The following is a 57,671-nucleotide window of genomic DNA, read 5'->3' as shown; positions in this document are numbered from 1 at the left end:
GCATAGTTGTATCTTTTTTAGGCATCGCAAAAGTGACATCTTCTGTTGAAAGAACATTTACCGTCGCAATTGTTTGATTATTTTTCGTAATATCAACTGCACCAACTACCTCACCACGATGTATTCCTTTATGATATAAAGATTCTTTATCTAATGAAGCCGCCCGGAAAATAGTTTTCACATTTTTTCCTTCATCTTTCTTAAGCATAAGCTCCGCACTTTGTTCCAACTCAGAATTAACATCTTTATTTAAATATGTTGTTTTTTGATGCCAATTATGTTTATCCAGCACCATTTGCTTCGTAAATTGACCGAAAGAATATTCCGCCATCTGCTTCAAATCTTCATAAATTTCAGGTCTTTGAGAAGCCATTACTACGCTTATAATACGGTTTCCATCTTTCTCATTTAATAAAACAAGTGTATTACGCGCTTCATTCGTAAACCCTGTCTTACCGCCAATGCTATATGGATTTTCAAAAAAATTAGATTTATTAAAAATAGACACCGTCTGCCTAGACGTCGTAACTGTCGTTCTTTTCGTATTCATTGCTTGTAAAATTTCAGGATACTTTTGCACACCCTTCGTAATCATAGCCATATCATACGGCGTCGTATAATGGTTCGGATCATGCAGTCCATTCGGTGTTACAAAGTGGCTATCTTTCGCCCCTAATTGCTTCGCTTTCTCATTCATCATATTAGCGAAATTCTCAACACTCCCGCCAATCCGCTCCGCAATCGCATACGACACATCATTCGCACTCAGCACCATTAAAATCATAAGCGCAGTATTTCTATTAATTGTCTCTCCAGGTTGAAACTCAATTTGATAATTACTCTTCTCTTGATCTAATGCTAGTTGTGAAAATGTAAATTGATCCTCTGGCTTTGTATGCTCCATGAGTAAAATCGCTGTTAACACCTTCGTCGTACTAGCAGGATATGCTCGGTGATATGCGTTTTTGTCATACATAACATCTCCTGTTTTCGCATCAATTGTCGTTGCAAACTGACTAAAAACATTCGGTCCTTCTGCAGGTGGTGGTGCAACTTGTTCTGGATTTACTCCAATATTCGTCTCAGCACGCAATGTCATAGGTGTCAACAAAAACAAACAAATAACTGTAATAAAAACCAAAATTTTCTTGAAATTTACCATATGACTCTCCCTTTTCCATTTACTCCTCTAACAAAATAAGAAATCTACCAATCATATGTAATTTGTATTAAACTGGAAGAATTTTCACTATTTTTTACTATATCATATTTTTACGATAAAGAACATAAATATACAATAAAAATAAGAAGGAATTACTCTTTCTTATCCTTCTCATCTATCAACGAATCTATTAACTTTTGACTAGCTTCCTCGGGCGTAATCTCATCGGTTATCCCCATAAACGACCAACCTTTAGAATCGACCCACTCAACAAACTCTTGTAAAAATTCATCATGTGTAACATCCACATCAAGAATCGAGCCATTAATCGAAATCGTTCTATTTTTAGACACGCGCATCTTGAACGTTTTTCTTACCATTACAACTTTTCTCCCTCTACTTCTGAATATTTATAAAGTGAAACTTTCATCAACCCTCACCAATCGGGATTTTACGGCCATCCCGACCCAAACCTAACTTCTTTACTTTTGCTAAATTTCGAGGTAAGGGATCTTACTGCCCGCAAATAGCGAGATAAAATAATCATGTATCTCTGTTATACATGATTTTCAGTAAATTGTAAAAAGGATATATTGGCCAATTTAAATAGCAAAAATGAAAATCTCTTACCTACGTAAACGTAATACGACATACAATCGCTCATAAATTATTAAATAAATCCATAAAAATATACACTTTAAAACATAATTGAGTAAGCCATTCTAGTCTTTTGGAAGATATTATCTAAAATAGTATACTAAACGGATAAAGGATATTTGAATAAAGAAACTGAGGCTTTCTATTTAGCTGGACTCTTAAGTTGTAGACTTAGAGACTGATGCCGGAATTCATATTTAATTTCTATTTCTGTACATAATATCGTAAGAAAGAAGGTAGTACTGTGAAAACAACAGAAAATTTTACTGACAGGGCCGATATATATGCAAAATATCGCCCTAGTTATCCTAATGAATATATTGATTACTTGCTTTCAGCTAACCAACTGAAAGGGAATCGGATTGTGGCTGATATTGGTTCAGGTACGGGGATATTTAGCCACCAGCTGCTTGAAAGTGGTTTACATGTTATTGGAGTTGAACCAAATGATGATATGAGGAAGATCGCTGAGCAATCGTTAAAACTATATTCTCGTTTTCAATCCATAAAAGCAACTGCTGAACATACCACTTTAAAAGAAAATAGTGTAGATTTAGTAACTGTTGCCCAAGCATTTCATTGGTTTAATAAAGAGGCTTTCAAAATCGAATGCCAACGAATTTTAAAACAAAAAGCAAATGTTGCACTTGTTTGGAATAGTAGAGATTTAACTAGTCCACTTATTAAAGAGAACGCAGAAATTTGCCAGAAAACCTGCCCAAACTTTGAAGGATTTAGCGGTGGAATAGATGAAACTCCAGAAGTATTTAACAGCTTTTTTAAAGATGGAAAGTATGATTTTAAAGAATATCAAAATGATTTACTTTTTGATTATGAAGGGTTTTTGGGAAGGAATTTATCAGCATCTTATGCTCCGAAAGAAAATGACGAACAGTATAAAAATTTTATTTTTCTCCTATCAGAGCTATTCGAAAAATACAGTAAAAATGGAAAAATTATTCTCCCGAATTTAACGCGAAGCTATCTAGGCAATGTATAAACAGCCTGATACAAAGAGACTTTGATCGAAATTAAAACAAGCCTAGCCCCTTCCTGAATGTAGAACGGGGTTAGGCTTGTTTTGCATTTTACCACATCAAATTCAAATGACTTTCGTACAATAAAGTAGAATATATTAGAAAACACCTTAAACTGAGGAGGAACTCAATGGCGCGTTGTACGTATTGTAAAACGAAATGGAAAGTAAAAGACGTATGGTCGATACTCTTGGCATTTGAAAAAGATTGTCCGTATTGTTTTGGGAGGCAATATCTATCAAAGAAAACAGTGAACGCTATGCCAGAACTTATAAGCTTACCTTTACACTTCTTGTTCCCTTTTCTTGTTGATTTGAGTGATGAAGGTCCTTTGGATTGGTATCGGAAATAATATAACCTCTACATCCAAAGACTACTTTCTACTAAATTCGCTTCTCATCATTATCCCTTTATACATTACTCTCATAATCGCTTATACTTTCCCTTTTGAAGATCCCGTAGCTCAGCAGAAAGGGCGTCCCCTGGACAAGGTTTATCAATTATGAATTTAATAAACGATGATATATGTATACTATTAAACATAAAAAATAAGCATTAGGTTCCAATCAAATATTAATTGAAACTCAACACTGCTTGTATTCTGTAATTCAGAATACAAGCAGTGTTTTTTATTATGCATTTTTGCATACAGTATTATTTTCTCTTGTAAATAGATAATAATGGTATATAATAAAATCAATTTTTCGCCAATAAATGGAATCAAAACTGTGAAATTATATGTAGAGGTTAGATTACTACAAGATGAAAGATTCATAGCGAATACACTCGAGGAAAAAAGCGTTCGATTAGATTAATGTTATAAAACTACTTAATGTGATATCTATGGAACGAATTGAGAATATACTTAGGGGGAATTTCAAGTGAAAACATTTAGTAAAGTATTATTAACAGGAGCTTTAGCTTTAGGCGGTTTAACAGCTATGAACATTGATACACCAAAGGCACATGCTGACGGAGCAAGCGAGTTCTGTCGTTATATTTGTGGTCCTAGCGAAACGTTGAATGGTGTTACAGTTCAAGTACACGCTACAGAATATAGCTTTGGTCAAAACGTAATTGCAAGAATTACAAATGAACGAGCTGAAGATATTCATTACAATGTCAGCATCGAGAAAAAATATGGCGATAACTGGGGAGAATATGATACTTTCTTCCATTGGCAAAATCAATGGATTCCAGCTGGAAGTAATGATGAAATTTCTACTTTCACAGGATATGGCGAAAACATTTCAGACAATGGAACATATCGCTATAAAGTTGAAGTTGTAAGTGCTGACGGTTCTGTAGATACAATTTACACAGCAGGAATGACAGTTACAGGACGATAGCTCATGAACGAGCCCCATTATTTATGATTGTATTTTTGAAAATATCATTGATAATCGCGGTGATATTATTATTAAAATAAGCTCTTCGGGGCTTATTTTTTATATAAAAATTGGAATGATAATATCCAGAAAATTAAATCTTTACACCATTAAAGTTTGTTGTTATTATAGGAATGCATTAAATGTTAAAATATTCAATAAATTATACAAATCCTTCGATTACACGAATGAAATGAAAACACATTGCTGATCGTAATATTTATAGTTGGGATCCCGTAGCTCAGCAGGGAGAGCGCCACCTTGACAGGGTGGAGGTCGTGAGTTCGAGCCTCTCCGGGATCATATGAAAACCCCCTTGATAGTCAAGGGGTTTTCTTTATGTAGCAAATAAATGATTATTATTAAAACTAAATTTTTTCCCTACTTCTTTTCTCCATTTTGGAGAAAGACATAAATTATATTAATCATCGCTCTGCGTTGTTCGCTAGAACTCGATTCTTTACTCTCTTTTGAGAGCTTTTTAAAATTCTCTTTGAAAAATAGCCTAATACGGCAATTTTTATATTTATTTATATAAATTTCTCAACAAAAAAGATCTACACAGTTTAACTATGCAGATCTTTGTAAATTTAAGTTTAAAAATGAATAGACGAATCCTATTTTTGCCCTAACTTGATTGCCTTTTTGATATTACTAAATGCACCTTTACCATATATTAATACGCCACCGCGGTAAACACGACTCGTTAAACCAATCATTATACATATTGTTGCGATTAGAATCCCTAATGCTAGCGCAATCTCCCATACTGGGATATTAAGGAATCCAATTCGTACAAGCATAACTATAGGAGTAAAGAAAGGTACATAACTAGTAATGGTAACAACCATGCTGCTTGGATTTGACATTCCATAAATTGCGATATACAAAGCAGCAAGTAACATAAACATCAGCGGCATAACAGCTTGAGAAGATTCCTCTATACGCGTAATGATAGAGCCAAATAGACAAGATAATGAGCCATATAACAAGAATCCTAATGTGAAGAATAGAATCCCATAAAACACTAGAGTTGGAGCAACAGAATTTAAATCAATACTATTTAAAATATCATTTTTCGAATCATTAATTGCTGTTTTATATCCAACAGTTGCGACCAAGCCCCAAATTATGATTTGCGTAATACCAGCCAATAATGTCGAGAATAGCTTCGCATATAAATGTTTGGTAGGCGAAATACTTGAAACAACTAACTCCATAACACGAGAAGATTTCTCTGTTGCAACATCTGTTGCTAATTGTGCAGCATACATTAATATCATTAGATAATTTAGCATGATAAAGACATTAATTAAAATTCCTACACCCTCAGTATGTTCTCCATCTTTAACCTTATCTGAAACCGTTTTGGTATGAATTTCTACTGGCGTTGTTAACACCTTTAATTCATCTTGCGATAGATTCAAATGCTGGGCGAAGTTAGAAGATTGTATTTGAGATAAAATCGTTTGAACCTTGCTAACATCTTGCTGATTTACATCCGTCTCAGTTATATACGTAGCCTTTAATTGTTTATTATTCAATTCCTCTACAACGATTGCATATGTATAATCACCATTTTTAACACCTGATTCTGCTTTTTGTTTATCCGTGCTACGTTTAACTTGTATCTTACTATCGACATTTTTAAACACTTGATGAATGGTTGAATATAATTCTTCTTTTTCTGTAACAACAACAACAACTTGATCGTCCTCGTTACCTGCAAACAAGTTATAAATCTTGTCAAAATTCATCAATCCTATAATTAACATAGAAACTATTATTGTAATAGCAAAATATGATTTTGATTTCACTTTAGATTTATAGTTTTGTAAAAAAATTGTCCAGAAACTACTCATTTTGTGCACCTACTTTCGCAATAAAGATATCATTTAATGTAGGCTCTTCTACTGCAAACTTTTTAACATACCCTAATTTTGTTATCTCTTTAAATAAAACATGTGACACTTCTTCATATGAAATTTTAAGAGTAACTGCATTTTTACGTTTCTTCATACTTTCTACACCTTTTATTTCTTTCAAATGGTCAAAGTCATGATCGCCAACGATTACAACGTTCTTTTTACCAAAATCACTTTTAATTTTGGCAATGTCACCCTGAACAACAGGTACACCTTTGTGCATAATACAAATGTGTTGGCATAATTCTTCCACATGTTCCATACGATGTGAACTAAAAAGAATTGACGACCCTTGTTTTTGCATATCAAGAACAGCGTCTTTTAACATTTCAACATTTACTGGGTCTAAACCACTAAATGGTTCATCTAAAATTAAGAGTTCAGGCTTATGTATAATCGCTGTTATCAGCTGGATTTTTTGCTGATTCCCTTTAGAAAGTTCTCCTACCTTTTTGTTCAGATGCTCAGTAATATTAAAACGCTCCAGCCAATAGTGAAGTTCTTTTTCTGCATCTTTACTTTTCATGTTCTTTAGTTTTGCAAAAAAGTTAACTTGTTCTTTGACAGTCATTTTCGCATAAAGACCACGTTCTTCTGGTAAATACCCAATTTTATCTGTAACACCATAATTTATAGGTTTACCATTCCATGAAATGGTCCCACTTGATTTCGATAAAAGTCCAAGTATCATTCGAAATGTAGTCGTTTTACCTGCTCCATTCCCGCCCAAGAATCCAAATATTTCACCTTTTGGTATCTCGATATTCAAATTATTCACTGCAACATGCTCGTCAAATTTCTTTGTTAAATCTTTAATTAGTAAACTCATTATCCACACCCTTAATTCCCAAGATGATTTATTTATACAATTGTATATCCATAGTCAACCACAATATTTTGCCCTCTAATGGCATCGCTTTTATCAGACATTAAAAATAAAATGACATTTGTTACATCTGAAATTTCAACAAATTCCCTATATAGAATTTTTTCCAATAACTTATTTCCTTCAAAGGACTTCAAATAGCTTTCGTTATTATTGTTTATGCTATAGGACAGTGAATTGTATACCACTGTAATGATTAATTTTTTATCTTTCAAAAATTAATTATTACCAACAAATGTTATATTTCGCATTATAAGGTTAGCATAAGATTTAAAATATTTAATATGCAATTTTGCATATTTTAACACTCTCAATTATTTACATAGCGTTGACCATCTTTATTTAAAGCGGCCTCCCACATTCACAAAATTCACTTAAAACAAGAATTTGTTTATCCATACTTTTTCTTTAATTTTTCATGGAAGAACTGAAATTAATTAGTACCCCTGTTAAACACCTAAATCTGATATTTAAACTAACTAATCTTCCTCTAATAAATTGTTGTCTTATTTAACTTCACAATTAATAGTATTCAGCAGACATAGTCACAACATCTTCGTACACCTCCTCATTAAAACTGAAGGAAAACTAATTAAAATCTGGTCCAGAAATTTTACCTTTCTACGCTATAGGATCCGCATAAGAAAACATAGAATACAGTACCTCCTCTGCTACAACTAGCTTTATGTCTTAAATTAAAAAATCATAATATCGAATTTATATAATTATTTTCGTGAGTTCAAATCTCTTCAGGTTCATAAAAAAAAGAGACACCATATCAACCTTCTACGTGATATGGTGTCTCTTTTTTATCTAATTCAATTACTTCCCACCAAACATCTTCTCCAAAGACTTTGCATTGGCAAACAATACTTCTTTCAAGTTATCGTCAGCAACGATTTTATAGTCGCCATCTTTGTCTTTCTTTAAGTTCAATGTAACTTCGCGAGTTGCCATTGCTGCATCTTTATCCGTTAAGTTTTTGATGATGGTTGAGGTCATTGTTTTTTCGATTGCTTTTTCAGATTGTTCTTTGTCTTCACTAAATGCGCTAGCGAAGGCCATTGGCATAACTTCTCCCACTGCTTTTGTTACAGCAACGGATAGATCAGCAGATGTAATTTTTACTTTCACTTCTGCTTTGTCATCCTTTTTCGATACTTCTTCTAGCTTTTCAAATTTAAAGTTCTTTGTAATTGCACTTAGCATTGCTTTTGCCTCAGCATCATCTGTTTTTTCATTTAGTTTATTAAATTCTTTGTCACTCTCAACAAATGTACGAGCCTTTTCTACATCACCTTTTTGTATCGCTGTTAAAAATTCTTCTGTAGTATCTTTCGGATTTGCACACCCTGCTAAAACACCTGCTGTTAATCCTACTACCATCATTAATAGCAATAATCTCTTTATCTTTTGCACGTTCATTCTCCTCTTATCTTTTCTAGTAAGTCAGCATCATACAATATTATGAAACTGACATTACAAACATTTTTTAGTATAGCATTTATATGATTCGTTTTCTATTAATTCCCAAAAGATAAAGGACCTTGCAGCATTCCTACAAGGTCCCTCTTCTATCAATCTGTATCCGTAGCACAAATGAACCACATTTTCTGTTCCCTACTATCTAACACCATCCAAGTAACATCCCACGCAACATCGTAAAACCAATCTGTCCAAGGGCGATAGCTTTCGAACACTTTAATATCTTCGTATCGATCTTGGAACATATATTGACATACATTGACTGCTAATTGTTTTGCGATAACTGGTCGTTCCTTAAACCCTTCATATGCTCCGCCCCACAAAATTTGCGCAGCAATGCTACCATCAAGCATAACTGCCAGCTGCTCTTTAAAACGAAACTTATATTTGTCTGATGTATGTATTTTTAACTCTTCTAAGTTATTGATTATGTCTAAAGAGTTGAAGATTCTTCTAAAGAAGTGCTCATGTCCATCTTTCGAATGTGGTATTTCTTTAAAAAAATTTTCGTTATGCACTTTAAAACAGCTTATTATTGCTCCACCAATTAAGTTTTGTTCCTTAAACGTGTTTATAAGTTGCTCAACAGATGAGTCATTCGTGTCTATTTTTTCAAACGTTCCCTCTTTCCATCTCATAATGCCCACTACTCTCTATTAAAAATTTGTTTCTTCATTATAAATAGCAAAATAAAAACCAGCAACTTTAAGGTTGCTGGCTTATCTCTTATTCATATTCGAAAAAACAATAACAACTGCTCCAATTATATAATGCCCTGCTACCATCCACATAGTCCGATCAAAGATCATAAGCGATAACCAAAGCGATATATTAATAGCAGCAAATAATACATATAAAATGAGGTCTCTCTTTTGTAGCACCTCTCGATTCATCAAAATATAAATTGCACCGATTGGCGGAAGGATGAAGCAAAGGAAAAAGACAAACGTTTTTCTTAACGACCATGGATATGAAGTTACTGTCTGCATATGAGTCTCCTTTTCACTTTATAGTACATGTAACATCGGTCTCACTATTCTATATTCGTCACTATAAGGCTCCTTTATGATTAAAGGTGAGTGCGGATTTTTTTCTGCCTCTATCATTGTGAATACTTCTGTTTTTTCTTGTACTATGTTGGATTCACTGTTTTTAGCAGGTTTTTTACTTGTTTCGATTTTCTTTGTTACTTCTCCGAGCCTTTTTCCAACTTTTTCAGCTTCGGCAGGTTCATTCGTAACGTAGTATTCTTGATTCTCCCATACTAACATAGGTGGCACTTGTTCTTGTTTGTTACATATTATATAAGTAGTACTAGCTATAAGTAGTAGACATGTTAATAAAAAGAAGATAGTTTTTTTATTCATATACTATTCTCCCTATCTATCATTTTATTAAATTATATAATATCAATTATATGTGGTAAATGGATTTAGTGGGATTTTTAGGGTTTTATACAAAAAGAAAAAACCTTACTAAAGTAAGGTTCCATTTTTTAATTTTATAGTGACCGACTTATTAAAACAATCATTACAATAATCGCAATAAACATAACAACTAAACAGCCAATCATTTTATAAAATCCTCGTTTCGTTAACGTCCCGCCTTGAACGTCTTTACGAATAAATAAGAATACAGCTAAAAATAATACAAGCCCAATGCCAAAAGCATACATCATTTGCATATATTAATCTTCCTTTCTCTCTTCCATCTTAATATCTTTTTGCCAAAACAACAAATGAGATAAAGACGGTACTCATTGTAAGTGCCATAAGTATATTCAATAATTCAGTAGCAGATAGTGTAAGTATTTTTAAGTTTAAGCCGATAGAGAAAAGAAGATAATATGCTGTTAATGCAAAAAAGGTTACAAACATTCCTTTATAACGAATAAGTTTCATTCGCTCGTCTTTTTCTTTAAATTGCGGATGCAAGTAGCTTAGGCAGAAACTCATAATCATCATCCCAAGCAATGGATACGTTATAGCTGGTGGTGCAGAATGCGTCATTATACCTGTTAATATCATAAATCCACTCATAAATAGAAAAATAACACCCATAATTACAAAGTACTTTTGTGAATAATTCATCCCTATTCCCCCTCTTCTTTTCCTTCATAAATAAATACATGTTCTATCGTTGTTTGAAATGTTTTTGCTATTTCAAATGCTAACGGAAGTGACGGATCGTATTTTCCTTTTTCAATTGAGATAATGGTTTGTCTTGAAACGCCAAGTTTCTCAGCTAATTTTTCTTGAGATAGTCCAAATTTTTTTCGGTATTCGACCATTTTATTTTCCAAGGAAATTTCTCCCTCCTCCCATATATCGAGTATATATGTAAAGTAAACTTTACGTCAAGGTTCCTTTACATTCCTTTTAATCATTTTTCACTCTATTTATATAGAAGAAACTTGTTCGATTTCAACACGTCTATTTTGTAATAAAACCTGGAACACTGTATGTAATCGTTACTATATTTCCTCCTCACCTTTTTTAAAATTTAATATCTTCATATTTGTTTTATCCTTTTAAAATATTTCATTCTCTTCTTTATTAGATGAAATGCGTTATTGGTTTTACGGTGTTTTTTGGCATATTTATAGAAACTAACGGGTTATGAAGCAATTTTTATGTTTAGCCACTTTTTTTGTGGAAATCCTTCATTTTCCTTTCGATAGTTAACACTATCGAAATAAAGTTTACGCTAAATTCATAATTTTTTATTTTTTATACTATATTCCGTTATATTGTTGTATAATATCTATGAAAGCGCTTGTTATTTCAATATACATAATTCTAATCAACTTTTATCAAAACATTCCAACGATTATACTTATATTTACATGTAACAATTCTAGTTTTTAATGTAGGTATACCAAATATATCCACCCCATTTTTCTGTAAAATTACTTTATAAAGTGAAAGATTAACTTGGGTGATAAGTTATTGTGAATGTTTTTTTACAAAACAGATAAGTAATAGTGTTTGGTATTATGTAAATTATTGTAATAACATAAGAGTAAAGAAAACATTTACATTGATTATTGATTCATTACTTATTGAAAAAGAGCAAAATGCACCTTTGTATGGAAAAAGGATTATATGCATTGGGAGGTTTAAACAAATGACGAGGAAGAATACAACGACAAACCCTTGGACCAAGTTCCACGGTCCGAACCTTGGTTATGTTATTGAACAGTATGATCTTTACGTAACTGGAGCAGGTTCTGTTGATCCGGAATTACAAGAGCTTTTTGAAATTTTTGGAGCTCCTTCGTTTCAAGATGATGTCGTAACAGGGGACAACACAGCAACACATTTTTCTCCTCAAAACACAGGTAACATTGAAAAAATTCTTAAGGTCGTTCAACTTGTTGAACAGATTCGTTCTTTCGGGCATACGTTGGCTCACATCAACCCGATGGAAGATGCTGCAAACGGACAATCTCTTCTTGAGAAAGCAATGAACGAACTGAGCGATGCAGACTTGAAAGCGATTCCAGCGAAAACAGTATGGCAAGATGCACCAGAAGGTATTCACACTGCACTTGATGTAATTCATAGATTAAAAGACGTTTATACAAAATCTTTAGCTTATGAATTTTCTCATATACAAGATAGTGAAGAACGCGCGTGGTTGCATCAAATGGTGGAATCAAATTCATTGCGTCAACCACTATCAAATAAAAAACGAACTGCTCTTTTAAAACGTTTAACAGCTGTTGAAGGTTTCGAGCAATTCTTGCATAAAACATTCGTTGGGCAAAAACGTTTCTCTATCGAGGGCGTTGATATGCTTGTACCTGTTTTAGATGAAATTGTTCTAGAAGGTGCTAAGAACGGCGTAGAGGATGTCATGATTGGTATGGCTCACCGCGGTCGCCTAAGCGTACTTGCTCACGTATTAGAAAAACCATATACTCACATGTTTGCTGAATTCAAACATGCAAAAATAGAAGGCGCAGTAGCCAATGCTGGCTGGACTGGCGACGTGAAATACCACTTAGGTAGAGAACAAGTCGTTAGTAATGAAGAAGTTAGCACTCGCGTTACTTTAGCAAATAACCCGAGTCATCTTGAGTTCGTGAATCCTGTAGTAGAAGGTTTCGCACGTGCAGCTCAAGAGAATCGTAAAAAATCTGGTCTTCCAGAACAAGATACTTCAAAATCATTCGTAATTTTAGTTCATGGTGATGCTGCATTCCCTGGTCAAGGTATTGTATCTGAAACGTTGAACTTAAGCAGATTGAATGCGTACCAAACAGGCGGAACGATTCATGTTATCGCAAACAATGCAGTTGGTTTTACAACTGACAGCTATGATTCTCGTTCTACAAAATATTCAAGTGACCTTGCAAAAGGTTTCGATATTCCGATTGTTCACGTGAACGCTGATGATCCAGAAGCTTGTCTTGCTGCTGCAAACCTTGCGATTCAATATCGCATGTTGTTCAAAAAAGATTTCTTAATCGATTTAATTGGTTACCGTCGCTATGGTCATAACGAAATGGATGACCCAGCAGTTACACAACCACAAGTGTACAAAAAGATTAAAAATCACCCAACTGTAAGAGCAATTTATGCAGATCAATTACAAGCTGCTGGTGTTCTAAATGCAGATGAAATTGAAACAATTACACAGTTTACACAAGAGCAATTAAAATCTGACTATGCACAAGTACCACCAGCTGATACGAGCGATGCAACAATTCACGTTAAAGTGCCAGATGTTGTTGCAAAAGGTATTCAGCCAATTGATACTGGTGTTGAGCTTGACTCACTTCGTGCAATTAATGAAGGTCTATTATCTTGGCCAGAAGGCTTTAACGTATATCCGAAAGTGAAGAAAATTCTTGAGCGCCGTAAAGATGCTCTTGAAGAGAACGGTAAAATTGAATGGGCACTTGCTGAGTCATTAGCATTCGCTTCTATTTTACAAGAAGGTACGCCAATTCGCTTAACTGGTCAAGATTCACAGCGTGGTACATTCGCGCACCGTCATATCGTATTACACGATACTGATACAAATGAAACATATTCACCATTACACCGCTTACCAAACATTAATGCATCCTTCTCTGTTCATAACAGTCCGTTATCAGAAGCTGCTGTTGTTGGTTACGAGTATGGTTATAACGTATTCGCTCCAGAAACTCTTGTTATGTGGGAAGCGCAATATGGTGACTTCTCAAATACTGCGCAAGCATTATTTGATCAATATGTTTCAGCTGGAAGAGCAAAATGGGGTCAAAAATCTGGTTTAGTTCTTCTATTACCACACGGTTATGAAGGTCAAGGACCAGAGCACTCTAGTGCACGTCCTGAACGTTTCTTACAGTTAGCTGCTGAGAACAACTGGACAGTTGCAAACTTAACGAGCGCGGCACAATACTTCCATATTTTACGTCGTCAAGCATCTATCTTAGGAACCGAAGCTGTTCGACCATTAGTACTGATGACGCCAAAGAGTTTATTACGTCACCCACTTACGCTTTCAACTGCTAGTCAGTTAAGCGAAGGACGTTTCCAACCTGCTTTAGAACAAGAAAACCTTGGCACAAAACCAAACAAAGTAAAACGTCTTGTTTTAAGTACAGGTAAAATGGCGATTGACTTAGCAGCAGAAATTGAGTCTAGTAAACATGAGTACAACTTAGATGAGGTTCATGTCGTTCGCATTGAGCAGTTGTACCCATTCCCTGCTGAGAAAGTTCAATCTATTATTAAACGCTTTAAAAACTTAGAAGAAATTATTTGGGTTCAAGAAGAACCTCGTAATATGGGCGCATGGCATTACATGGCTCCAATTCTGTTCGAACTAGCTGGAGATAAAGTGAAAACGGGTTACATTGGACGCCCAGATCGCTCTAGCCCATCTGGCGGCGATCCATTCGCTCACAAAGCTGAGCAAGAACTAATTGTTGCACACGCTTTAGATGTGAAGTATAACTTCCGTCAAGATAAACTAGAAATTGAAGTTTTCAGCAATTAAAAAGTAACAATGACGGTTTCTAGCTTGATCCCGGGCAGATATTCTGCCCAGGGTCAGGCTAACAAATGGAGATTACCGAAGACAAAAGAAGAAAAAACACACCGTTAGGCAAATAAGGGGAGGACATTTAAAATGATCGAAATTAAAGTACCTGAGCTTGCAGAATCTATTACCGAAGGAACTATTTCACAATGGCTTATCAACGTAGGCGACAAAGTTGAGAAAGGTGGCAGCGTTGTTGAGCTTGAAACTGATAAAGTCAATGTAGAAATCATTGCAGAAGATTCAGGTATTGTATCGAAGTTACTAGGCGAACCTGGGGATACAGTTGAAGTTGGCGCAACTATCGCAATTTTAGATGCTAATGGAGCACCAGTTGCAGTAAGTACACCTGCTCCAGCTGCTGAGCAACCAAAACAAGAAACAGCTGAAGCACCGAAAGCTGCAGCTCCAAATGCTGAACAAACTACGGGTCTACAAGGCTTACCAAATACGAACCGTCCTATTGCATCACCAGCTGCTAGAAAAATGGCTCGTGAATTAGGAATCGACTTAAACGACGTACGTAGCACAGATCCACTTGGACGCGTGAGACCACATGATGTACAAGCTCATGCTGCAGCACCAAAAGAAGCACCAGCTGCTCCAAAGAGTCCAGCTCCTGCTCCAGTTGCAAAAACTGAATTCGAAAAACCAGTTGAGCGTGTGAAAATGTCCCGCCGCCGTCAAACAATTGCAAAACGTCTTGTAGAAGTTCAACAAACATCTGCAATGTTAACAACATTTAACGAAGTTGATATGAGTGCGATCATGGAATTACGTAAAGAACGCAAAGATGCTTTCGAGAAAAAACATGATGTACGTCTTGGCTTCATGTCATTCTTCACAAAAGCAGTTGTTGCAGCATTAAAACAATTCCCATTATTAAATGCTGAAATTCAAGGTGACGAGCTTATCATCAAAAAATTCTATGATATCGGTATTGCAGTAGCAGCTCCAGATGGATTAGTTGTTCCAGTTGTACGCGATGCTAACCAATTAAACTTCGCTGAAATCGAAAGTGAAATTCGTAATTTAGGTATGAAAGCACGCGATAACAAACTTTCATTAAAAGAACTACAAGGTGGTACATTTACAATTACAAACGGTGGTGTATTCGGTTCTCTAATGTCAACACCAATCCTAAATAGCCCACAAGTAGGTATTTTAGGAATGCATAAAATTCAAGTACGCCCAGTTGCAATTGATGCAGAACGTATGGAAAACCGTCCGATGATGTACCTTGCACTATCTTACGATCACCGTATTGTTGATGGTAAAGAAGCAGTTAGCTTCCTTGTTGCTGTTAAAGATATGCTTGAAGATCCAAAATCATTATTATTAGAAGGTTGATAGATTTTTAACCTATTAAAGGCTGTAGAATGAATCATTCTACAGCCTTTTTTTATTTTGTTCATACGGGACAAATTTCATGACATAAAGTAATAATGTATGCCTAAACGTAAGGAGGATTAAAATGAATAACCTTCCAATTCATGCAAAACTTAAAGTAAATAAGGATACTTTCTTCCTCCCCGACTCAAACGGGGGTGTCTATTTTCGAAATAACGCCAGTTCATTTCGCATGGACGGTGCTGGAATTTATGACTGGATTGAAAAACTAATGCCAATGTTTAACGGGAATTATTCTTTAGCAGAAATAACCGATGGTCTCCCTCTCCCCTATCAAAATCGCGTATTTGAAATTGGAGAGATTTTATATGAAAATGGTTTCGTTCGCGATACAAATCAAGATGAACCTCATGAATTAAACAGTACATTACTCGACAGATATGCTTCACAAATTGAATTTTTAGAAGCTGATTCTCATTCGGGTGCTTTAAAATTCGAAACGTACCGTGGGGCAAATGTCCTTGTACTTGGTTCTGGGGATATGCTTACTTCCTTAGTTTCTTCTTTATTAGAATCTGGTTTACCTACATTTCATTACCTCGTTACAGATCGGGATGAAACAAACTATGACAGAATACATGAGCTAATAGAACGTGCATATGAAGTTGATAACACTGTACTCCTTCAAGAAATCGATACTACAATTGACCGTCCTTTGCATGAAGTATTCGAACCTTTTGATTGGATTTTATATGTTTCTCAAAATGGAGACATTGACGGTTTAAAGACAGTTCACACTATTTGTAGAGAAGCGAAAAAGAATTTCATACCAGCTATTTGTTTATCAATACTCGGTATAGCTGGACCTGTCGTAACGGAAAATCGTGATGAATGCTGGGAATCTGCATGGCATCGTCTACATGAAACGACTTTGCAAAATGAAAATTCATCTGATTCCTTCTCACCCATTACATCTGCAATGTTAGCAAATGTAATCGTTTTTGAATTATTTAAGCATGTCGCGGATGATTCACATCGGGAAAAAGGATCACAATTCTTTTTATTAAACTATGAAACACTCGAAGGAACGTGGCATCCTTTTATAAAACACCCTCTTGCAACTGATGAAAGTTTTACAATTGATACGATAGAGAATCTTTCTGAAAAACTTGAGCATCGGTCTAACCAACATACTTCAACTGATGTATTCCAATTTTTCGATTCATTAACTTCTAAAGAAGCCGGTATATTCCATGTATGGGATGAACAAGATTCATATCAATTACCGTTATCACAATGCTATATTCAAGTAGCCAATCCACTATCAGATGGCCCAGCTCCCCTCCTGCCTCTTATGACTTGCAGTGGATTGACCCATAATGAGGCACGCCGAGAAGCTGGTTTAACAGGAATTGAAACATATGTAGCAGAAATCATTCACCGCCTTATTCCTGAACATAACGATATCGGTATCGGTGCTGGAGAAACGATGACAGAAGGTTTTTACCGCGCACTACAACAACATTTAAACAATAAACTGTATGAACGGCAGTCACATACGCTAGAAGAACTTACAACAATTGATTTAACTGACATTCACGATAAGCATTGTAGATTTTATTACGATGCTCTCTCTACAATCCATGAAACACCTACAATAGCAATGAGTGAAGAGATTCTTAGTTTTCCTGTCGTTTGGATTGGTATAAATGATAGATGGTACGGTGCATCTAATATAAATATGACGTTAGCGTTACGAAACGCACTACAACTGGCACTCTTTCACATTCAAAATGAAGAGATTCCTTACAGAGCTAATATTTTGTATGACTCATCTATTATTTTATATGACACTGATTCTTTTAGAGTGGAAATACAACCAGAAGAAGAAATTCCAAATGTGCAATCTTTACAGCTTGCCTTACAGCATTTAGAAGAACATAATTTTTATCCTTTCGTGTTTGATTTAGCAATCGAACCATTTTTGAAAGAAAACTTAGACGGTGTGTATGGGGTATTAATTGCAAAGGAGGATGGTCTATGACTCGAAATATATTGCTTATAGGAGATGGCCTACTTGCAGACTATGTACATGATCAATTATGCGAACAATATTCCATCATTCGCCAACATACCATTACAGAAGAACTCCCTGAAAATATTCACCTCGCTCTCGTATTACATGACGGATCTCCTTCTACTATTCATCATGATGCTGAACTTATTTTTCGCTCAAATCATATTCCGTGGCTTCGCGGTTTCACTTCATTTGGCGAAGGTATTATCGGCCCTTACATTCATCCTCTTTCATCTGGCTGTTCTCATTGTTCTGATGGACGCCGATTTATCGCTGGCTTCGATCAACAAGAAATGTGGGAACTACAGCGGAAATACGCCTTTAAAGCCGACAATGTAACGAGGCGTGATGTACGCGCTACCCAAAATGGAATGTTACAAATGTGCCATCTTATTCGCGTAGAAACAGAGAAAATATTAACTCATAACCATTCTTCTTTAGAAAATGAACTTATTTTACTCAACTTACAAACATTACAATGTACGCGGCATTCTTTTCTTCCAGATCCTCTCTGTCCTATATGTAGTAATTTACCTGATGATACTGCGGATGCGGCGGAACTTTCTTTACAACCGAGTTTAAAAGTAAGCACCGAAACGTATCGCTGCCGTTCCATTCATGAATTAAACACATTTTTAACGCGAGACTATTTAGATTATCGGGTCGGTATGTTGAACGGCAAAATGCAGCATTCTTTATTGCCATTCGCTGACGTCATTATAAACATGCCATTAATGTTTGGAAATGAAGGTGTTGCAGGCCGAACTCATTCATTTGCAGTGAGTGAAGCAACTGCTATTTTAGAAGGTTTAGAACGATATTGCGGTATGTCGCCTCGCGGGAAAAAGACAAATGTGCATGGTAGTTTTCATGATTTAGAGGAACATGCACTAAATCCCCTCACACTCGGTGTACATACAAATGAACATTACAATCGTGATAATTTTCCATTTAAGCCGTTTGATCCTGATTATGAGCAAAACTGGGTATGGGGATATTCTTTATCACAAAACAGACCGCTTTTAGTTCCTGAATCAATTGCTTATTATAGCCTCGGTCATCGAGATGCTTTCGTGTATGAAACATCAAATGGATGTGCAATTGGCGGTAGTTTAGAAGAAGCGATTTTTCACGGCATTTTAGAAATTGTAGAGCGTGATGCCTTCTTACTCACTTGGTATGCCGAATTACCTCTTCCCCGCCTTGATCTGAGTTCAGCAAATGATACAGAATTACAATTAATGATTCAGCGGTTACGTACGATTACCGGATATGAATTACACGCTTTTAACGCGACGATGGAACACGGCATCCCGAGCTTATGGGTAATTGCAAAAAATACGCGTGAAAATGGAATGAACGTTGTTTGTGCTGGAGGCGCTCATTTAGATCCTATTCGAGCTTTAAAAAGTGCCATTCAAGAAATAGCAGGCATGTTACTTATAACAGACGATGAGCTCGAGCACAAAAGAGAGTACTACGAAAAATGCTTACAAGATCCTTATTTCGTTAATAAAATGGAAGACCATAGTATGCTGTACGGATTGAAAGAAACGGAAGAACGTCTTCACTTCCTTTTACGAGAAAATGCACCGGTACAAACGTTCCAAGAAATGAATGTATCACAATCATTTGATATGGATTTAACATCCGATCTTCACCAACTTTTAAATCGTTTGCATCAATCAGAACTTGAAGTAATCGTTGTAGATCAAACCGTCCCCCTTATAGAAAAGAACGGACTACACTGTGTAAAAGTCATTATTCCAGGCATGCTACCGATGACGTTCGGTCACCATCTTACTCGGGTTACAGGACTGGACCGGGTATATACTGTACCAATGACACTTGGATATACAGACGAATCTTTAACGAATGAAAGGTTAAATCCACATCCACATCCGTTTCCATAGTAAAGGAGGGATTTCATGCAGCTAGATACTTTTTTACATCATCTCCATTTCTCTATTGATGAAATTATGCCGAATCATGAGGTGGACTGGAAAGACGCACCGCTTCCTTATAAATTATATCGAAATGTACCTACCATCCCGCTCTCCTTAGAAATCCCGTTATCTTTGCCGAACTCTTCTACTACACCTACTTTAGATGAGATTGGTCACTACCTTTGGTATTCATTTGGTGTAACACAATTATGTCAGCTAAATAGCGAGAGAAATGTATTACGCAGATCCATTCCTTCAGGCGGCGCTTTATATCCGAATGAATTGTATATCTATTTAAAAATTGACGATTATCCAGACGGCATTTACCATTATGACGTCGCACATCACCGACTTATTTTACTTCGCGAAGGAAATTTCGATTCTTATTTAGCAGACGCACTCGGTAATCGCTGTAATATACATGATTGTTTCGGTGCTGCATTCGTATCCACTATGTTTTGGAAAAATTTCTTTAAATACAATAATTTTTCATATCGCCTTCAAGGATTAGATAGCGGAGTTCTCATTGGACAATTACTAGAATGTGCAAAACAGTTCGGTTATACGAACGGCGTATACTTTCAATTTCTAGACCATGCACTGAACCATTTACTCGGATTGTCAGAAGGTGAAGAAAGTGTGTATGCCGTTATTCCTTTAAGTACAGAGCCAGAAACTAATTGGTTTCACAATGATTACTGTGAAAATAAAACAGTTACTTCTCATGAGTTGTTGCAACAAATTCCGCCGTTAGCACATGAACATTTCGTTCGCTCAAAACATGTAAATGAACATCCGATGATAACAAAAATAAATGAAGCTTCTATGATTGAATCGACAGAACACTTCCAAACACTACATCATGAAGAGCACTATCAACATAATACGTACGCTGTACAGCTACCGAAAGTAGAACGGTTATCGTATGATTTCCTACAACTTTGTAAAAAACGATATTCTCCTGATGCGGACTTTATTTTAACGAAATGGGATGCAGCCGAGCTCGCTACTTTACTACAAGAAGCGAGCCTCTCCTTCCTCTATTACAACGACCTTGATGGCAAGTATATAAATGAAAATGCACGCGTCTCCTTATATGGATGTTTTTATAACGTGAAAAATATTAAAAACGGGGCTTACGCTTATAACAGTAAAACACATTCCATACAACCCATTCGTTATGGAGACCTTCGTTATCCCCTTCAGTCTAGTATGACGATGGATAACGTAAACCTTTTTCAAGTACCGCTTTGCTTACATGTAGTCGGAAAGAAAGGTTACTATACACATGCATTAGGCTATAGAGGATACCGTATTCACCAAATGGAAGCTGGTATCCTCGTTCATAAACTCGTTTTTGCTGCAACTGCTATGGGGATGGGCGGGCATCCTTTACTAAGTTTTGATACAAATTCATGTGATCAATTGTACGGAATTGATGCTGGGAATGAAACATCTCTTATTCAAGTTCCAGTTGGGGCATATCGGGCGCGGAATTGGTTAAAAGGGGCTTTGCATAATTAGAAGCACGCCGGTAGACGGCGTGCTTTTTTTAAAGGACTTAATTTATAAAAAGCGAAATGAGTATATATTCTTACATAAAAGGAGAATGTAACTTGAACATTTTACAACGATTAATTCAGCAAGCAAAAAACCCTCGCGGGACAATTGGTTCTTCCATGCTTTGTATTATGAACGCTGCACATACGAGATTAATAAATTGGGCATTACAGAAAGTACATATAAAGACAGATGCAGTCGTATTAGACATCGGCTGTGGTGGAGGCAAAACCATACACACTCTTTCAAAACGAACTCCACTTGGGGGAATATATGGGATTGATTACTCCGATCAAGCTGTGAAAAATTCTATACAGACAAATGCAAAAGATGTTCAAAAACAAAAAGTAATTGTTCAACAAGCAAGCGTTTCTTCTATTCCACATCATACGAACTTCTTCGATCTCATTACCGCCTTTCAAACTCATTATTTTTGGCCTGATATTGAACAAGATATAAAAGAAGTATTTCGCGTCTTAAAACCAGACGGCTCCTTTTTATTAGTGGCTGAAACTTTCAAAATTCAATACCATATGGAGAAATTTAAAACAAATGAAGAATTAATAAACCTATTTTATAAGACAGGATTTACAAAAGTGCAATGTTATGAAGAAAAAGGGTGCCTTTGTGTAATAGGAAATAAGTAAAAAAGCAGACCTTTATGGGCCTGCTTTTTACTAAATTAACTTAAAAATACTCTTAATTTGTCTAGCAAATAACCAATTTTTCGTACCGTAGTTATCATTTAAACTATCTAAATTAATAGATTGTCCGTTAGCAAACTTTAATTCTAACGTTGTATTTTTGTCATTTGTTTTTAAATTATTATTTGTAATGTCATCATACTTTAATTTTTCAATCTCAATATATTCGTCTTTTTCTTGTCCAATCACGACATGGTCTTGGAAGAAGAAAAATACTTCTACTTTTTTACCGAAACAAAATACATTTTTCGTATAAATTAATGTCGCGTTATCAAGTCCGACACATACTTCTTTCATTTCTTCCACAACGTGTCCAAAGTCTTCTTCATGTCTTGCATTTGATTCAACAATCCATTCTTCGATTGTTTTCATATTAATTGCCATACTGCGCCCCCTGGTTCGTTCATTGCTTCGTTTAAAAAATAAATACTATATGAAAATATAAGCGATTAGTAATATGTTTTCAAGGGGGAACGGTATATTCAAAATAAAGCGAAACTTTAATCAATAGGGGTCTTGATCCCCACTGATTATTAGTTGAACCAATCGGGCTTTTACGGGCAGTTGATCCCCCACCTAACTTCTTTGCTTTCGCTGAATTTTTAGGTGGGGGTCTTACTGTCCGCAAATAGCGGGATAAAGTTAAATTTCAAAGTAATATAAAAGGAACACCAATTTCATTAAATTTTAAACGTTTGAACGAGACATTCTTCATCATCAATTAACTGCTCTTTCTCATCAAATTCAATGTTCAGTTTTTTATATACGGTCTTCCAAAACGACACTGCTGGTACATTTTTTAGAAGTTCGATAACGAAATATTGTCCTCTTTTCTCTTCTAGTAAATTCTCAACAGCTTGTTTACCGATTCCTTTTCCTTTATATTGATTCAATATGAAAATATCATTAATACCAAAATCATTTTCCTTCTTCAAAAACGGACGTTCCAGTAGTAATAAGAATCCTACAATACTATGATCAACTTTTATAAAATACGGCGTGATTCCGTCATTTTTCCAAAACATATGCAAACCTTCGTATTCAAAAAATCCGTTCGCTCCGATAGTTATATTCATAGTGAACTTAGAAAGGTCATGAAGATATAAAGCGTACAAATTACGTAATATTTCTTTTTCTGATTCTTGAACTTTTTGAAGTGCTACAATCATAAAAAAACTCCCCTTCCACATATGTAACTATTTCCCGATCCTCTTCATTCGACAAAAATGATAATTCCCCTTTAACAAAAAAATAGCACTTTAAAAAGTGCTATTCTGCTCTCCTTGCCGCTTGCTGAATTGGATCCCAAACGCTGTTATATGGTGGTGCATAACTTAAATCGACATCTTCTAAATCATGAATGCTCATTTTATTGAAAAGCGCCATCGCGATCACATCAATACGTTTATCTACGCCTTCTTCTCCAATTACTTGCCCGCCCAATAATTGTTTCGTATCGGAGCGATATAGTAATTTCAAGTAAAGTGGTTTTGCATTTGGATAATAGCCCGCCATATTTGTAGAATCTACTTTGACCGTTTTATACGGAATGTGTAGCCCTTTTGCTTCTTTTTCATTTAACCCTGTTCTTGCGAGTGTCAAATCCATAAATTTAATAATGCCTGTGCCTAACGTACCTTTAAAAGCTCTTCGTTTATCAAGCATATTCAGTCCAGCAAGTCGCCCTTGCTTATTGGCAGTCGTTCCGAGCGGGATATGATCATGAATTTCCTTTATAACGTGGTAATGTGTTGCGCAATCACCGGCTGCATATACGTCTTGCACATTTGTTTGCATATATGCATTTACTTCGATTGCTCCTTTATGATTCTTACGTATATTTGTCCCTTCAAGAAAATCAGTATTTGGCTTCACTCCCACCGACACTAAAACAAGATCTGCTTTATACGTACCTTTATCCGTTTCGATTGCTTCTACTCGTTCATTTCCTTTAAATGCTTTTACATTTTCATTCGTTAAAATTTCAATATGATGCTTATCTGCTTCTTTATGTATGTACTCTGCCATATCTGCATCATAAATCGTACCGATATGATCATTTCGCTCAATCATTCTTACTTTCTTACCAAGTTCGACGAATGTTTCTGCCATCTCAAGTCCAATGGCACCACCGCCAATAATCGTTACATCTTCAACTTTATTCGTTTCTAGCGTTTTTAATATGCGCTCAGCATCAGGAATTGTTTTTAAAAGATGAACGCCTTGTAATTCCCGTCCTTCCCATTCTGGCATAACAGGACGCACTCCAGTCGCAATTAATAATCGATCATATGGAAATTCAAAGACATCCTTCGTCTTCGTATGCTCTGCGTACACCATTTTCTTTTCCGTATCTACTTTCGTTACTTCATGACGCACTTTCGCATCAATTCCATATTTCTCACGAAACGTCTTTACGTTGCGCGCGATTAACTTTTCAGTTGAAGCGATAGCACCACTAATGACATACGGTAATCCACACTGAGCGTATGAATAAATTTCACCTTTTTCTAAAGTTACAACATTTGCATTTTCATCGTTTCTAACAATTTGCATAGCTGCACTCATACCAGCTGCATCTCCGCCAATAATGACATAGTTCACTTTACCACTCCTTCTTTTTTACATACTCTTTACGTTTTCCATATTTTATAGAAATAACACCTACTTCCATTGTAAAGAAAGAGAATTTCATCTTCAAATTTGGTGCACAAACTTATGTATGAATAGGTAACTGTCGTGTCTTATAAACAAAATGTTTAATATGCTATAACAGTAACCAATTGAAAGTAGGTGAAATATACATGTGCGCTGGTCTTCTCGCTCAGTTTCCAGAGGAACCGAAAGAACCAAAACCCGCCTTGTCGCTTGATCAAGAATTTTCTATTAACGCAACCATTTATAGTGCTCGTGCTTGGTTATCTAATGATGAAACTTTTCCACAAACGATTTGGAAAGGCTCTCGCTTTGCTTCAGCATCACACGCTGGCAAGTCCATCTTACCAATCGGTACTGTAAAAATTTTGAACTTATCTGATGATACAATAACAGTTACTGCATCATCAGAATCAGATGATACTCTCAAAATAGTCGTACCCCCTCATTCTGAAGGTGTTTTAACATCTAACGCATTATCTGATGTGCAAGCAAGTACATCAGGAGGAGCAAGTAAAGTCACATTTCTCTTTCATATCTTTTTCTCAAGGGATCCTGGTTCAGATAAAAAACCATAAAAAAGGTACAGTTATGCACCGTACCTTTTTTGATGTGTTCTATTCTCTTGATTTAATCAGTTCAATATTATAAGTTTCGATATCTGTTAACGTTCCTGTAAAATAAGGGTTTTCTCTATACCAAGACTGTTTTGCAAAATACGCTTGCATATCTTTCGTTTGAAAAATATGTCCATGCCTTGCATATATTTCATTTCTAGCAATTTTCAACTGTTCTTTCGATAAATAGGTTAAATCTGTGCTCGTTAATTTTCGAATATCACTATCAGGAAAGATGAAACCATTATATACATACCCAGTCGTAGGTGGCGGGGTAACATTATAAACAACTGTTTTTTCTGCACTTTTCGTTTGGAATGGAAGATTATAAGACGAAAGTGCCGTTACCGTCTCTACTTTTGTCGTTTCCCGTCCATTTTCTCCATTTCGTTCTAAATAAATTTTCGCGCTTCCATCAGTCGCTACAGGCCCCCATGTAATTTCTTCTCCTGCGAGCGCTGTAACTGGTTTTTGATTTACGTACAATGTTGCACCAGACGCGTTCGTTTGAACTGTAATATATTGACCTTGCAACGTTAAATCTATCGTTACGTTATTTTGGCTTTGTTTCATAAGTACAACCTTTTCCTCACGAGATAGTTTTACATAGTCATTTTTATATTCTGATTGAAACACTTGATTTCCCGGAAGAAATGGCCCATATTGCTTCTCAAACTTTTTGTCATCTGTCTTATCAATTTCTTTTCCGTTCATTTTTAACGATACGCCTTTTTCATTTGTAAGCAAAGTTGTATAGTACGTCTTCGCTTTCAATTTATACCGATCAAATATAAAGAAATACTTTCCGTCTTTCGTTAATGAAAAATCAGCTCTTTCTATTCCGTCCCGTTGTTTTTCACCTTGTCTCAAATATCCTTTTAATTCATTTACGTAAGATGGATTTTCTTTTATATATGAAAATAGAGGCGTTAAACTCTCTCTCGTTATCATAACCGATGGATCATCTGCCGTAACGATCTCAGCTAATTTCTCTCCGTCCCGCTCTTGTAAAATCGTAATCATCCGGTCTACTTGTGCCACCTGCGTATAATACGATGATCCGTACAAATACAATCCAATAATCGCTATAACAAATAGTGCTAACAGTGTAATGCCAACTTTTGTACCACTGCTCATGTTCTTCTTTACTACAGGACTTCCCCTCTTCATCCCGCAGTTTTGACAAAATTGTACACCATCTTCAAACTGAACTCCGCACTTTGTACATACATTCATTCAGTCAACCACCTTTTCATTAGAAGCCAGTTATTCCCTGTGTTAAGGCTTGAATTATCGTGCTAATGTAAGACCAAAGTACAATGAACGTTGCAATTCCAATTAAAACATTTGCAATAATAAGTGTGTAAACGAGATCTAATCCGCCATTGTCTAGTTTTAATACGGCTACAGCTATACTAATCCCTATATAAGTTGCAACTACCGATAATAATATCGGTAAGAAAAAGATTAATAAAAAACTAAAAAGAAAAGAAAGAACTAATATGACAATAGCCGGCGTCGCTATCGTTCCCCATATACCAAATACTTCAAGAAACGAAAAAGATGATTTCATCATCTTACCACTTACAAAAATAATAAATCCGACAAATAAAGTTAAAATTAATAAAAAGAAAAAGACCGTTATAGATTCTCCAAAAAACGTGGGAGTAGATATATCTGGTGCAAATGTTCTCGTAACTGCTGATGCTGCACTCATCATTCTATAAAAAATACATGCTCCTAAAAAACAAATAAGAACAAGACTTACAATTCCATTTCGCACTTCAATAGCGCCGCTTTTCATAATCGCTGTCGGTGCTTGTAATGCATGTTTAAAAAATTGAAAATAGCCGCTCGCAAACCGCTTCGCTTGTTCTACCGTTTCATTTGGACGCGTTTCCTTTTCTTGTGCCGCGCGCGCTTGTTCCTGCCCTTCTTCTTTGCCACTACTTGCCACTACTTCTTCCGTTAACGAATGTCCACAATTCCCGCAAAACTTTGCCTCTACTGCATGTTCTGTATGACATGACGGACATTTCATTCTCTTATCCCTCCTTAAGCATATACCTTATAGGGTGTTACAAGTTCAATATATGAATTTGTACATAAAACATGACTACAAGAAAAAGATTCTGAAATCCTTCTTCCGAAAGAAAATATATGTGCTAGCAATCTTGAAAAAAAATGCTATTATGAAACAGAATAAATAATATTTTTAACAGATTGGATGAAAGAAAATGGAATTGGTAAACTCAATTTTTCAAATACTCCTTACAAGCGTAATACAATTATTATCTTTAATTGGCGTTATCATTGTAATTGGATTTCTATTAGGCTATTTAGAATCTCTCACACGCATGTATTGGTCGAGAGCTTTTGGAAGAAAAGGATTCCTATTAACGGCTTGGATCGGTGTTCCGATTCACGAACTTGGACATGCCATTATGTGCGTACTGTTCCGTCATAAAATTGTGGCGACTCAGTTCTTCCCAACAGATACAAGTCAAGGGGCTTTAGGTTATATACAACATCAATACAATCAAAAAAGTGTGTATCAACGAATTGGGAATTTCTTTATCGGTATTGGGCCTATTATTTCTGGTATTACTGCATTAATCCTTTTAATGCGCTATTTCGTACCAGAATCATATTTTTTATTTAATACAACTCTCGAAAAAACGATTGCTTCTACTTCTATTAATGTAGAAATGATTCAAAACATGCTCTTGTCGACGTTTGTATTATTGAAAAGCTTATTTACAATCGGCAATTTATTGAATCCTTCCTTTTGGTTATTTTTATTTATCGCCATTTGCATTTCCGCACATATCGCTTTAAGTAAACCAGACATTAAAGGATCAATAGACGGTGTTGTCGTCATGTTTATCGTGTTATTTTTATTCAACATAATAGCAGGACTGTTTCAATACGACAGTAATCAGCTAATTGGACAGGTTATGAAATATAATATGTATCTCATTGCGTTTTCTAGTGTGGCACTGCTGTTCTCTTGTCTTTCTACACTCGTTAGTTTTTCGTTTTATAAAATAAGAAGAGGGCGTTCCTTTTGAACGCCCTCTTCTTATTAATTATTCCCCTTATAATCACAATGCTCAACCGGAACACGAGCATGCCCCTCTTCATCGGTACACCATGACTGTGATTGGAAGGCAAGAAAGATACCAATCCATTCTTCTTCCTTTTCAAAGTGAATAAGTATTCCTCCATCTTGCCAGATGCCATCATCACCTTGCCATTTTTCTACATTCCCTTGATTCATGTGAATATCATGTATACCGTTTCCTGGTTTGAAATGAAAATAGGAATCTGGTGTGTTTTCTTCTGGTCCCCATCTTTCGCCAAACGCGTAAATAATTGCTTTTTCTTCCATCGCTCGCTTTATATAACGTTCTATTTTTTCGTTTAAATCATTATCTGCTCCTGCTTTTTCGGGAGGCAAAGGAATCATTTGTTTTGAGTCAAATAGATTTCCTCTTACATAATCTAAAGCTACTTTCGGTTCATTATTTTTTACTTCCGTAAAACCAAATGGTAATGTCGGTAAAATATGAATCGCCTCTGACCTAATATTGTTACTCGCAAAATATAAAACTTCTGACGGATAACTTTGCGACTTTACGTTAATAGCAATACGATAATCTACTCCAGTCTCGCCCTGTAAATGAACTTGATAATGAGGTGTTTTCCCTTTTCCAATCTTTGATTGTATAACTGTACCTTTTAACACACCGTAGTTTTTTAGGGGCATACATTTCATCTCCTATTCATTTAGTAGAAGCTATTCATATTTAAATCATTATCCACTCATAAAAAAAATCCTCCTATGTTAGGAGGATTTTTAATTTCTCAACATATACCAAACAATAACCTCTACCACTACAAGTAACACCGCACCAAAAATCATTAATGTCGTCTTTTTTAATAGTTCATTTTCACGATACGGAATGTTACATAAATACGCACCTAGTGTAATCCGTGACGGGCAAGCGATCGTCGCTACTGATGATGCGGTGTTTTGCAATGTTGTGACATATTGCCACGGGAGTGCTACATTTTGCGCCGTTTGCATTTGTAGTTTTATGAACATCGCATTTGATCCTGCGTTACTACCTGTTAAAAATCCACCAATAGCGCCAATAAACGGAGCAACGAAAACGAAAAAGGTTCCAAATGTTTCACCAGCTGTCTTTGCGAGTAATAAATGCATGCCTGATGCACCCATTAATTCTGAAATGGCGATAAACATTGTCGTCGTAATCGCAAAAGGAATCCATTGTTTAATCGTTTGCGAGAATGATTGTTTAATAATATTAGACGGGATGCGGAAGAAAATAATAGTAAATAAGCAAGTCATACCGAGCCAAAATCCTGGTGAATATAGTAACTCTAGTTTGTAAGAGTATGATTTCAAATCAAGAACCGCATATGATCTGAACAAATCATGTAATGCTGGAACGAGGCGAGAAAGTAAAATACAAACTGTTAGAAATATATAAGGGCTAATAATTTTTATAATGGATACTTCTCTCTCCGTTGCAGCCGCATGTTCTGTTATAAGATTTTGCCCACTTTTTCCTTTTAATTTAATGATAAGAAAGCCAAATGTAATCGTAACGATAGAACTTAATATCCCGGCTAGTTCAACACTTACGTACGCATTAGAAAGATAGATTCCGAGAGAAAATAATAGAAAGAATCCTACTCCTTCTTTCCACTTTTCTATAACCGCTTGCCAGCCGCCAACAACGTATAAAGAAAGAATAACAAAGTAAGCAAACATCGGAATACTTAATAGCGCTGTATTTGTACCAAGTGTTGTAAGAGGCATATTTATTAGCTGCGAACCGATAATCGTACCAGTTGCCATTGCGCCCCATGAACTAGCTAGTAAGCCGATGAATGAGAGCAGTACAGCTTGAAATGGTTTATATCCTAGTGAAAGAAAAATAGGTGCTGCAACCATGAAGCCGATACCGAATCCACTTACTGATTCAATAAGCGGGCAAATGCCAAAACACATAAGCAGCATTTGTAATAAGCGATCCTGAGTAACTTCTTCTAGAAAACGTGCTACTTGATCGATGTACCCCATTTTGTTCATGAGGTGAAATAAAAAAATACCGAAAAATAAAACGTACCCGACAATAAAACAAATTAACCACCCTTTAATCGTTGCGTGCACAGTTTCACTTATCCCTAATTGAAACGTTGGCGAGAGTAAAACGATTCCAACACATACAGCATAAGAAATTAACGAAGACCTTAATGACGTTTGTTTAAATAAAAATAAACAAATGAAAATCATCATAATTGGGATAAGTGCCAACAATATGGCCATATTATCATCTCATTTCATTTAAAATACAATTTTTAACTATTATATAACAGATGTTGTAATTTTCAATTGTTTTTAAAACAGATTTAAAAAAGGAGCCAAACGGCCCCTTTTCATTCACTCCCATTTTCTATTATCCTGAAAAACTGTCTGCTGTCCGATTATTTTTTTCAACACAACAAACACAATGTAAGTACATATTGCTTGCAATGCAATATTCCAAAATTTCATTAATGTAAATGAATGAATCCGTAGAAATAATTCGTTTAATAATACAATCGAAACGATACTAAATAATTCTATACTAATCGAAAATAGACATATTTCTAAAATAGACTGTTCTTGAATGCGATTTAAGTTGGAAAAGATAAATACATATCCTAAAAATAGAGCCATCAACTCTATTTTCGTCATGCTAATGAGCCAAGCGTATAGCGGTACAGTTAAAAGAAGATATAGTAGTTTACGTCTTAGCATGCCTTCTCACCCTCTAAATTATATGTATTTTCTGTATATTTTAACATTTATTACGCAAAACAAAAAGAAGAGACTACGCCTCTTCTTTTTGTTTTGTTGCATATATTAATTCACATATTTCTTCTCGTTTTTCATTTTCTAAAAGCTCAATGATCTTACTTCCAACGACAACTCCGTCGCATATTGTAACCATTTCTTCTACATGTTCTTTTGTTGAAATGCCGAATCCAGCGACTACTGGTAAATTGACGTGTGATTTTACTTTTTCTAAGTAACTATGAATCTCCTCTTTAAAGTTTTGACGTACTCCCGTTACGCCCGCTACTGTAACAGCATAAACGAACCCTTCTGATTCACTCGTAATTTTTTCAATTCTTTCAATAGGACTCGTTACGGTAACGAGTGGAATGAGCGCAATGTTTGCCTCTCGAAGTAACGGCGCAATAATATTTTGTTCTTCATACGGTAAGTCCGGAACGATGATGCCGTCTACACCTGCTTCTATACAGTTCTCGATGAATCTCTCTTTTCCGAATGCAAGTACCGGATTTAAATATGTCATAAGAACAAAGGGCATTTGTACTTCTTTCCTTACCTCTGCTAACGCTTGAAAAATGCCTTTTAATGTTACGCCGCTCTCTAGCGCTCGCTTTCCTGCTCTTTGAATCGTTGGGCCATCTGCGACTGGATCTGAAAACGGAATACCAATTTCAACGATGCTTGCTCCAGCCTCATCTAGAAAACGAATTCTTTCTTTTAATTTTTCAAGGCCACCATCTCCGCCCATTACGTACGGAATAAATGCTTTCTTGCCATTTTCAAACGCTGCTTTAATTTTTTCTACTCCCATTTTTTACACCTCTTCCATATAACGTTTTATACTCTCTACATCTTTATCACCACGGCCAGATAAACAAATAACAAGTCCTTCATCTTCCTTCATTTTCGGAGCTAATTTTAATGCGTATGCGACAGCATGCGAGCTTTCTAACGCCGGGATAATGCCTTCTTTTTTCGTTAATAATTGAAATGCTTCTAATGCTTCTTCGTCTGTTATCGAATGATAAGAAACGCGGCCAATATCTTTTAGCAAGCTATGTTCTGGACCAACACCTGGATAATCAAGTCCTGCTGAAATAGAGTGTGCTTCTTGAATTTGTCCTTCTTCGTTTTGCAGAAGATACATCATTGATCCGTGGAGAACGCCAACGCTTCCTTTCGTTAAAGTTGCTGCATGCTTTTCTGTATGAACGCCTTTTCCAGCTGCTTCTACGCCGTAAAGAGCAACTTCTTCATCGTGTACGAACGGATAAAACATCCCCATCGCATTACTACCACCGCCAATACAAGCAACGACTGCTTCTGGTAACTTTCCTTCTAACGCCTCATATTGTTTTTTCGTTTCATTTCCAATTACACTTTGGAAATCACGGACAATTTGCGGGAATGGATGTGGTCCGAGAACAGATCCCATAATGTAGTGCGTATCATGCACATGTGAAACCCAGTAACGAAGCGCCTCGTTTACCGCATCTTTTAATGTACCGCTACCTGCCGCTACACTTTCTACTTTCGCTCCGAGTAATTCCATTCGGAACACATTTAATTTTTGACGTCTTACATCTTCTTCTCCCATAAAAATGACGCATTCTAATCCGAGAAGAGCACATACAGTAGCTGTTGCAACTCCGTGTTGTCCAGCTCCTGTTTCAGCGACAACTTTTTTCTTGCCCATTCGCACTGCAAGTAGTGCCTGACCGATTGTATTGTTAATTTTATGAGCTCCTGTATGATTCAAATCTTCACGTTTTAAATAAATCTTTGCACCACCGCAATACTTCGTCATATTTTCAGCATAATATAGCGGTGTTTCTCTTCCGACGTACGTTTTTAAATAATGATTTAATTCCTTTTGAAATGCTTCATCTTGCATCGCCTCTTTATATGCTTCTTCTAGTTCTAGTACAGATTGCATTAACGTTTCTGGAACGTATCGTCCTCCGTATATACCGTAATGTCCTTTTTCATCTGGATATGCGTAGTTCATTTGGAACACTCCTTCGCTTTTATAATAAATTGTTTTATTTTCTCTACATCTTTCTTTCCTTCTGTCTCTACTCCGCTGCTCACATCAACCATATATGGCCGAACAGTTCGAATTGCTTCTTCTATATTAAGAGCGTTTAATCCACCAGCTAATATCATTTTCTTTCGCAATTCTTTTGGCATATCTCTAAGTAGCTCCCATGAAAATGTCTTTCCATTTCCTCCATAAAACTTTTCTTTCGGGCTATCAAATAATATATAATCCGCTTCATACCCTTGGGCGTTTTTCATATCACTCTCTGAAGTTACTCCTAGTGACTTTATAGACGGAATATTCAATCTTCTAATTTGATAATTGTCTTCATCCCCATGTAGTTGTACATGTGTTAACCCACACTCATCTGCAATTTTCTGGATCACTTCTACTGATTCATTTACGAAAACACCGATTTTTAACACGTTGGCTGGAAGCTCCTGAATGATTTCTTCCGCTCTCTTTGGAGTGATTTCCCGCTTACTTTCTGCAAAAACAAATCCGAGTGCATCTGCGCCATATTCGCACGCACTTTTCGCTGTTTCCACATCAGTGATGCCGCAAATTTTCACTTTCATATATTCACCTTACAATCTTCAAAAAAACTACTAATAGAAGATGATGTCATAAGCGCCTCTCCAACTAATACACCTTTGGCTCCAGCTCTTTTAACACGAATAATATCTTCTTTTGAATGAATGCCACTTTCACTAATCCAAAGTAGTTTCTCCTCATTCAATCTTTTTCCAAGCTTTTCAGTTTGGCTTAAATCTACTTCGAACGTTTTTAAATTACGATTATTAATGCCAATAACGTGCGGATTTAATACAATCGCAGTTTCTAATTCCTGTTCATCATGAACTTCAACAATCGCTTCCAATCCTTTTTCTAACACGTAGCTATACAACTCTTTTAACTTCTCTTTCGTTAACGCTGCTACGATTAGTAAAATAATATCTGCTCCCGCTTCATACGCTCTATCGATTTGAATCTTATCGATTATGAAATCTTTACATAAAAGCGGAATGTTACTTTCTTCTCTTGCTGTTTGTAAATCGTGAAACGATCCTTTAAAAAATTGACCATCTGTTAAAACAGATACTGCTCCTGCACCACATTTCTCATATGTTCCCACTTGTTTTCGTACGTCAACGTGTAAATTGATATCTCCTTTTGATGGTGATGCTCGCTTTACTTCTGCAATGACAGTAAACTGCTGTAACGCTTCTACAAGTGAATGTGTCTTTCTTTTTGTTTTTACTGGTGTATATATTTCATATAACTCCGCAACTTCCTTTTTCTTCTGTTCTACAATTTTATCTAAAATCGTCCCCACTTTAGTTCACCCTTTCTAATTTTTCGTTGCTTGCTACAATTAATAAGTTTAATTTGGCTAATGCTTTTCCAGAGTCAATGCTATGTGCCGCGAGTTTAATTCCTTCTTCAATCGTTTCCGTTTTTCCATTTGCGAAAAGAGCTAGACCTGCATTTAATAAAACTGTATCGCGATAAACACTCTTTTCTCCGCTCAATACGCCGACTGTAATCTTTGCATTTTCTTTTGAATTCCCCCCTCTAATTTCTTCATTTTTCACTCTTGAAAAACCATACTTTTCTGGATCAATACTCATTTCCACTATTTCATTATCTTTTAAAAGGACTACGTGATTTTCCCCTTGTAATGATGCTTCATCTAAAAAACCACTTCCATTTACGACAAGTGCTTGTTTCCGGCCTAACTTTTGTAATACTTGCGCAACTGGTAATAACATATCTCGTTTATAAATACCGACAAATTGTGTTTCTAAATTCACTGGATTTGTTAAAGGGCCAATTAAATTAAAGATCGTCGGCACGTTTAACTCTTTTCTTATTTTCATAATGCGCCTTAGTGCTGGATGCATCGCTGGTGCAAATAAAAATGCAATGCCCACATGCTCTAGTAAATAATCAATTTCGCTTGGCGTACTGCTAATATTTACACCTAATTCTTCTAATAAGTCCGCACTTCCTGTTTTACTAGAAACAGCACGATTACCATGTTTTGCAACCTTTACACCTGCTCCTGCCAGTACGAATGCTGAAGTTGTGCTAATATTAAACGTTTGAGCACCGTCACCACCCGTCCCGCAATTGTCCATTGCTCCTTGTATATGGTTCGAAAACGGCAATGCCTTTTCGCGAAGAGCTCGAACGAGACCGTATATTTCTTCTGCAGTTTCACCTTTCGCTTTCAGTAAGACTAAGAAAGCTGCAATTTCACTTTCTAATATGTTTTCACTTAATAAAAGTAGTCCTGCTTTATACATTTCCTCTTCTGTTAAATGTTGACCCTCCACTAATTGACGAAGATAGTTATTCATACTCTTTCCCCCTCTTTTACTTCTGTTAAAAAGGCAAGTATTAACTTTCCGCCTTCTTCTGTTGCGATTGATTCCGGATGAAACTGTAATCCGAAGAGCGGATAATAATTGTGACGAACTGCCATAACTTCTCCATCGTCCATCGCTGTCGCTAGTATGTCAAAACACTCTGGCAAGCTCGTTTGCGCTGCAACAAGGGAATGGTAGCGCATCGCTGTTAACGGCTGTGTAACGTATGAAAAAATTGACGTTCCATTATGTTTCACGCGTGATGTTTTCCCATGTTTAATACGCTCCGCTCGAACAATTCCTCCTCCAAATGCTGATATAATCGCCTGATGACCAAGGCAAATACCTAATATGGGAACGTTCTTATAAAAATGACGAATCACTTCGATACAAATACCAGCATCCTCTGGTTTTCCTGGTCCTGGTGAAAGCACAATTCCTGTTGGATTCATCTCTTCTAGCTGTTCTATCGTTATTTGATCATTTCTTACGACTACAATATCTTCTTCGTATTCACCTAACAGTTGATACAAGTTATAAGTAAATGAATCATAATTATCAATTAGTACAATCATTTCATTACCTCCAATAGTGCTCTCGCTTTATTTAACGTTTCTTCATATTCAGCTACTGGATCTGAATCGTAAACGACTCCTGCTCCTGCTTGAACGTATGCTTTTTCATCCTTTACGACCATCGTTCGAATGGCGAGCGCCATATCAAGATTTCCTGAAAAACTAACGTATCCAACTGCTCCGGCGTATACATTTCTTTTTTCATTCTCTAGCTCATTTATAATTTCCATCGCTCTAATTTTCGGAGCTCCCGACACTGTTCCTGCTGGTAGGCAATACGCTAATGCATCAAATCCTCTCATTTGTTTCCGCAATATTCCGTAAACTTCAGATACAATGTGCATAACATGAGAGTATTTTTCTACTTTCATATATTTATCTATCGTAACCGAGCCGATTTCGCTCACTCTACCAATATCGTTTCGCCCAAGATCTACAAGCATCATATGCTCTGCTCGCTCTTTCTCATTGCCTAACAGTTCTTTTTCGATTTCCTCATCTTCCCTTTTCGTTTTCCCCCTCGGCCTTGTACCAGCAATTGGATTCGTCATCACTTTATTCTCTCTTACTGATAGCAAACTTTCCGGTGAAGAACCGAGTACAACATAATCTTGAAAATCGATATAGAACATATATGGTGATGGATTTGCAATTCGAAGTTTTCGGTATAACGCGAATGGATCACCAATACATTCACTTTGTAAACGCTGTGACAGTACGACTTGGAATATGTCTCCAGCTCTTATATGTTCTTTCGCCATTTCTACCATCCCACAAAACTCTTTTTCCGTTATAGAAGAAGTGAATGATAATGTGGATTGTATTGCATTTACTTCAGTTTCTTCTCCTTGTAGCACTTCCTCTTTGTATACTCGTAGCCTTTCGTATACTTCCTCATAATCTGCTGAATCATCTTCCCTGCATACATATACAAACGACAACCTTTGGCGTAAATGATCGTAAACGATAAACTCACGATATAGTAAGAGGTGTACTTCCGGAATATTTAATGGGTCGTGTAAATCCGCTCCAATGTTTTCATACTGCCGAATGACATCATATCCAATATAACCAACTGCTCCTCCGCAAAATGGAAATGGGCTGTCTACTTGTGATGGTGCGATTATTTCTTCTAACACTTGTAGTACGTTACCTTGTAACTTTTCTGCCCGGCCGAAAATCGTTCGTTCTACTTCCGTACCAACGCTTTTTACTTCTCCATAAGGATTACATCCTAAGTAAGAATAACGCCCTTTATCTTGATGAAGCTGTGAACTTTCTAATAAAAATTTCTTCTTTCCTTTCATACGTCTATATAAAGAAATTGGCGTAATGCTATCTCCTTCTTCTTCAGTAATTACTAAAAATGTCTTTCTCTCTCTTTTTTGTTTTATAAATTCTTCTTTCGTCATCATGTCCTTCACCTCACTCTGAAAAATAAAAAAGTCCCCTACATATCGAAAATATGTAGAGGACGATAAATATACCGCGGTACCACCTCGTGTTGGATGCAAAAGCATCCCGCTTTGTTCAGGTACAAATTTTATACCTTATCCTTGTAACGGCGGAACCCGGGTTGCCTACTAAAAATAATTGTTCAGCATACCTCTCGTAAGCCCATTCCGTATATGGCACCGTACCGGGCTCCCACCTATTCCCGGCTCTCTGTAACGTCTCCAATATACGTACTCTTCTTACTTAAACGATTTCATTTATTTAATTTTTTATACACAAAAAGGGAGTACTCATCCTATAGAAAGGACGGGTACTCCCGTGGTGCCACCTTAATTCGTTACAAATGTAACGCACTTTACCGTATCAAAAACAATACGTGTCTCTTGTATCGATGAGATCATGTCGCCAAAGCCTACTTCTTTCGTTTCGGTTTGGAAGCTCCGAAGCCCATTCCACATCAATTCCATACTGATTCGCACCAACCATCAGCTCTCTGACATGTTCATCATGTGTACTCTTCTTCATCAACGCTTGCATTTTTTTAAGTTGCACTCATTATAGACCTGACTTTTTTCACAAGTCAATACTTTTTTAAAAATTTTATTTTTCTTTCCTTTCAATATTATATTGACAAAACAACCTCTTTTTATGTAAATATAATAAATACTCTATTAAAAATAAGGTTTTTTGTATGAATATTATATATTAAAAAAATAAAATGACATCAAAAAACGCTTACATTTCTGAAAATTCGTATTTCTATATGGATTTTTCAGAATAATCATGATAGATTATAAAGTGAAACTTTAATCAGTAGAGAGGGTTCATCCCCACTGATTATTAGTTGAACCAATCGGGCATTTACGGACAGTTGATCTCCCACCTAACTTCCTTGCCCAGCCAATTTTAAGGTGGGGGTTTTACTGCCCGTTAATGCGGGATAAATATGCATAACGCATCAAAAGACCTGACAAAAGAAAGGGGAACTACATGAGTACGCAGATGTTAACTTTAACTTCTATCTCTATTTACATGCTCGGGATGTTAGTAATCGGCTATTTCGCCTACAAACGAACGTCCAACTTAACAGATTATATGCTTGGCGGGCGTACACTAGGCCCCGCAGTAACAGCATTAAGTGCTGGAGCATCCGATATGAGTGGTTGGCTTTTAATGGGATTACCCGGTGCAATGTTTAGCGTTGGATTAAGTAGTAGTTGGATTGCGATCGGCCTAACACTAGGCGCATATGCAAACTGGCTTTATGTCGCTCCTCGCTTACGTACCTACTCAGAAATTGCAAACAACTCTATTACTATTCCAGAATTTTTGGAACACCGTTTCCACGACAAATCTCATATGCTACGCTTAGTATCCGGACTTGTTATTATGATTTTCTTTACTTTTTATGTAGCTTCAGGATTAGTTTCAGGCGCTGTATTATTTGAAAATTCATTTGGCATGAACTATCATGTTGGATTATTCATTGTTGCAGGCGTTGTTGTCGCTTACACATTATTTGGTGGTTTCTTAGCAGTAAGTTGGACAGACTTCGTACAAGGAATCATTATGGTGGTCGCTCTTATTCTTGTTCCTATCGTAACAATTATGAATTCGAACGGACTTGGACCTGCATTTGATACAATTCGATCTGTAGATCCAACACGTCTAGATATTTTTAAAGGTGCCTCTACTTTAGGAATGATTTCTCTATTCGCATGGGGCCTTGGTTATGTCGGACAACCTCATATTATCGTACGCTTTATGGCAATTTCTTCTGTAAAAGAACTTAAAAGTGCACGAAGAATTGGTATGAGCTGGATGATTTTCTCTGTTGTTGGAGCTATGTTTACTGGTCTTATTGGTATTGCTTACTATTCACAACAAGAGTTAACATTATCTAACCCAGAAACAATTTTCCTTGAACTTGGAAAAATTTTATTCCACCCACTTATTACTGGATTTTTATTAGCCGCTATTTTAGCAGCGATCATGAGTACAATCTCATCTCAGTTACTCGTTACTTCTAGTGCCGTAACGGAAGACTTATATCGTACATTCTTCAAACGTTCTGCATCTGATAAAGAACTTGTATTTGTCGGTCGTATGGCTGTGCTTGTTATTGCCTTAGTTGGGTGCGCTTTAGCGTTTAAACAAAATGATACGATTTTAGCTCTTGTTGGGTACGCTTGGGCTGGTTTTGGTTCTTCATTTGGACCTGCTATTTTATTAAGCTTATATTGGAAACGTATGACGAAATGGGGCGCGCTTGCTGGTATGATTTCTGGTGCCGCTACTGTTATTATATGGACTCAATTCAAATTCTTAAAAGATTTCTTATATGAAATGATTCCAGGTTTCGCTATTAGTTTACTAGCCATCGTAATTGTTAGTTTACTAACACAACCTTCAAAAGAAGTTGAAGAGCAATTTGAGGATTTCGAAAAACAACATCGTCATAATTTATAAAAAAATCTCTGCTGTTATCGTAACAGCAGAGATTTTTTACAGTTCGACAATCTTCTTATCAAATTTAACAAATTCTTTATGTTTCGTTAAATTTAACATAACACTACTCCTTTATAGTATGAGTATTAGCACTTATACAGAAAGGGGACTCCAACATGTTAGCAGCTTTCCAGCAACAACAAACACGAAAATTTTCACCTATCACAAATACTTCTGCGTCTTGTTTAAACATGCAACCTAACCCGCCTAAAATTTCAATTGCTCCTTCTGTTATTTCAGTCATCGGTGTTCATATGGAAAAACATAAATTAAAAATAAAAACGGGACAAAACATTGTGTTAGCAGCTTCCATTTTGCCAATACAAGCAACGCATAAAGAGCTTATTTGGTCAAATATGAATTCTGATATCATCACCATATATCCAAAAGGCGACACCGTGACAATTACTGGAAAAAGCGCAGGTAGAGCAGTCGTAATTGTCACAACTGCTGAAGGCAAATTCCGTGACCTATGTGTCATTCATGTACAACCTTATATGACAAATCCAAAGTAAAAGAGTGGCTTTGTAGCCACTCTTTTACTTGATTTCAATATTTGAGTTTTTACTTTTTACAAGATTAATAAATTGTTCTTTATTTCTTGGAGAAATACTTTCTGTTTTATGTGTATCGTAAACAATTTCAAGTCGGTCAAATGATAATGCATGGGCTGCTATTGGATTTTTCGTATTTGAAATTTGTTTTATATCTCGTATAAAAATACGTTTTGTAACGAGACCCGATCTAATCGTAATTATTTCTTCCCGGGCAATATATTTTGCCAAAAAACAACTCCAGCTAAACAACATTGCTAATGGAATTGTAAAAAGCAAAAGAAAATATTCTCTCCCTACAAAAATTGGTGCAAAACAAGCACCCAAAACAATAAAAAAAATTGGATATAACCATGTATCTTTTTTTGATGGAAACTCCATTTCCCTTCCCCTTCTACGCCCGTATTTCTAAAAAAAAAGAGAAGTATCACAACTTCTCTTTTCTCCCCTAACACTATAATTCCTGTGTATACACCGGCTCGTTTACGACATTTTTTGATGTTCGCTTTTGTTGCTGCAGTAAGAAAACAGATACACCAAACAATACGAGCATGCTACCGATAATTTGCATTGCATTTAATTTTTCTCCAAGTAAGAAGAACGCAAGTATAGATGCTCCAACAGGTTCTCCTAAAATACTCATTGAAATTGTCGTTGCATTTACATAATTTAATAGCCAGTTATTAATTACATGTGACACTGTCGGCACAACCGCAAGTAAAAGAAAAACGGTCCAATCCCACTTCGTATAACCTGTAAAGGGTACTTGCAATATGACATTATAAATCCCCATAAAAAGACCTGCGAATGCAAAGACTGTAAAGCTATAAATCCAGTGTGATACTTTCTTTACTGTCGTTTGCCCAATAAATAAATAACCGACAACTGCTATTACACTTAGAAAGGATAATATGTCTCCATAAATTGCTTGCTTACTTAAACCTAAATCTCCCCAACCAATGCACATTACGCCTAGAATAGCGATTCCCATCGTTGCAATGGCTGAATATGTTGTTCTTTCTTTAAACAGAAAAAAACCTCCAACTAAAGATACGATCGGTTGAAGTGCCAAAATAATTGTTGAACTAGCAACTGTTGTATGCTTTAAAGATTCAAACCATAAAAGAAAATGAAGTGCTAAAAAGAAACCAGATCCAATTAAAAAGCCCCAATCTTTCATTTGAATCCTATTAAATTCCTCTCTTTTTTTCCATACGATAGGCAGCATAATAAGTACGATAATCCATAAGCGGTACATACTTAATATTGAAGATGGTGCTGAGGACATCTTTACAAAAACTGCTGCAAAGGAAATAGCAATTATAGAAATAGCCAATGGTAGTGCGATTGATTTTTCTTGTTTCAAATCCTGTCTCCCCTCTCACCTGTCAAAAATCCCACTTCATTATATCCGTTTTCTTTCGTAACTTAAATACTAATTTTTTAGATTCTTCGTACCATTATGGTAAAATAGAAATTAAGGCACCAATTAGTGAATATTTATTTCCTTTTTCACTACAAGCGTCGCTCTTACAATCGTTACAGTAAATTTTTATTTAGGGGGATCTACATGAGTCAAACAATAGGGAGAATTGAAGAAATTTCATTTTATAGCGCATCACTTCAAGAAGACGTTACGCTTCTCGTTTATTTGCCAGTAAATTACACACCACTGCACAAACATACAGTTGTAATTGCACAAGATGGTAGAGATTATTTTCAGCTTGGTAAAGCGCACCGTGTAATTGAGCGCCTTCGTGAAACTGAAGAAATTGACCGTACAATTATTGTCGGTATTCCATATAAAAATGTACAGGATCGTAAAGAAAAATATTTCCCAAGTGAAGTGAAAAATGCTGCATATATTCGTTTCCTTGCTCATGAACTTGCACCATATATTGATGAAAATTATCCAACGTACCAAATGGGAAAAGGTCGTGTTTTAATTGGTGATTCTCTTGGCGGAACAGTTTCCTTTATGACTGCACTTATGTATCCGCATACATTCGGTAAAGTCGTTATGCAATCACCATTTGTGGATGAGACAGTGATGAACTTAGCAAAAGACTTCAAAGATCCACAAGCATTAGAACTGTATCACGTCATTGGTACAGAAGAAACGGCTGTAAAGCGTACTGATGGACAAGTATCTGATTTCGTAGAACCAAACCGTGAGTTAAATACACTTCTCACAGATAGAAATTTCATTACGCATTACGAGGAGTTTGAAGGCAATCATACTTGGAAATATTGGCAAACTGATTTACCGAAAGCCTTCTCTCATATTCTATCAATGAAATAATAGAGAGCAGTATTCAGAATAATTTGATATAATAGATAAAGAGATTTATTTATCTCAAAATCTAACTAGACTTACAAAGGGAGGAATTGGAACATGAAATTAGGCATTGTAATTTTTCCATCTAAAATGATTCAAGATAAAGCGAACGGATTGCGTAAGCGTTATGACCCGCACTACGCATTAGTTCCGCCACATATTACATTGAAAACACCCTTTGAGACGCAAGATGAACAATTAGAATCGATTGTAAACGAGCTACATACAATCGCAGGTAAAACGAATCCTTTCACCCTTCATGTTGGGAAAGTTGGTTCATTCGCACCTGTTAATAACGTCCTTTATTTTAAAGTAGAAAAAACACCTGAACTTACTTTCTTAAATGAAGAAATGCATGGCGGGTTATTCACACAAGAACGCGAATATGCTTTCGTACCTCACTTAACAATCGGACAAGGCTTATCAGATGCAGAGCATGCTGATGTATTGGGTCGATTACGTATGAAAGATTTCTATTATGAACAACCAATTGATCGTTTCCATCTTCTATATCAATTAGAAAATGGAACATGGACTGTACACGAAACATTCCACCTTGGAAAGGGGAACAACTAATTTGCACGCACAGATTGTACAAACGGACGAACAACTAAGAGATGCATTCTCTGTACGTAAACAAGTGTTTGTAAATGAACAACGTGTCTCTGCTGAAGAAGAGTACGATGAGTTTGAAGAAACTTCAAGACACGTTGTTATATATGACAATGATGTTCCAGTTGGTGCTGGACGTTTTCGCACCCTTGATGGTATAGGGAAAATGGAACGCATTTGCGTGCTAGGTTCCCATCGTAAAAAAGGTATCGGAAAAATTGTTATGGATGCGCTTGAAGCGTATGCAAAAGAAAATTCGCTACCAAAATTGAAACTTCATGCTCAAACACATGCTGAAGATTTCTATAAAAAACTTGGCTATGTAACGAGTTCTGATGTATTTATGGAAGCAAATATCCCGCACGTCGTAATGATAAAAGAATTGTAATTTGAAAGCAGGAGGTGACCCCTCCTGTTTTTTACATTGCTATTTTCTTTTTCTTCCGCTAAAGTTAAATGTTGATGCTATAGTTTTGAAGGTGAACATATGACACAAGAAAAATTTTCACAAAAATCGTTAACACACGCTGATATTCCGCGTGCGACATATCATATTCCGAAAACATCTACCCATTTAATTATGGAAGAAGATGTAGATGCGGCTTATTTCCGCGCTCTCGAACAACAAAATGTTTTTTTAAACGAAAAACAATTAGAAGCCGTGCGCACAACAGAAGGTCCTGTTCTCACACTAGCTGGTGCTGGAAGCGGGAAAACATCTGTTTTAACAACTCGCGTTGGTTATTTAGTAAATGTAAAACAAGTTCATCCACGAAATATTTTATTACTTACATTTACACAAAAAGCAGCTGAAGAAATCCGAAGTCGTGTTGCGAAGTTACCAGGTATGAATCATGCAGCAAGTAGCTATGTTGTTGCTGGTACATTCCACTCTGTTTTCTTAAAATTGCTTCGTAGTCAAGGGTATAATCAGCAAATTTTAGCAAATGAAAAACATAAACAAATTATGATAAAGAAAATCTTAAAAGAATTGCGTTTAAAAGACGATTATGATGCGGAAACGATACTCGCGATGATTTCACTTGAAAAAAACAAATTAAATCGTCCGAAAGATGTAAAAGCGAAAACACCAGTGGAACAAGAATTTAAAGAAGTATATGAACGTTTTGAAGAAGTAAAACAACGATACAATTATATTGATTTCGATGACATCTTATTGGAAACATATTATATGTTAGAAAATAATGCTCCTTTACTAACTCAATTACAACAACGTTTTCACTACATTGAAGTAGATGAGTTTCAAGATACATCGTATGCACAATATGAAATTGTAAAATTGTTAGCCACACCAAGAAATAATTTGTTCATCGCAGGTGATGATGATCAAGCTATCTATGGCTGGCGAGGGGCAAGTCACCAAATTATTTTATCTTTTCCAAAAGAATTTGATAACACAACAATTATTGCACTAAATACGAATTATCGATCCAATCCCTTTATCGTCGGGCTTGGAAATGAAGTTATAAAATTAAATCAAGAACGTTTTGATAAAGAGCTATACTCCGTTCGTGAGGAAGGTGTACAACCTTTTTATGCAAGACCTGCTACGACTCTTGATGAAGCAAATCAAATTTTACAGCTCATTCAAGAAAAAGTGGATAGCGGTGAACGAAACTATAAAGATTTTTGTTTACTGTATCGCACACATTCTGTAAGCCGTTCGTTACTTGATCAGCTTACCATTCATAAAATCCCGTTTATTAAACACGGGGCGAGCCAATCATTTTATGAACATTCTTTAATTAAGCCTGTATTAGATCATTTAAGACTCGTGATTGAGCCGTTTCGACTAGAATCACTTTCAAACATATTGCCGACGATGTATATCGGACGTGATGATTGTATTTCATTTATTGAGCGTGAACAATGGAAATATGGTGAAGGCCGTTTTCCTTCTCTTCTTCATTTCTTATTATTAAATCCGAGCTTAAAACCTTTTCAAGTGAAAAAGGTAAATGAGCGTATTGATTTTATTAAATTTATTAAAGAATTAGAACCGAAAAAAGCATTAAAAGAAATCATTCATGGTAAAGGAAAATATTTAGAGTACTTACAAAGTAACGATCGTTCTTCCTTTACGATGCATAAAGACATACAAGAAGAAATGTTGGAAGAATTAATGGAGTCTGCAACTCGTTTCACCGATATTCCAGCTTATTTACAATTTATTGACGAAGCGATTCAAGGTCAAAAAGAAATGGAAGCATTAAAAACAATGCCGCAAAAAGATGCCGTTTCACTTATGTCAATTCATAACGCAAAAGGCCTTGAATTTCCATGTGTCTTTTTACTTGGAGCGAGTGATGGGATCCTGCCGCATACTTCTTCTTTAAAAGATGCAAATGATCGTGTTACGGAAACTTCTGAAGCATTAGAAGAAGAACGCCGATTACTTTATGTCGCCATTACACGTGCGAAAGAAGAACTTTACATTTCTTCTCCGCAATTTTTCAGAGGAAAGAAATTAGATATATCTCGTTTTTTATATACTGTGCGAAAAGATTTACCTGAAAAGACATCCACTAAATAAGGATGTCTTTTTTTATAATGCGTTATGTACATCCCTCCTATATAAATTCCTTATTTTTATCATAAGAATTAACGTAATATCAACCATATCCCACTCATATTGTAATAGTGTATGTCAGAACTCACGAGAAGGAGTGAACATAATGAGCTGCAATTGTAATGAAGATCATCAACATGAGTGTGATTTCAACTGTGTATCGAATGTTGTTCGTTTTATACATGAACTACAAGAATGTGCAACGACAACATGTGGATCTGGTTGCGAAGTTCCATTTTTAGGTGCACATAACAATGCATCAGTAGCTAATACACGTCCTTTTATTTTATACACAAAAACTGGAGAACCTTTTGAAGCATTCGCACCATCTTCAAGCCTTACTAGTTGCCGATCTCCTATTTTCCGCGTAGAAAGTATAGATGATGATGACTGTGCTGTATTGCGTGTATTAACTGTAGTTTTAGGTGATGGTACCGCTGTACCACCTGGTGACGACCCAATCTGTACGTTTTTAGCTGTGCCAAATGCAAGACTAATATCAACCTCCACTTGCATTACTGTTGATTTAAGTTGCTTCTGCGCTATTCAATGCTTACGCGATGTTTCTATTTAAAACTAAATAATGAGTTAAGCATGGATTGGGTGGCAGATAATTCTGCCACCCAATCCATGCTTAAAGAGTATTCTTATGTAAATTTCTTAAAATTGGGAACTTGTCTAGAACATAGAACCTGTCCTTTTCATTAACTGAAAGTAGAAACAGATAAAGGAGTGAAAAACATGTTCTCTTCTGATTGCGAATTTACTAAAATCGATTGTGAGGCGAAGCCAGCTAGTACACTACCTGCCTTTGGTTTTGCTTTCAATGCTTCTGCACCTCAGTTTGCTTCACTATTTACACCACTATTATTACCTAGCGTAAGTCCAAATCCAAATATTACTGTTCCTGTAATCAACGATACAGTAAGTGTCGGAGATGGCATTCGAATTCTACGAGCTGGTATTTATCAAATCAGTTATACATTAACAATTAGTCTTGATAACTCACCTGTTGCACCAGAAGCTGGTCGTTTCTTCTTATCATTAAATACGCCAGCTAACATTATTCCTGGATCAGGTACAGCAGTTCGTTCTAACGTTATTGGTACTGGTGAAGTAGATGTATCCAGTGGTGTTATTCTTATTAACTTAAATCCTGGTGACTTAATTCAAATTGTGCCAGTTCAGTTAATTGGAACTGTAGACATCCGCGCAGCAGCATTAACAGTTGCACAAATTAGTTAGTAAAAAGCGGTATTTCTAATACAGAAATACCGCTTTTTATATATAATAAAAAACACTCACAGTAGCATGAGTGTTTCATTCTTCATATTGTTTTATTGCGTTCTTCTTTTTCCCACAATTGCATCCCTTTTTCTTCACAAATCCTTGTTGTTGTAATTGTTCTTGATATGCCTGTTGTTGTGCTTGGTGTTGTTGCTGTATATGATACCACTGCTGCAGGTCATATGAATTTTGCCTTGGATTATTGCTCACAGCAAACATCTCCTCTACTGTCAATTCTGTCTATTTACTATATGAACAACTCTTTATTTCCGTTCCCTCATTCTTTTAAACTCCGCTTTTTCTCTTATTATGAAAATATATTATTCTCCCATAAAATATCCTGTAATCGTTTCAATGATTGCTGCTGCTCCTGCAATGGCTAATAATGCAAGTAACGGCTCCGCAACGATAGGAATCCAATTATATAAAACTAATAAAAAAGCACTAACCCATACACCTGTACACCAATAACAGCTTAATAATTCGCCAATCCACTTTCTTAATCCATTACCTTTTACTTTTGTAAACGTTGATACACTTCCATCCGGCTCCGTAATCTCTAATTCATCAATAAATGGTCTTCGCAAAAAGGCTGTTATTTTATCATATACAATTAAACGAGTGAGCCTAAAAGCAGCTAACGCAAAAATAAAAAATAAAAGCCAGCTTGTAAACAGCATAATTCCACCTTCCCTTATCCTCTTTCGCCTATTTAAAAAAAAAGGTCTTGAGATTGTGACCAAATCTCCTCGACTCCAATATCTTATTAATGTAAATACAAACAAGAAGATAAGGAGTGACATTAATGAGTTGTAACGAAAATAAACACCATGGCTCTTCTCATTGTGTAGTTGACGTTGTAAAATTCATCAATGAATTACAAGATTGTTCTACAACAACATGTGGATCTGGTTGTGAAATCCCATTCTTAGGTGCACACAATACTGCATCAGTAGCTAATACACGCCCTTTTATTTTATACACAAAAACTGGAGAACCTTTTGAAGCATTCGCACCATCTGCAAGCCTTACTAGCTGCCGATCTCCAATTTTCCGTGTGGAAAGTGTAGATGACGATAGCTGTGCTGTACTACGTGTATTAACTGTAGTTTTAGGTGACAGTTCTCCGGTACCACCTGGTGACGATCCAATTTGTACGTTTTTAGCTGTACCAAATGCAAGATTAATATCTACAACTACTTGCATTACTGTTGATTTAAGCTGTTTCTGTGCGATTCAATGCTTACGCGACGTTTCTATCGTTAAGTAAACTAAAAAACTATTGGGGTGGTAGAAGCTTTCTACCACCTTTACATATTTAAAAGCCAGCCATACTAATCGATTGGATATCATCTATAGACAACCTAATATCTCTCATACTATTTTGCGGCATAATAGATACAATGCCATTACGATACGACATGATTGATCCAATATAAGAAACTGTAGCCGTTTTTATTCTGCACCTTACTTTCGGAATGTAATGAGGGCGGTTTAATAAAAAATGAATTTTTTCATCATTATTCATATCCTTAAATGATTTATTATACGGGACAGTTCTTACTGGTTCTGGTTCTGGTTCTTGCTCTTCTTTCTCTTCTTGTTCTGCATGTTCTTCTTTTTCCTCTTCTTCTATTTTTTCTTCCACTTGCTGCTCTTCTTGTTGTTCGTGCTCTATTACCTCTTCCACAGCACTGCTTACAATATTTTCTTGTCTATCACTTTGCTCTTTTTGATCTTCATTTTCAAAGTTTGTCAGGATAATCCTTTTTATTTTCGGTGCAGTAAGTTCTAAACTTACTTGCGTGATATATAACAACGGTTTTCCAACTGTTGAACTTTTATTTTTATTCTTCACACTCGTCCCTCCCACTTCCATACGTAGCTGAATAAATCGTGTACTATTATAGTTATATTCATCACGTGGTAAGAACTTTCGTTAAAAATCGTTCTTTCTCAGAACAAATAAAAAGGACAATCTCAGCATTTAGAGATTGTCCTTTAAAAATTAATATTATATTTATCCTAGGATATGATACCCTGAATCAACGTGAATGTTTTCTCCTGTTACTCCACGTGCTAAATCACTGAATAGGAATACTGCTGTATCGCCAACTTCTTCTGGAGTTGTTGTACGACGAAGTGGTGCGCGCTCCTCAATTTCTCTTAAGATTGAGTTGAAATCGCCTACACCTTTTGCAGATAACGTACGAATTGGTCCTGCAGAAATAGCGTTAACACGAATACCGTGTTGACCTAAATCGTTCGCTAAATATTTCACGCTCGCTTCTAATGAAGCTTTCGCAACACCCATAACGTTATAATTTTTCACAACGCGCTCGCCGCCAAGGTATGTTAACGTTAAAATATTTCCGCCTTCTGTCATTACTTTTTTTGCTTCTCTTGCTACAGCTGTTAAAGAGAATGCACTAATATTTTGTGCAAGTAAAAATCCATCGCGAGAAGTATCTACAAATTCACCTTTTAAGTCATCGCGATTTGCAAAAGCAATACAATGTGCTACACCGTGAATAGTACCTACTTCTTGTTTAATTGTTTCAAAGCAAGCTGTAAGTTCCTCGTCATTCGTTACATCACAAGGTAATACAAGTGATTCTTGTCCTTCTAATGTGTCCGCTAATTCACGAACGTTTCTTTCTAAACGTTCTCCTGCATATGTGAATATTAATTTTGCACCTGCATTATGCAAAGAGCGAGCAATTCCCCATGCAATACTTCTTTGGTTCGCAACGCCCATAACAACAAATGTTTTCCCTTGTAATAGTTCCATGATATATCCTCCCAGAAATACTTATACTTGTTATTAGTACCTGATACTATAATTATAGTACCATAAAACCGCTTAAAGGCAAACAAAAAAGTCATTAACAGAAAGTTGTTAATGACTTTTGGTTTCTATAAAAAACCGCTCTAATCCTTCTTCCCAAGAAGGCATTTGTGAAAAACCATTTAATCGTAGCATGTTGTGTTGAAAAATAGAATATTTGGGCCTCGCAGCTGCAGCCCCGAATTCTTCCGTTGAAACAGGTAATACATTCACTTTCATATTTGCATACGAAAATATCTTTTGTGCAAATTCAAACCAAGAGCATGAGCCTCTGTTTGATACGTGGTATGTACCGTATAAAGAAGTATGAATGAGCTTATTAATAACCATATTTAAATCCGCCACATACGTAGGCGAGCCAACTTGATCCGCTACAACAGATATTTCATCTCTTTCTTTTCCTAATCGCATCATCGTTTTCACGAAATTATTTCCATATTTACCATATAGCCACGATGTGCGAACGATAAAATATTTATTATGTAACTCTTTGACGAACTGCTCCCCCGCATACTTAGAGGCTCCATATATATTTATCGGCGCTGGACTATGAAATTCGTCGTATCCATCTGGTCTGGCGCCTTGAAATACATAATCAGTACTAATATAAACTAGCTTCGCCCCTACTAATTGTGAAGCAACCGCTACATTTCTAGCTCCGATTGCATTTATTCTATATGCAAGATCCTGTTCTTTCTCCGCATGATCTACTTTCGTATAGGCAGCACAATGAATAATTATATGTGGTTTTATTTCTTGTACTACTTGTTGTATTCGGGATATATTTGTCACATCTAATAACTTTTTATCAAATGGATATATATCATATTCTTCAGAGTTTAACTCTTCAAATAGTTGCTTTCCTAATTGACCGTTTGCTCCTGTTATGATAACCCTCTCTTTCATGTAACATGCCCCTTACTGGTCTTTTAGTGGTTTCCACCATTCCTTATTCTTTTCATACCATTTCACCGTCTCTTGTAATCCTTGTTCAAACGTATATTTCGGTTCCCAATCAAATTCATTCTTCATTTTCTCTGCATCAATCGCATAACGACGATCGTGTCCTAAACGATCTGTAACATATTCAATGTCTTTTTTTGTTTTTCCTAAAAGAGTGATAATTTGTTCCACAACTTCTACATTTGTTTTTTCATTATTGCCACCTATATTATATACTTCTCCTACACGTCCCTTATGCAGCACAACGTCAATCGCACTGCAATGATCTGTTACATGTAACCAATCTCTTATATTTAAACCATCACCATATAACGGTAGTTTTTTTCCTTCCAGTGCATTCGTAACCATTAACGGAATTAATTTTTCGGGATACTGGTACGGCCCATAATTATTAGAACAACGCGTTACTATAACCGGTAATTGATATGTTTTATAGTAAGATAAAGCTATCATGTCCGCGCTCGCCTTACTTGAAGAATACGGACTATTTGGAGCTAACGGCGTTGTCTCTGTGAACTTCCCCGTTTTCCCTAAAGAGCCATACACTTCATCCGTTGATACTTGCACAAGTTTTATATGCGAATATTTTTTAACTAGTTCTAATAAAGTGACCGTCCCAATTACATTTGTATCATAAAAAGGAATCGGATTTTCAATACTACGGTCCACATGTGATTCAGCTGCAAAATTTACAATCACTTGTACGTCTCGCTCTTTTATAACGTATTCTAATAGCTCTCCATTTTGAATTTCTCCTTTTACAAAAAAGTAATTCGGGTGATTCTGAAGAGATTTTACGTTATTTAAATTCCCGCTATATGTTAATGCATCGTAATTAATAATTTTATATGATTCATAACTTTGTAGCATGTAATGAACGAAATTACTTCCAATAAATCCAGCCCCACCTGTTACTAATATATTCATAAACAACTCTCCTACTTAAAAACTATCTTCATATTCCTCTAGTAATGGCAATATCTGATCCTTATCGGACAATATAGGATCTGTTACTGGCCAAGGAATTGCTAAATCTTTATCTTCCCAAAGTAATCCAGAGTCGTGCTTTGCGCTATAATATTCATCTACTTTATACATAACGATAGTATGCGGGACAAGCGTGCAAAATCCATGCGCAAATCCTTTTGGCACTAGTAACTGCCGATGGTTATCTGCACTTAAAATATATCCTTTCCATTGTTTAAATGTTGGTGATTTTTTTCGTAAATCAACGATAACATCATAAATTGCCCCTTGCATAACTTGAATGAGTTTCGTTTGTGCTTTCGGTTTTTTTTGAAAGTGTAGTCCCCGAATCGTTCCTGCCTTAGCCGAATAAGATACGTTATCCTGTACAAATGAATACGTTATCCCTAATGTTTCTAGCACCTGCTTATTATAGCTCTCTGAAAAAAAGCCACGCTCGTCTCCAAACAACCTCGGTTCTAACAATTTTGCATCGGTAAAATTTGTTTCTACAACTTTCATATTCTCACCTATTCTCCGTTAAACTGTTTCCCAAAATTAATACCCCGTGCTAACGTATTCGCCTTTTGAAGCGAAGCATGAGTTCCCGCATCAGTCCACCAGCCGCTCATTTCATTATAAGTAAGTACCCCTCGTTTTAAATACCAATTATTTATATCTGTAATTTCAAGTTCTCCCCGTGCAGAAGGTTTTAATTCTTTAATATAAGAAAAGACTTTCGAATCATACAAATAAATTCCCGTAACCGCATAAGAACTTTTCGGCTCTTTCGGCTTTTCTTCAATTTCAACTATTTTTCGGTTTTGAATATGTGCTACGCCAAATCTTTCGGGATCTTCTACAGATTGCAATAGCACTTTCGCACCTTCTTTTTGATTTGCAAACTCTTCAACATACGGAAGAATATCATCTGAAAAAATATTATCCCCTAATATAACTACCATACGATCATTCCCGACGAAATCTTCACAAAGCCCTAACGCCTGTGCAATACCGCCTGCTTTATCTTGCACACGATACGTAAAGGACACTCCAAATTCATGACCACTTCCTAAAAAGCTAACAACATCCCCCATATGCTCTTTACCTGTAATAATCATAATATCTGTAATATCACATTGTTTTAGCTTATATACCGCATGATAAATCATCGGATACCGACCAACAGGAAGTAAATGTTTATTCGTTACTTTCGTTATTGGATATAATCTAGATCCAGTACCACCTGCTAAAATAATTCCTTTCACTTTGCATCTCTCCTTTATGATGGAGATAATATATCTTTGTAATGTTCTACAAACACTTTCCGATACTTCTCATATGTATCCGCATCAAACTCATCTCCGTTGTAATGAATACACCATAAATTTGCTTGATTTGGGATACCGATTAAATAACCAGCCCTTTGAAACTCTAAAGACTGTGACACATCATAAAAGTGAAACCCTTGAAACAAATCTTCTCGCCACGGAATATCATACTGCGTTGCCATGAATAAACCATCAATTGCCTGAACTGACAAAAATGGTTGATTACCATAAAAAACCTGATCTAAATTTAATAATTGATAATTCTGTCTTCTATACTCAATCACTTTCCCTACTAAATTTTTTCCTTCCCACCATATCCCGTTATTCGGTAAAAACTGAGCTCCAGCGACTCCTATTAAACCAAGCTTTTCATTTTCTTTAAAAAGAGATATAAGTGTAGAAAACATGTCTCGATTAATAAGATATGTATCTTGATGTATATACACTTTGTATTTCGCTGGATATGAAAGGGCTCGGTTGTATGCACTTGCCATACTTTGCGCATCTCGTATCGGAAAAATTTGCACGACATAACCAGGGGGAACAGAAATGTTTCTTATTTGGCTCTCACATTGTTTGAAAAGCTCCTCATTATTTACACAAACAACGACTAATATTGTATGATCTTTCATTTTTGTCCCCCCTTTTATTCTTCCTTATTTACATCTGACATATAGTGTTCCACAAATATTTTTCGATACTTTTCATAGTTCGTCATATTCACATCAAAATGATAATGGATACACCAAGCATCGCGCTGTACAGGCACACCGACTGTATATCCTGCTTTTTTAAATTCAAACGATTGAGATACATCATAAAAATCAAATCCGTCAAATAAGTCTTCTCGCCACGGAACATCATATTGTGTCGCCATTAATAAACCATCAATACATTCTACAGGAATAAATGTTTTTGATTCATGATACGGTTGTTCTAAACTTGCCATATAAAACAAATCATTCATATAGCCAATGACCTTTCCTACAATTCCACGCCCTTCGTTCCATACACCAGTTGGAGGAACATATTGCGCTCCAACCATCCCAATCATACCAAGATGTTCATGTTCCTCAAATAATTGAAGTAATCCGTATAAAAAGGCTCTATTTATAATAAAAACATCTTGATGTATATACACTTTATACTTTGCTGGATGCGAAATGGCTTGATTGTATCCACTCGTCATACTTTTCGCATTTCGAATCGGCATAAATTGGACAATATATCCTGGCGGTACTAACAATTGCAATATATGTCGCACGCAGTTTGCATACAATTTCCGATCATTTATACATGTAACAAATAATATTGTTTTGTCTGCAGCACTCATAATTGTGATTTTTCAGCTTCAATAATATACTGAAATACAACTGTCTCAGCCATGAAGCCACTTCCAAGACGATATTTTTTACAAATTCCATATAACTCCTCAATAAGCGGCTCATACATTTTATGATCAACATATACACGATCTACTTTACTAATTGAATATCCTGCTTTTAAAAACATTCTTAGCATTTCATTGAATGTAAAGAAACGAATATGTGTTTTATCTAATAAACCATATTCTGTATACGTCCAATTTCCAGCAAGCAAGGGAGCTAATACTGAAATATGAGCAACGTTTGGTATACTTGCTAAAATCACACCATTTTGCTTTATATATGGCTTTACTTTTTCTATTACAGCCCATGGATTAAATAAATGCTCTAATACATCCCCAAATATGACGCAATCAAATTGCCCCTCCTCATAAGGAAGATCTATTTTTTCTATATCCCCTAAAATAACATGATCTAGTCTTTCCTTCGCTTTTTCTGCCGCCTCTGGAAATGCCTCAATTCCTGATACACGTGTACCGTTTTCTTTAATAGCTGCTCCCAATGCACCGCTCGAGCAACCAATATCAAGAACTTCTTTCCATTCCTTTTTTATATGCTTTAATAAATTCGGATTCGCTGCATTATAATAATGCTCGGATTTTTCTTCATATAAAGAACTTTTTTCGCGACTCATTTCACACACTCCTTATGCAAATTGAATTAGAAATATAAATCTCATATGAATTCTATAAAGTGCAGATTTTGTTCATCCCCCACTGATTATTAGCCCACAAATAGTAGTATAAAACCTTTTATTTATATTGGTTACGTTACTGATACTCTAATATATAACCAATCTATTAGAGTTAGAATAACGATAAATCATTTCTAAAAAACGAAACCTATTACACTTTATATGGTTTATCAAAAACTCCCCGAAAATATTTACGGTTATATTCAATTGCAGCATTATTCGGAACATAAGAAGCTGCTAATTCATTGTAATAATACGCTTTATCCTGCTCCCCTAACCTGCTATAACAAATACACATTTGTAAATAGGGTAGCCATGTGTAGCTAGCTGGACTATGGAAAGGACTTTCCGTTGCCATTGGTACTTCCGTTGCAAGTTTAAACCAAAATATCGCTTCATTATATTTTTCTTGTTCCATATATATATATCCTATTCTTGTACAATTCTCTCCTCTAGGGACGCCATACCGAAACGACTTCACACAAGATTCGATTGCCTTCTCCCACATTCCGAGCTTTGCATAGCAATCTCCTAACTTACCACATGCATAAATTTTTTCTTCATACCATCCTTCGTCTTGATTAAGAAATGTTTCATATAGAAGAACTGCATCATCATATTTTTGGTTATCCGTAGATTCATTTGCGTAATAAAATAAATCTCTCGGACTCAATTCTTCTCCTGCCGCTACAGTATTTTGAAAAATTTTCAAATTACGATTTGTTACTTTTTTTTCTTTTTTATGTGTAATAGCAACATTACTACTAAAAACCTCACCAGAAATAGCTAAATACTCATGAACCTTTCCAAACCATTGGAATTGTTTTTCACGCTTTACAAGTCGATTTCTTTTTGTACAATATAAAGGTTTCCCGTTAGAATCCATCGCAAGATGATAAGGCATCGAAACAGCATCAATTTTAGGATCTAATTCTCTTTTTAAAAGTTTCAATGCTTCTTGAGCATCTTCTAATAATACGTCATCTGCATCTAGCCACAATATATACTCTTGCGTCGCTTTTGAAAAAGAAAAATTTCTTGCTGCTGCAAAATCATCAATCCACTGGAAATCATATATGTTAGAAGTGTATTTCTCTACGATTTCTTTCGTTCGATCGACGGAGCCTGTATCAACCACTATAATTTCATCCACAATTTTTTCAACTGTGTCTAAACAACGGGCTATTGTCTCCTCCTCATCTCGAACAATCATACATAGACTAATTGTAATTCCTTGCTTGTTCAACATAATCACCCTCTTCCAAATCAATCATATGTTATACATATACTAAACTTTCCATTTTTTTAAATTGTTCAAGTAGTTTAAGATTTCTTTTCAATAATTCAAATGTCCGTGTCATTTTCTTTCGGTTTTGCATCTACTATATAATGAACGCTTTATGGAGGTGAATTTATGTCAAATAATAATTATTCAAATGGATTAAATCCCGATGAATCTTTATCAGCTAGTGCATTTGACCCTAATCTTGTAGGACCTACATTACCACCGATACCACCGTTTACCCTTCCGACTGGGCCGACCGGGCCAACTGGACCGACTGGACCTACGGGGCCGACTGTACCTACCGGGCCAACTGGACCTACGGGGCCGACTGGGCCAACTGGACCGACTGGACCGACTGGACCGACTGGACCGACTGGACCGACTGGTGACACTGGGACTACTGGACCTACGGGGCCGACTGGTGACACTGGGGCTACTGGACCTACGGGGCCGACTGGTGACACTGGGGCTACTGGACCTACGGGGCCGACTGGTGACACTGGGGCTACT

61 protein-coding genes, 1 tRNA gene, 1 pseudogene and 2 other annotated features (1 of these 65 running past the window's edge) are annotated in these 57,671 nt (G+C 36.0%); of the genes and pseudogenes, 22 read left to right on the top strand and 41 right to left on the bottom strand.

Annotated elements, in window-relative coordinates; genetic code table 11:
• Positions 1 to 1,162 carry the 5' portion of a D-alanyl-D-alanine carboxypeptidase family protein gene (locus H6481_RS22710; protein WP_016513126.1) on the bottom strand. It extends 125 nt beyond the left edge of the window, so 1,162 of the gene's 1,287 nt are visible here — the first part of the coding sequence; it begins with the start codon at positions 1,160 to 1,162; the stop codon falls past the left edge of the window.
• 152 nt (positions 1,163 to 1,314) lie between these two features.
• Positions 1,315 to 1,542: a hypothetical protein gene (locus H6481_RS22705; protein WP_000251856.1), complete on the bottom strand. Its 228-nt coding sequence runs from the start codon at positions 1,540 to 1,542 to the stop codon at positions 1,315 to 1,317.
• Positions 1,543 to 2,063: 521 nt separating this feature from the next.
• Between H6481_RS22705 and H6481_RS22700 the strand changes: the two genes are divergently transcribed.
• The 4 genes from H6481_RS22700 to H6481_RS22685 all read left to right on the top strand — a co-directional run bounded on the left by H6481_RS22700 (position 2,064) and on the right by H6481_RS22685 (position 4,547).
• Positions 2,064 to 2,819: a class I SAM-dependent methyltransferase gene (locus H6481_RS22700; protein WP_182813276.1), complete on the top strand. Its 756-nt coding sequence runs from the start codon at positions 2,064 to 2,066 to the stop codon at positions 2,817 to 2,819.
• A gap of 167 nt (positions 2,820 to 2,986) precedes the next feature.
• Positions 2,987 to 3,208 (top strand): hypothetical protein, encoded by a 222-nt coding sequence (locus H6481_RS22695; protein ID WP_000090211.1) that lies wholly within the window; start codon positions 2,987 to 2,989, stop codon positions 3,206 to 3,208.
• Positions 3,209 to 3,737: 529 nt separating this feature from the next.
• The gene (locus H6481_RS22690; protein ID WP_097920403.1) at positions 3,738 to 4,205 is read left to right on the top strand and encodes a hypothetical protein; all 468 of its coding nucleotides are present in this window, start codon (positions 3,738 to 3,740) and stop codon (positions 4,203 to 4,205) included.
• A gap of 269 nt (positions 4,206 to 4,474) precedes the next feature.
• Positions 4,475 to 4,547 (top strand) — tRNA-Val (locus H6481_RS22685).
• A 314-nt stretch (positions 4,548 to 4,861) separates the two neighbouring features.
• On the opposite strand, the gene H6481_RS22680 is transcribed toward H6481_RS22685, so the two are convergent.
• From H6481_RS22680 to H6481_RS22635, 10 genes are all read right to left on the bottom strand, one after another.
• Positions 4,862 to 6,106, bottom strand: coding sequence for an ABC transporter permease (locus tag H6481_RS22680; protein ID WP_182813274.1), 1,245 nt, complete (start codon positions 6,104 to 6,106; stop codon positions 4,862 to 4,864).
• A complete protein-coding gene (locus tag H6481_RS22675; protein WP_000054722.1) occupies positions 6,099 to 6,998 on the bottom strand; it encodes an ABC transporter ATP-binding protein in 900 nt (299 codons plus the stop codon). Before H6481_RS22675 ends, H6481_RS22680 begins: the two co-directional genes overlap by 8 nt.
• Positions 6,999 to 7,030: 32 nt before the next feature.
• Positions 7,031 to 7,165, bottom strand: coding sequence for an SDR family oxidoreductase (locus H6481_RS22670; protein WP_241846027.1), 135 nt, complete (start codon positions 7,163 to 7,165; stop codon positions 7,031 to 7,033).
• 712 nt (positions 7,166 to 7,877) lie between these two features.
• Positions 7,878 to 8,474 (bottom strand): DUF4878 domain-containing protein, encoded by a 597-nt coding sequence (locus H6481_RS22665; RefSeq protein WP_001169495.1) that lies wholly within the window; start codon positions 8,472 to 8,474, stop codon positions 7,878 to 7,880.
• A 158-nt stretch (positions 8,475 to 8,632) separates the two neighbouring features.
• Entirely contained in the window at positions 8,633 to 9,178 is a 546-nt protein-coding gene (locus H6481_RS22660) for a hypothetical protein (RefSeq protein ID WP_001267330.1), read from the bottom strand.
• Between the two features lie 81 nt (positions 9,179 to 9,259).
• Entirely contained in the window at positions 9,260 to 9,529 is a 270-nt protein-coding gene (locus tag H6481_RS22655; RefSeq protein ID WP_071730676.1) for a hypothetical protein, read from the bottom strand.
• A gap of 18 nt (positions 9,530 to 9,547) precedes the next feature.
• Positions 9,548 to 9,907, bottom strand: coding sequence for a hypothetical protein (locus H6481_RS22650; RefSeq protein ID WP_182813272.1), 360 nt, complete (start codon positions 9,905 to 9,907; stop codon positions 9,548 to 9,550).
• A 134-nt stretch (positions 9,908 to 10,041) separates the two neighbouring features.
• Positions 10,042 to 10,224 carry a DUF3976 domain-containing protein gene (locus H6481_RS22645; protein ID WP_001178303.1) on the bottom strand — a complete coding sequence of 61 codons (183 nt, stop codon included), beginning with the start codon at positions 10,222 to 10,224 and terminating at the stop codon, positions 10,042 to 10,044.
• A gap of 28 nt (positions 10,225 to 10,252) precedes the next feature.
• The gene (locus H6481_RS22640; protein ID WP_048564894.1) at positions 10,253 to 10,630 is read right to left on the bottom strand and encodes a hypothetical protein; all 378 of its coding nucleotides are present in this window, start codon (positions 10,628 to 10,630) and stop codon (positions 10,253 to 10,255) included.
• A 2-nt stretch (positions 10,631 to 10,632) separates the two neighbouring features.
• Positions 10,633 to 10,842 carry a helix-turn-helix transcriptional regulator gene (locus tag H6481_RS22635; protein ID WP_000428506.1) on the bottom strand — a complete coding sequence of 70 codons (210 nt, stop codon included), beginning with the start codon at positions 10,840 to 10,842 and terminating at the stop codon, positions 10,633 to 10,635.
• Positions 10,843 to 11,666: 824 nt separating this feature from the next.
• Here H6481_RS22635 and odhA point away from each other — a divergent pair.
• The 6 genes from odhA (at position 11,667) to H6481_RS22605 (ending at position 22,156) form a co-directional block, all read left to right on the top strand.
• Positions 11,667 to 14,534: a 2-oxoglutarate dehydrogenase E1 component gene (odhA, locus tag H6481_RS22630; protein WP_182813270.1), complete on the top strand. Its 2,868-nt coding sequence runs from the start codon at positions 11,667 to 11,669 to the stop codon at positions 14,532 to 14,534.
• Positions 14,535 to 14,666: 132 nt separating this feature from the next.
• Complete coding sequence (gene odhB / locus H6481_RS22625; protein WP_000569892.1) at positions 14,667 to 15,926, top strand: 2-oxoglutarate dehydrogenase complex dihydrolipoyllysine-residue succinyltransferase; 1,260 nt, start codon at positions 14,667 to 14,669, stop codon at positions 15,924 to 15,926.
• Positions 15,927 to 16,050: 124 nt separating this feature from the next.
• Entirely contained in the window at positions 16,051 to 17,970 is a 1,920-nt protein-coding gene (locus tag H6481_RS22620) for a putative thiazole-containing bacteriocin maturation protein (RefSeq protein WP_182813268.1), read from the top strand.
• Positions 17,967 to 19,916, top strand: coding sequence for a TOMM precursor leader peptide-binding protein (locus H6481_RS22615; RefSeq protein ID WP_182813266.1), 1,950 nt, complete (start codon positions 17,967 to 17,969; stop codon positions 19,914 to 19,916). The genes H6481_RS22620 and H6481_RS22615 overlap by 4 nt, the downstream gene beginning before the upstream one ends.
• A gap of 15 nt (positions 19,917 to 19,931) precedes the next feature.
• Positions 19,932 to 21,473, top strand: coding sequence for a SagB family peptide dehydrogenase (locus tag H6481_RS22610; protein ID WP_182813264.1), 1,542 nt, complete (start codon positions 19,932 to 19,934; stop codon positions 21,471 to 21,473).
• Between the two features lie 92 nt (positions 21,474 to 21,565).
• Positions 21,566 to 22,156, top strand: coding sequence for a class I SAM-dependent methyltransferase (locus H6481_RS22605; RefSeq protein WP_182813262.1), 591 nt, complete (start codon positions 21,566 to 21,568; stop codon positions 22,154 to 22,156).
• Between the two features lie 30 nt (positions 22,157 to 22,186).
• Here the strand turns inward: H6481_RS22605 and H6481_RS22600 are convergent, their stop codons facing one another.
• From H6481_RS22600 to H6481_RS22590, 3 genes are all read right to left on the bottom strand, one after another.
• Complete coding sequence (locus H6481_RS22600) at positions 22,187 to 22,597, bottom strand: DUF3908 family protein (protein WP_095691209.1); 411 nt, start codon at positions 22,595 to 22,597, stop codon at positions 22,187 to 22,189.
• 296 nt (positions 22,598 to 22,893) lie between these two features.
• Positions 22,894 to 23,382, bottom strand: a complete 489-nt coding sequence (locus H6481_RS22595; RefSeq protein WP_071730663.1) for a GNAT family N-acetyltransferase — start codon at positions 23,380 to 23,382, stop codon at positions 22,894 to 22,896.
• A gap of 100 nt (positions 23,383 to 23,482) precedes the next feature.
• Positions 23,483 to 24,817 carry a CoA-disulfide reductase gene (locus tag H6481_RS22590; protein WP_001110229.1) on the bottom strand — a complete coding sequence of 445 codons (1,335 nt, stop codon included), beginning with the start codon at positions 24,815 to 24,817 and terminating at the stop codon, positions 23,483 to 23,485.
• A gap of 200 nt (positions 24,818 to 25,017) precedes the next feature.
• On the opposite strand from H6481_RS22590, the gene H6481_RS22585 reads away from it, so the two are divergent.
• Complete coding sequence (locus H6481_RS22585) at positions 25,018 to 25,446, top strand: hypothetical protein (RefSeq protein WP_065482744.1); 429 nt, start codon at positions 25,018 to 25,020, stop codon at positions 25,444 to 25,446.
• Between the two features lie 39 nt (positions 25,447 to 25,485).
• Here the strand turns inward: H6481_RS22585 and H6481_RS22580 are convergent, their stop codons facing one another.
• Both H6481_RS22580 and H6481_RS22575 read right to left on the bottom strand, forming a co-directional pair.
• Positions 25,486 to 26,721 (bottom strand): YARHG domain-containing protein, encoded by a 1,236-nt coding sequence (locus H6481_RS22580; RefSeq protein WP_182813261.1) that lies wholly within the window; start codon positions 26,719 to 26,721, stop codon positions 25,486 to 25,488.
• Positions 26,722 to 26,740: 19 nt separating this feature from the next.
• Complete coding sequence (locus H6481_RS22575; RefSeq protein ID WP_071730661.1) at positions 26,741 to 27,526, bottom strand: zinc ribbon domain-containing protein; 786 nt, start codon at positions 27,524 to 27,526, stop codon at positions 26,741 to 26,743.
• Positions 27,527 to 27,722: 196 nt separating this feature from the next.
• On the opposite strand from H6481_RS22575, the gene H6481_RS22570 reads away from it, so the two are divergent.
• Positions 27,723 to 28,556: a hypothetical protein gene (locus tag H6481_RS22570; protein WP_000424522.1), complete on the top strand. Its 834-nt coding sequence runs from the start codon at positions 27,723 to 27,725 to the stop codon at positions 28,554 to 28,556.
• A gap of 14 nt (positions 28,557 to 28,570) precedes the next feature.
• Here the strand turns inward: H6481_RS22570 and H6481_RS22565 are convergent, their stop codons facing one another.
• The 10 genes from H6481_RS22565 to trpE form a co-directional block, all read right to left on the bottom strand.
• A complete protein-coding gene (locus H6481_RS22565) occupies positions 28,571 to 29,254 on the bottom strand; it encodes a YukJ family protein (RefSeq protein WP_001128611.1) in 684 nt (227 codons plus the stop codon).
• Between the two features lie 90 nt (positions 29,255 to 29,344).
• The gene (locus H6481_RS22560; RefSeq protein ID WP_098818475.1) at positions 29,345 to 30,844 is read right to left on the bottom strand and encodes an L-lactate permease; all 1,500 of its coding nucleotides are present in this window, start codon (positions 30,842 to 30,844) and stop codon (positions 29,345 to 29,347) included.
• A 114-nt stretch (positions 30,845 to 30,958) separates the two neighbouring features.
• Positions 30,959 to 31,318, bottom strand: a complete 360-nt coding sequence (locus tag H6481_RS22555) for a DUF4029 domain-containing protein (protein WP_000946150.1) — start codon at positions 31,316 to 31,318, stop codon at positions 30,959 to 30,961.
• 73 nt (positions 31,319 to 31,391) lie between these two features.
• Positions 31,392 to 32,168 carry a tryptophan synthase subunit alpha gene (gene trpA / locus H6481_RS22550; RefSeq protein WP_078993529.1) on the bottom strand — a complete coding sequence of 259 codons (777 nt, stop codon included), beginning with the start codon at positions 32,166 to 32,168 and terminating at the stop codon, positions 31,392 to 31,394.
• A gap of 3 nt (positions 32,169 to 32,171) precedes the next feature.
• Positions 32,172 to 33,365 carry a tryptophan synthase subunit beta gene (gene trpB, locus H6481_RS22545; RefSeq protein ID WP_001105035.1) on the bottom strand — a complete coding sequence of 398 codons (1,194 nt, stop codon included), beginning with the start codon at positions 33,363 to 33,365 and terminating at the stop codon, positions 32,172 to 32,174.
• Positions 33,362 to 33,976 carry a phosphoribosylanthranilate isomerase gene (locus tag H6481_RS22540; protein WP_000865142.1) on the bottom strand — a complete coding sequence of 205 codons (615 nt, stop codon included), beginning with the start codon at positions 33,974 to 33,976 and terminating at the stop codon, positions 33,362 to 33,364. Before H6481_RS22540 ends, trpB begins: the two co-directional genes overlap by 4 nt.
• Entirely contained in the window at positions 33,973 to 34,734 is a 762-nt protein-coding gene (trpC, locus tag H6481_RS22535; RefSeq protein WP_000536699.1) for an indole-3-glycerol phosphate synthase TrpC, read from the bottom strand. The genes H6481_RS22540 and trpC overlap by 4 nt, the downstream gene beginning before the upstream one ends.
• A 1-nt stretch (position 34,735) precedes the next feature.
• Positions 34,736 to 35,761, bottom strand: a complete 1,026-nt coding sequence (gene trpD, locus H6481_RS22530) for an anthranilate phosphoribosyltransferase (RefSeq protein ID WP_182813259.1) — start codon at positions 35,759 to 35,761, stop codon at positions 34,736 to 34,738.
• Positions 35,758 to 36,345 (bottom strand): aminodeoxychorismate/anthranilate synthase component II, encoded by a 588-nt coding sequence (locus tag H6481_RS22525; protein WP_182813257.1) that lies wholly within the window; start codon positions 36,343 to 36,345, stop codon positions 35,758 to 35,760. Before H6481_RS22525 ends, trpD begins: the two co-directional genes overlap by 4 nt.
• Positions 36,342 to 37,760 (bottom strand): anthranilate synthase component I, encoded by a 1,419-nt coding sequence (gene trpE, locus H6481_RS22520; RefSeq protein WP_003269846.1) that lies wholly within the window; start codon positions 37,758 to 37,760, stop codon positions 36,342 to 36,344. The genes H6481_RS22525 and trpE overlap by 4 nt, the downstream gene beginning before the upstream one ends.
• 52 nt (positions 37,761 to 37,812) lie before the next feature.
• Positions 37,813 to 38,057, bottom strand: a binding site (T-box leader).
• 42 nt (positions 38,058 to 38,099) lie between these two features.
• Positions 38,100 to 38,337: a binding site (T-box leader), on the bottom strand.
• A gap of 453 nt (positions 38,338 to 38,790) precedes the next feature.
• Here trpE and putP point away from each other — a divergent pair.
• Together putP and H6481_RS22510 are read left to right on the top strand one after the other, a co-directional pair.
• Positions 38,791 to 40,269 carry a sodium/proline symporter PutP gene (gene putP, locus H6481_RS22515; RefSeq protein WP_000107210.1) on the top strand — a complete coding sequence of 493 codons (1,479 nt, stop codon included), beginning with the start codon at positions 38,791 to 38,793 and terminating at the stop codon, positions 40,267 to 40,269.
• 155 nt (positions 40,270 to 40,424) lie between these two features.
• A complete protein-coding gene (locus tag H6481_RS22510) occupies positions 40,425 to 40,823 on the top strand; it encodes a hypothetical protein (protein ID WP_000878729.1) in 399 nt (132 codons plus the stop codon).
• Between the two features lie 24 nt (positions 40,824 to 40,847).
• Here the strand turns inward: H6481_RS22510 and H6481_RS22505 are convergent, their stop codons facing one another.
• Both H6481_RS22505 and H6481_RS22500 read right to left on the bottom strand, forming a co-directional pair.
• Entirely contained in the window at positions 40,848 to 41,243 is a 396-nt protein-coding gene (locus H6481_RS22505; RefSeq protein WP_016513133.1) for a PH domain-containing protein, read from the bottom strand.
• Between the two features lie 73 nt (positions 41,244 to 41,316).
• Positions 41,317 to 42,228: a DMT family transporter gene (locus tag H6481_RS22500; RefSeq protein ID WP_016082441.1), complete on the bottom strand. Its 912-nt coding sequence runs from the start codon at positions 42,226 to 42,228 to the stop codon at positions 41,317 to 41,319.
• Positions 42,229 to 42,432: 204 nt separating this feature from the next.
• On the opposite strand from H6481_RS22500, the gene H6481_RS22495 reads away from it, so the two are divergent.
• The 6 genes from H6481_RS22495 (at position 42,433) to exsF (ending at position 47,647) form a co-directional block, all read left to right on the top strand.
• Positions 42,433 to 43,164: an alpha/beta hydrolase-fold protein gene (locus H6481_RS22495; protein WP_000084015.1), complete on the top strand. Its 732-nt coding sequence runs from the start codon at positions 42,433 to 42,435 to the stop codon at positions 43,162 to 43,164.
• Between the two features lie 93 nt (positions 43,165 to 43,257).
• Entirely contained in the window at positions 43,258 to 43,776 is a 519-nt protein-coding gene (locus tag H6481_RS22490; RefSeq protein WP_000765871.1) for a YjcG family protein, read from the top strand.
• Position 43,777: 1 nt separating this feature from the next.
• Positions 43,778 to 44,200 carry a GNAT family N-acetyltransferase gene (locus tag H6481_RS22485; protein ID WP_182813255.1) on the top strand — a complete coding sequence of 141 codons (423 nt, stop codon included), beginning with the start codon at positions 43,778 to 43,780 and terminating at the stop codon, positions 44,198 to 44,200.
• Positions 44,201 to 44,299: 99 nt separating this feature from the next.
• The gene (locus tag H6481_RS22480; RefSeq protein ID WP_000191194.1) at positions 44,300 to 46,366 is read left to right on the top strand and encodes an ATP-dependent helicase; all 2,067 of its coding nucleotides are present in this window, start codon (positions 44,300 to 44,302) and stop codon (positions 46,364 to 46,366) included.
• A gap of 142 nt (positions 46,367 to 46,508) precedes the next feature.
• Positions 46,509 to 46,976, top strand: a complete 468-nt coding sequence (cotY, locus tag H6481_RS22475) for a spore coat protein CotY (protein WP_001277719.1) — start codon at positions 46,509 to 46,511, stop codon at positions 46,974 to 46,976.
• Between the two features lie 167 nt (positions 46,977 to 47,143).
• Positions 47,144 to 47,647, top strand: coding sequence for an exosporium protein ExsF (gene exsF / locus H6481_RS22470; protein WP_000492939.1), 504 nt, complete (start codon positions 47,144 to 47,146; stop codon positions 47,645 to 47,647).
• A 75-nt stretch (positions 47,648 to 47,722) separates the two neighbouring features.
• Here the strand turns inward: exsF and H6481_RS22465 are convergent, their stop codons facing one another.
• A complete protein-coding gene (locus tag H6481_RS22465) occupies positions 47,723 to 47,908 on the bottom strand; it encodes a hypothetical protein (RefSeq protein WP_023521433.1) in 186 nt (61 codons plus the stop codon).
• A gap of 101 nt (positions 47,909 to 48,009) precedes the next feature.
• Entirely contained in the window at positions 48,010 to 48,369 is a 360-nt protein-coding gene (locus tag H6481_RS22460) for a DUF1360 domain-containing protein (RefSeq protein ID WP_000899664.1), read from the bottom strand.
• A 125-nt stretch (positions 48,370 to 48,494) separates the two neighbouring features.
• Between H6481_RS22460 and exsY the strand changes: the two genes are divergently transcribed.
• A complete protein-coding gene (gene exsY / locus H6481_RS22455; RefSeq protein WP_001277740.1) occupies positions 48,495 to 48,959 on the top strand; it encodes an exosporium assembly protein ExsY in 465 nt (154 codons plus the stop codon).
• 48 nt (positions 48,960 to 49,007) lie between these two features.
• Here exsY and H6481_RS22450 read toward each other — a convergent pair whose 3' ends face one another.
• The 10 genes from H6481_RS22450 to H6481_RS22405 all read right to left on the bottom strand — a co-directional run bounded on the left by H6481_RS22450 (position 49,008) and on the right by H6481_RS22405 (position 57,125).
• A complete protein-coding gene (locus H6481_RS22450; protein ID WP_078993521.1) occupies positions 49,008 to 49,568 on the bottom strand; it encodes a spore coat CotO family protein in 561 nt (186 codons plus the stop codon).
• 141 nt (positions 49,569 to 49,709) lie between these two features.
• A complete protein-coding gene (fabI, locus tag H6481_RS22445; protein WP_000421885.1) occupies positions 49,710 to 50,480 on the bottom strand; it encodes an enoyl-ACP reductase FabI in 771 nt (256 codons plus the stop codon).
• A gap of 108 nt (positions 50,481 to 50,588) precedes the next feature.
• Positions 50,589 to 51,443, bottom strand: a complete 855-nt coding sequence (gene rfbD / locus H6481_RS22440) for a dTDP-4-dehydrorhamnose reductase (RefSeq protein WP_000664659.1) — start codon at positions 51,441 to 51,443, stop codon at positions 50,589 to 50,591.
• Positions 51,444 to 51,455: 12 nt separating this feature from the next.
• The gene (gene rfbB / locus H6481_RS22435) at positions 51,456 to 52,427 is read right to left on the bottom strand and encodes a dTDP-glucose 4,6-dehydratase (protein WP_182813253.1); all 972 of its coding nucleotides are present in this window, start codon (positions 52,425 to 52,427) and stop codon (positions 51,456 to 51,458) included.
• 15 nt (positions 52,428 to 52,442) lie between these two features.
• The gene (gene rfbC / locus H6481_RS22430; RefSeq protein ID WP_000869417.1) at positions 52,443 to 52,988 is read right to left on the bottom strand and encodes a dTDP-4-dehydrorhamnose 3,5-epimerase; all 546 of its coding nucleotides are present in this window, start codon (positions 52,986 to 52,988) and stop codon (positions 52,443 to 52,445) included.
• Positions 52,989 to 52,996: 8 nt separating this feature from the next.
• A complete protein-coding gene (locus tag H6481_RS22425; protein ID WP_053565006.1) occupies positions 52,997 to 53,734 on the bottom strand; it encodes a sugar phosphate nucleotidyltransferase in 738 nt (245 codons plus the stop codon).
• Between the two features lie 14 nt (positions 53,735 to 53,748).
• The gene (locus tag H6481_RS22420; protein ID WP_182813251.1) at positions 53,749 to 54,429 is read right to left on the bottom strand and encodes a glycosyltransferase family protein; all 681 of its coding nucleotides are present in this window, start codon (positions 54,427 to 54,429) and stop codon (positions 53,749 to 53,751) included.
• 14 nt (positions 54,430 to 54,443) lie between these two features.
• Complete coding sequence (locus H6481_RS22415) at positions 54,444 to 55,130, bottom strand: glycosyltransferase family protein (protein ID WP_064532916.1); 687 nt, start codon at positions 55,128 to 55,130, stop codon at positions 54,444 to 54,446.
• Entirely contained in the window at positions 55,127 to 55,816 is a 690-nt protein-coding gene (locus H6481_RS22410) for a class I SAM-dependent methyltransferase (protein ID WP_000085805.1), read from the bottom strand. The genes H6481_RS22415 and H6481_RS22410 overlap by 4 nt, the downstream gene beginning before the upstream one ends.
• Before the next feature lie 211 nt (positions 55,817 to 56,027).
• The gene (locus H6481_RS22405; protein WP_000932908.1) at positions 56,028 to 57,125 is read right to left on the bottom strand and encodes a glycosyltransferase family 2 protein; all 1,098 of its coding nucleotides are present in this window, start codon (positions 57,123 to 57,125) and stop codon (positions 56,028 to 56,030) included.
• A 165-nt stretch (positions 57,126 to 57,290) separates the two neighbouring features.
• Here H6481_RS22405 and bclA point away from each other — a divergent pair.
• Positions 57,291 to 57,671: pseudogene (gene bclA, locus H6481_RS22400) on the top strand (collagen-like exosporium glycoprotein BclA); the annotation flags it as partial.

Source organism: Bacillus sp. ME78, from assembly GCF_903970865.1.
In the GTDB taxonomy this organism is placed as follows: domain Bacteria; phylum Bacillota; class Bacilli; order Bacillales; family Bacillaceae_G; genus Bacillus_A; species Bacillus_A cereus.
Note: the sequence above shows the minus strand (reverse complement) of the source record. Positions and strands in the feature narration are given on the sequence as shown.

Coding starts and splice junctions, on each gene's coding strand:
- H6481_RS22705 (WP_000251856.1), bottom strand. CDS start 1,542: ATGGTAAGAAAAACGTTCAAGATGCGCGTGTCTAAAAATAGAACGATT.
- H6481_RS22695 (WP_000090211.1), top strand. CDS start 2,987: ATGGCGCGTTGTACGTATTGTAAAACGAAATGGAAAGTAAAAGACGTA.
- H6481_RS22680 (WP_182813274.1), bottom strand. CDS start 6,106: ATGAGTAGTTTCTGGACAATTTTTTTACAAAACTATAAATCTAAAGTG.
- H6481_RS22675 (WP_000054722.1), bottom strand. CDS start 6,998: ATGAGTTTACTAATTAAAGATTTAACAAAGAAATTTGACGAGCATGTT.
- H6481_RS22660 (WP_001267330.1), bottom strand. CDS start 9,178: ATGAGATGGAAAGAGGGAACGTTTGAAAAAATAGACACGAATGACTCA.
- H6481_RS22655 (WP_071730676.1), bottom strand. CDS start 9,529: ATGCAGACAGTAACTTCATATCCATGGTCGTTAAGAAAAACGTTTGTC.
- H6481_RS22650 (WP_182813272.1), bottom strand. CDS start 9,907: ATGAATAAAAAAACTATCTTCTTTTTATTAACATGTCTACTACTTATA.
- H6481_RS22645 (WP_001178303.1), bottom strand. CDS start 10,224: ATGCAAATGATGTATGCTTTTGGCATTGGGCTTGTATTATTTTTAGCT.
- H6481_RS22640 (WP_048564894.1), bottom strand. CDS start 10,630: ATGAATTATTCACAAAAGTACTTTGTAATTATGGGTGTTATTTTTCTA.
- odhA (WP_182813270.1), top strand. CDS start 11,667: ATGACGAGGAAGAATACAACGACAAACCCTTGGACCAAGTTCCACGGT.
- odhB (WP_000569892.1), top strand. CDS start 14,667: ATGATCGAAATTAAAGTACCTGAGCTTGCAGAATCTATTACCGAAGGA.
- H6481_RS22620 (WP_182813268.1), top strand. CDS start 16,051: ATGAATAACCTTCCAATTCATGCAAAACTTAAAGTAAATAAGGATACT.
- H6481_RS22615 (WP_182813266.1), top strand. CDS start 17,967: ATGACTCGAAATATATTGCTTATAGGAGATGGCCTACTTGCAGACTAT.
- H6481_RS22610 (WP_182813264.1), top strand. CDS start 19,932: ATGCAGCTAGATACTTTTTTACATCATCTCCATTTCTCTATTGATGAA.
- H6481_RS22600 (WP_095691209.1), bottom strand. CDS start 22,597: ATGGCAATTAATATGAAAACAATCGAAGAATGGATTGTTGAATCAAAT.
- H6481_RS22595 (WP_071730663.1), bottom strand. CDS start 23,382: ATGATTGTAGCACTTCAAAAAGTTCAAGAATCAGAAAAAGAAATATTA.
- H6481_RS22585 (WP_065482744.1), top strand. CDS start 25,018: ATGTGCGCTGGTCTTCTCGCTCAGTTTCCAGAGGAACCGAAAGAACCA.
- H6481_RS22580 (WP_182813261.1), bottom strand. CDS start 26,721: ATGAATGTATGTACAAAGTGCGGAGTTCAGTTTGAAGATGGTGTACAA.
- H6481_RS22575 (WP_071730661.1), bottom strand. CDS start 27,526: ATGAAATGTCCGTCATGTCATACAGAACATGCAGTAGAGGCAAAGTTT.
- H6481_RS22570 (WP_000424522.1), top strand. CDS start 27,723: ATGGAATTGGTAAACTCAATTTTTCAAATACTCCTTACAAGCGTAATA.
- H6481_RS22565 (WP_001128611.1), bottom strand. CDS start 29,254: ATGCCCCTAAAAAACTACGGTGTGTTAAAAGGTACAGTTATACAATCA.
- H6481_RS22560 (WP_098818475.1), bottom strand. CDS start 30,844: ATGGCCATATTGTTGGCACTTATCCCAATTATGATGATTTTCATTTGT.
- H6481_RS22555 (WP_000946150.1), bottom strand. CDS start 31,318: ATGCTAAGACGTAAACTACTATATCTTCTTTTAACTGTACCGCTATAC.
- trpA (WP_078993529.1), bottom strand. CDS start 32,168: ATGGGAGTAGAAAAAATTAAAGCAGCGTTTGAAAATGGCAAGAAAGCA.
- trpB (WP_001105035.1), bottom strand. CDS start 33,365: ATGAACTACGCATATCCAGATGAAAAAGGACATTACGGTATATACGGA.
- H6481_RS22540 (WP_000865142.1), bottom strand. CDS start 33,976: ATGAAAGTGAAAATTTGCGGCATCACTGATGTGGAAACAGCGAAAAGT.
- trpD (WP_182813259.1), bottom strand. CDS start 35,761: ATGAATAACTATCTTCGTCAATTAGTGGAGGGTCAACATTTAACAGAA.
- H6481_RS22525 (WP_182813257.1), bottom strand. CDS start 36,345: ATGATTGTACTAATTGATAATTATGATTCATTTACTTATAACTTGTAT.
- trpE (WP_003269846.1), bottom strand. CDS start 37,760: ATGATGACGAAAGAAGAATTTATAAAACAAAAAAGAGAGAGAAAGACA.
- putP (WP_000107210.1), top strand. CDS start 38,791: ATGAGTACGCAGATGTTAACTTTAACTTCTATCTCTATTTACATGCTC.
- H6481_RS22510 (WP_000878729.1), top strand. CDS start 40,425: ATGTTAGCAGCTTTCCAGCAACAACAAACACGAAAATTTTCACCTATC.
- H6481_RS22505 (WP_016513133.1), bottom strand. CDS start 41,243: ATGGAGTTTCCATCAAAAAAAGATACATGGTTATATCCAATTTTTTTT.
- H6481_RS22495 (WP_000084015.1), top strand. CDS start 42,433: ATGAGTCAAACAATAGGGAGAATTGAAGAAATTTCATTTTATAGCGCA.
- H6481_RS22490 (WP_000765871.1), top strand. CDS start 43,258: ATGAAATTAGGCATTGTAATTTTTCCATCTAAAATGATTCAAGATAAA.
- H6481_RS22480 (WP_000191194.1), top strand. CDS start 44,300: ATGACACAAGAAAAATTTTCACAAAAATCGTTAACACACGCTGATATT.
- cotY (WP_001277719.1), top strand. CDS start 46,509: ATGAGCTGCAATTGTAATGAAGATCATCAACATGAGTGTGATTTCAAC.
- exsF (WP_000492939.1), top strand. CDS start 47,144: ATGTTCTCTTCTGATTGCGAATTTACTAAAATCGATTGTGAGGCGAAG.
- H6481_RS22465 (WP_023521433.1), bottom strand. CDS start 47,908: ATGTTTGCTGTGAGCAATAATCCAAGGCAAAATTCATATGACCTGCAG.
- H6481_RS22460 (WP_000899664.1), bottom strand. CDS start 48,369: ATGCTGTTTACAAGCTGGCTTTTATTTTTTATTTTTGCGTTAGCTGCT.
- exsY (WP_001277740.1), top strand. CDS start 48,495: ATGAGTTGTAACGAAAATAAACACCATGGCTCTTCTCATTGTGTAGTT.
- H6481_RS22450 (WP_078993521.1), bottom strand. CDS start 49,568: ATGGAAGTGGGAGGGACGAGTGTGAAGAATAAAAATAAAAGTTCAACA.
- fabI (WP_000421885.1), bottom strand. CDS start 50,480: ATGGAACTATTACAAGGGAAAACATTTGTTGTTATGGGCGTTGCGAAC.
- rfbD (WP_000664659.1), bottom strand. CDS start 51,443: ATGAAAGAGAGGGTTATCATAACAGGAGCAAACGGTCAATTAGGAAAG.
- rfbB (WP_182813253.1), bottom strand. CDS start 52,427: ATGAATATATTAGTAACAGGTGGGGCTGGATTTATTGGAAGTAATTTC.
- rfbC (WP_000869417.1), bottom strand. CDS start 52,988: ATGAAAGTTGTAGAAACAAATTTTACCGATGCAAAATTGTTAGAACCG.
- H6481_RS22420 (WP_182813251.1), bottom strand. CDS start 54,429: ATGAAAGATCATACAATATTAGTCGTTGTTTGTGTAAATAATGAGGAG.
- H6481_RS22415 (WP_064532916.1), bottom strand. CDS start 55,130: ATGAGTGCTGCAGACAAAACAATATTATTTGTTACATGTATAAATGAT.
- H6481_RS22410 (WP_000085805.1), bottom strand. CDS start 55,816: ATGAGTCGCGAAAAAAGTTCTTTATATGAAGAAAAATCCGAGCATTAT.
- H6481_RS22405 (WP_000932908.1), bottom strand. CDS start 57,125: ATGTTGAACAAGCAAGGAATTACAATTAGTCTATGTATGATTGTTCGA.